We start from the raw sequence: 57,671 nt of genomic DNA on the forward strand, positions 1-57,671 counted from the left end.
GAATTAGGGCAAAATCCTAAAGTTTCATTGAAAAATGCAGCCAATTCTTTGGTTTCTAGATCATGATTTGGGTCAAGAGGTGTAACTAATGCCATACGTTTTGTTTAAGTATTTATTTAAGTTGTGTTAATTGATTATTGGCCATTGAGTTCACCACATTGGATATTAAAACAGCCTTTATTGTTGTATTTTTGTAATCTACAAGAAACAAAAAATTATGAGCACAACAAATCATATTAGCACGAAATGGTTGGGTAACATGTCCTTTGAAAGTAACAATCCATCTGGGCATTCATTAAAAATTGATATTGCCAAAGAAGATGGTGGTGACAGTAGTGGGTTAAGACCAAAAGCACTTATGCTTTCTTCATTGGCCGGTTGTTCAGGACTAGACGTTGCGGCCATGTTTAAAAAAATGAAGTTAGAGGTAGATGAGTTTCATATTGAAACCATTGCAAATCTTACGGATGAACACCCCAAGTACTACGATAAGGTAGTGATTGAGTATCATTTTCACGGTGCAGATTTAGCGGAGAAAAAACTGCAAAGAGCGGTAGACCTATCCATTGAAAAGTATTGCGGAGTAATGGAGATGTTTAGACAATTTGCTGAATTGGAGATTAAGACTGTTTTTCATAAGAAGTAGAAAAACTCAAATACAAATTCAAAAATCAAGTTCAAGTTCAAATAAAACATTATGCCGGATAAAAAGTTTGACCTTGAAGATAGGTTGGTTGATTTTGCAGGTAACATTGTACTTTTTTGCAAAGACTTACCATCTGATATGACTGGTCAGTATTATGGTAATCAACTATTACGATCTACAGGCAGTTCTGCTCTTAATTTTGGAGAGGCACAGGGGACAAACTCGGATAGAGATTATATAAATAAAGCTTCTATTTCTTTAAAAGAATTAAAGGAATCTAGGGTCAATCTTAAAATCTTATCTAAAGTTGATTATGGTAAGCAAGTAATAAGAACTGAATTATTAGGTGAATTAGAACAATTAATAAGAATTATAGCAACAATAATTAAAAACAAAAAGCAGAATTGAATTGATGTTTTTTGAACTTGAACTTGAACTTGATTTTTGAATTTGAACTTTAAAGAATGCGCTGGACAATTAAACCAAAACCGAAACAAGAAGATATTGACACTTTAGCCAATGCGCTTAATGTTGATAGTTTGGTGGCGCAATTATTATTGCAAAGGGGTATCTCGACCTTTGAGGAGGCAAAGCATTTCTTTCGCCCGCAGTTGAGTGATTTACACGATCCTTTTCTTATGAAGGATATGGATATTGCCGTGGAAAGAATTGAAGAAGCTATTGCCAACGGAGAGAACATTCTAGTGTATGGCGATTATGATGTAGATGGTACCACGGCCGTTGCATTAATGTCATCTTATCTGTTAAGTTATTATCCTAATGTAGCAACCTATGTTCCTGATCGTTATGATGAAGGGTACGGAGTGTCTTTTAAGGGAATCGATTTTGCCGAGGATAATGATTTCACTTTGATCGTTGCTCTGGATTGCGGGGTAAAGGCAATTGATAAAGTAGCCTACGCTAAAGAAAAAGGAATAGATTTTATTATTTGTGACCACCATAGACCTGGTACAATATTACCAAGTGCTGTAGCTGTTTTAGACCCTAAAAGAGAAGATTGTTCATATCCGTATGATGAGTTATGTGGCTGTGGTGTTGGTTTTAAACTGATCCAGGCATTGGGTTCACGTAAAGGTGAAACTATAGATGATGTCATCTATTACCTTGATTTAGTGGCAACTGCAATTGGAGCGGATATTGTACCGATAACTGGGGAGAATCGTATATTGGCTTATTATGGCTTACAGGTTATCAATCAACAGCCCAGAATTGGGTTTAAAGCTATAATTGATCAAATCAATAAAAAAGAATTGACCATTACAGATGTAGTGTTCATAATAGCTCCCAGAATAAATGCTGCCGGTAGAATGAAGCATGGGCAACATGCCGTAAATCTTTTAACGGAAACCAATATGGACCAAGCCATTCAATTTGCTTCTGAAATTGAAAAGTTCAATACGGATAGAAGAGGGCTGGATCAAGAAATTACGATAGAGGCCTTAGGACAGATTCAAGAAAATGAAGAGCAAGAAGGCTTTACCTCTGTGGTATATAAAGATACTTGGCATAAGGGCGTTATTGGTATAGTAGCATCAAGATTAACCGAAACCTACTATAGACCTACTTTGGTTTTTACCAAGAGCGGCGATAAATTGGCCGCTTCTGCAAGATCCGTTAGAGGCTTTGATGTGTATAATGCCTTGGAAGGATGCTCAGACTATATAGAACAGTTTGGCGGTCATAAATACGCTGCGGGCTTAACTTTATTAGAAGAGCAGTATAATAATTTTAAGCATCAGTTCGAGAAAGTGGTCAAAGAAACTATTGACCCACAAATGCTGATTCCTGAAATTACTATTGATGCGGTTATTGAGCTAAAGGATATTAGTCCTAAGCTAATGCGCATATTAAAGCAATTTGCACCCTTTGGTCCAGGGAATATGTCACCGGTTTTTATGGCAGAAAATCTGCAAGATACCGGTTATGCCAAGGGAGTGGGTAAAGAAGAAGCACATTTGAAATTGTCCGTGGTTCAGCAAGACAGTCATAAAATTGATGGCATTGGTTTTAATATGGGAGATAAGCTATCGTTGGTAACAGGGAGAAAACCTTTTAACGCCGTTTTTTCTATTGACGAAAATGAATGGCAAGGTAATGTTAGTTTGCAATTGAAGCTAAAGGACATTAAATAATAAACATTTGAAGGAACTAGAAAATATCTTAAGAAATAAGTCAAAAATTGAATTACAAGTAATTTCAAAGAAAATAGGTATCTCTGGTTGGTCTAGTCTATCAAAGGAAAAATTAATTAATAAACTTGTTTCAGATAAAGCTATTAGAAAAAGGTTGAATAGTGAATTGGGTATAAAAATAAATATACTAAGAAACCCATGGTTTATAGGGTCGATATTTCTTTTAATTTCCTCATTTATAGTTCCATTTTTTTTTAGTGATAATGTTTCAAAGGATGATTTGAATGTAATTGTTGATACAATCGATAAAAATGAGCAATATGCGAAAGAAATAGAATATTTGGAAAAGTATAAGAGAAAGTTTCTTGAGGACGGAATGACTATTTCCTATAAAGTCTTTGGAGTTGAGAATAATCAATTAGTTGTAAAAGAACAGCTTTTAGAGAACAGTCAAAATTCAACTTATGAGACTAGACTTTTTATTGATTTTGAAAAGCAGCTAATAACAATTGATTTATTTATAACTGATTTGAATTTTCTAAATTCTAAAGAATCTGGACATTTTAGTTTGGAGAATGTTGGACAATTAAGTTCTTTTCCTCTTAAAGAGGACGTCTTCTATAATTTCAAAACAATAAATTTTTCTGGATATTGTACTCGTTTCGTAATGTTAAAAGCTGATCGTCAACAACCAATATTTGCTATTGGAGTTTCCAATTGCGAATCTCAAAATAACTAAAAGACATCAAATGAGAATTGAACATATCGCCATTTGGGTATCTGATGTAGAGGCGATGCGCAAATTCTACGAAAAATATTTTAATGCTGTTTCAGGGGAGAGATACCATAATCCTAATAAAAACTTCACTTCTTATTTCTTAAGCTTTGATGATGGTGCCCGGTTAGAGATTATGCATAAACCAGAAATTGACCCAACTTGTAATATGAACTTTACCTACACTGGTTACGCCCATCTTGCCATATCGGTTGGTTCAAAAAAGAGGGTAAATACCTTGACCGAAGAACTTAGAAAAGAGGGGTTTACTATTGCAGGAGAACCAAGAACTACCGGTGATGGGTATTATGAAAGTGTCATCTTGGATCCTGAAGGAAATCAGATAGAAATCACCATTTAACATTATTATTTATAATTGTTCTAAATAAGATTGTTATTTTTATATAAATATTTACATCTTATGAACGATATAAACCCCATTTATCAGAACGATTTTGGTATTGCCTTTCAATGGAAACGTGATAAACCCCGTGAATCGAACAAAGTTCAGGTGATTTTCAGGGATATTGGGTTACTATTGACCACTAGTGAATTACGCTATTTTTCAAAATGCATTGCACATACCATTGAAAATGGAAAGGGTAATTTATGCGGCGACTGTAAATCAAAGGAATCTTGCAGATCATTACTTTTAAATTCTCCTGCACATCAAATAACTTTTGCCGTAAGCTATCAAGAAGCTATTGAGATTAGAGATCTGATCAACGGCACAATGTTTAGGTTAGAATTGGATTCTTTCTTTGGTGAATTAGGTATTGAATAAGATGCAAAAATCCACGTATCATTAATTACCATATTTGTTGCCTAAATCATATTTGACCATTTTATTAATAAATATCTTTGAGGTCAATTTACCGAAAGCTATATGAGCGTGAACGATCCCTATGCTGCCTTACGATTTAAGGAGTTCAATATTTTTCTATTAGTTCGTTTTGCTATGGTCTTTGCTTGGTCTATGCAATTTATAGTGATAGAATGGCAAGTATACACCATTACCAAAGACCCATTGTCATTAGGTATCATTGGTTTAATGGAGGTAATACCGGCAGTGGGCATGGCGCTTTTTGCGGGTCATATAGTTGATCAGAAAGAAAAACGAAACCTACTAATGAAATGTATATTTGGTTTCTCGGTCATTAGTTTTGGACTGTTTATGTTAAGTCTGCCTTCGGTCTTAGAGACCTATGAAACCAAAACCATTTTATATGGTATTTATGCCTTGGTTTTCTGTGGTGGGTTGGTACGAGCATTTTTAGGGCCCACTATATTTTCATTGATTGCATTGATCGTTCCAAAAAAAATATACCCTAATGCAGCTACTTGGAGCAGTACTACATGGCAAATGGCATCAGTACTAGGTCCGGCATTGGCAGGTTTTTCGATTAGTGTAATTGGCGTGCACTGGTCTATGTGCGTCATTTTCGGATTTTCTTTGTTGGCGTTAACGGCACTTTTCAATATTTCAAAGAAACCAATTCTTAATCCTAAGATTGGAGAACCCGTTTTTCAAAGTTTAAAGGAAGGCTTAACATTTGTATTTAAGACCAGAGCGGTATTGGGTGCCCTTACCTTAGACATGATTGCCGTATTATTTGGTGGTGCCGTAGCGTTACTTCCCATATTTGCACAAGATATACTGCATGTTGGATCAGAAGGTTTTGGGGTACTTAGGGCAGCACCGGCAGTGGGCGCCGCAATAACCATGTTAGGATCAACGAGATTTCCATTGCATAAGAATGCAGGTAAAAAATTGTTGCTTGCAGTATTTGGTTTTGGTGTATGTATGATCGTATTTGGTTTGTCTACCTATTTTTGGCTATCCGTTATTGCTTTATTTTTAAGTGGTGCGGTAGATGGAGTGTCCATGATCATTAGACAGACAATTTTACAATTAAAAACGCCCGATAATATGAGAGGCCGCGTAGCATCGGTAAATTCTATGTTCGTAGGATCATCTAACGAGCTAGGTGCTTTTGAAAGCGGTGTTACGGCAAAGCTAATGGGTACGGTAACAGCGGTGGTTTTTGGGGGTAGCATGACGCTACTTACGGTAGGTCTTACCGCAATTGTTTCTCCCAAGTTTAGAAAATTAGATCTACAGAAAGATGTAGAAAACCATGAAAATTAATGGTTTATAGTGTCATTAAAAAAAGCCCTAATGAAAGGGCTTTTTATATTGTAAGTAGTACTTAAGACTTTCGTCGTAAAGTGGTAGCATTCTCGTAGGTCAGTTATAGTATTGGGAATAAACACTTTATCTAAACTTGTGCGTAAAGATAAAACCAAATTCTATTTTTTACCAATTTTTATGGGAAGTTGATGCAAGTAGTTGCACAATTTTGATATGTGGGACTTGCAAGTATTAGGTCATAAAAAAAGCCCCTAAACTTAGGGGCTATTCTTTTAAGTAACACTTAAGGGTTTAAATCTTCAAGTGGGGAAACTTGTAGGTAATGTGAAGATTTGGGATACAACACTTAAACTAACTAACACTGTAAAGGTATGTTGAAAGCTAAGTTTTATAAAACTATTGTTGTGAACTGCTCAATTCTTGTTGTAAGAAAAGGATTACAAATTAAATGTTGCATTTCATCGATGATTTTGATGGAATTCAGCTGAATTCTTTCAACGAAAGTTTTGAACCGTCAAACTCGGCATAGGTGTAATATTTTATCCAATCTCCTAGGTTGGTGTACATTGAATCTTTCTTTAATTCAATTTCCAATGGCAGATGTCTGTGTCCAAAAATAAAATGATCAAAATGCTGGCTTTCTAATTTTCGTTTGGCATATAGTACAAGCCATTCTTTATCGTTTCCTAAAAATTTAGCATCGTCATCACCGCTGATCAATTTATTGCTAACAGATAGATGTTTTGCCAAACGAACGCCAAGATCGGGGTGTAACCACTTAAAGAACCATTTTGCTACGGGGTTGGTAAACACCTTTTTCATTCTTTTAAACCCCTTATCGTCCGGTCCAAGACCATCACCATGACCAATAAAGAATGATGTTCCGTTAATGGTATATTGTTGTGGTTTATGATAAACAGGTATATTCAGTTCTTCCTCAAAGTAACCATTCATCCAAAGATCGTGGTTGCCAACAAAATAATGTATTTGTATACCTGCATCAGACAGTTCTGCTAGCTTCCCCAAGGTTCTGGTAAATCCTTTTGGTATTACGGTCTTGTATTCAAACCAGAAGTCGAACAGATCGCCCATCAAAAAAATGACTCCTGCATCTTTCTTAACGGTATCTAACCAACGCACAAACTTAAGTTCTCTCACTCTACTTTCTTTCATAGTAGGTGCACCTAGGTGGTTGTCACTGGCAAAGTATACTTTTTTCCCTGCTGGAAGTTCAATGTTCGTCATCAGAATGTAAATATAATAACTGTTTTGCGTACCTAGGGAATACGTTGGTCAAAATAAGTACATACAGGTGTTTGTGAACTTGGTTTAAACAGTTGGGTCTTTTTCGTTCAATACAATTTTAATGGGGAGATGATCGCTAAAACCATTTACGTTGAAGGTTGAAGCGTTTGGTCTACCAAATTTTACAGGTTTTTGGTAAGCACCGGAAGTTAGTTCAGGGTATGCAATAATTTCTACGGTACCCAATTTAAACGGCAAACCTGATTTTTCTGATAAAATACTTTTAGAGATCATAAATTGGTCTAGCATATTATAGGTGTTGCCAAATACAAAAGTACCGATCTGTGCATCTAAAAACCGATGCATTACGTTATAGAAGTACTTTAACCGCACCCTATTGCTTTTAACCAATGCCTTGTTGTTGATGGCCATTAAATAATTGGTTATACTTTTATTGTAAGGGTTGTCATTGAAATCGCCCATTAATAGAATATTGGCATCGCTGCCCTGTTCCTCGTAAATGCGTTCAATCCAATATGATAGGTTTTCCGCGACCATTATTCTAAAAGGCTCGCTTGTTAGCTCACCTCCTGATCTTGATGGCCAGTGATTAAGAATACAAATAAGCTTATTGCCGTTGGCAGTATTTATATGTACCTGAAATAGATCGCGTGTAGTATTTCTTTTAATGATACGAAGGCTAAAGGTCAACTGTTCTGGTCCATATTTGGTCTTGTCATAAATAAGTGCAGTATCTATACCTCGTTTATCATCCCCTTCAGAAATAACAAAACCGTAATTTTTTTGTAATGCCGTGCCCATGGCAGATATCAGCAATTCAATTACATGTTCGTTTTCTACCTCACAAACGCCAAGAATATCCGGACCTTCACCATTATTGAATTTGGAAATGATAGCGGTGAGATTGGCAATTTTTTGGTTGAGAATGGTAGCATCCCAACCTTTAAGTTCGTTCCCTAAATGGTTGTTTAAAAATTCGCTTCTTCTAGGCGAATTTTCAATGTCGAACAAATTTTCAAGATTCCACCAATAGATATGATGTTTGGTCATGTTGCTATATATTAAGGAATTACCCTCAAAATAAAGCAATTTATAATGATGAACGGCATTTGAAGTGTAAAGTTTAGATGAACTTAATTATCACTTGCGTACCACTCGGCAAAAGAGGTATCCGTTTCCTGAAGTTTTAGGGAAAACAAAGAAATATTCTCTGGCAACCTCGATTTTATTTTGGCTGCAAAATCTATCACCATATTTTCACTGGTAGGTTGGTAATCCGCTAAAATAACATTGTGTCCCCTATCGGTCAGTTCTTTGGCCAGTTCTACGTGTGGTGTATTTTTATTGAACACGGTAGCATGATCAAAAATATCAACAATGTCTTCTTTCACTATTTTTTTAAGATCTCCAAAATCTATCACCATACCCAGCTTAACATGGTTGGTATCGGTAATAGGGCTTCCAATTACGGTTACGGATAATTTATAGCTATGGCCATGTACGTTTCTACATTTACCATCATAACCATACAGTGCATGACCGGTCTCAAAGTTAAATTGTTTTGTAATGCGAATTTTGCTCATAACCAATAATTATATGGCAAAGGTAGGGAAAGTATAAACGTATTTATACAGAAGAAATCAATCTAATACAATCTCTCTATTTCCTGTGATTAAGCTAACATGGCAACAGTCTGCTCCCACTTTAAATTCTTGGTTTACCACTAACTCATCATTAATATAACCCTTAAAAGTTAGGGTAGTAGTCTTATTTTGATATTGAATGCGGTGTGCATCACTTATCAGTGGGTATATGCCTTGATCATTGTGGTATTCTTCGGCACTTATATCTTTTGCCAAATTTTCACCGGTTGCAGTGTCTATTACTTCAAAACTATCTAAAACTACGGCATTATCAGATGTATCTTCAATGCTCACGGTAATAGTTACAAAATTTAAGGTACATACCGTTGAGGAACAATCTATTACCTCAGTATCAGGTTCATTTTTATCACTACATGTCAATAAAAAGAAGGATAGAAGTATCAATGTAATTTTTGCGAACATAAAAACGGATTTTCTTAAAAGATGAATAAATACCGATTAGTTGCGTGGTGATACAGCATTACCTTTTGTATTTTCTTTTTGCACGGACTTTATTTACAAAATAAATGACCAAAACAAAAAGTGCAAGAATTGGAAATACAAGGTTACCGTTTAAAAATTGAAAGAATTCCATAATAATGATTTAGAAACAGAACGACAGGCTGTTTCGGTTATTGTTTATTTTTTAAATTTTGACAGCGCGTTGCGGGTAAATTCCGATAGCGCTAATTTACCTGTAATAGATGCGCGATCTGTCAATAAGGTATCCCAATGGTCGGTGCCTTCCCATAAAACTTTCTTCCACTCTGTCAATGCATCAGGATTATAGCTTGCCAATTTATGAATGAAGAAATCAAGTTCTTTGTCCATTTCTTGGGCATTGTCATATACTTTGTTGAACAGTCCTTTTTCTTGAGCCCAATAAGCACTCTTCCATTCCGTAGGGGCTAAAGACATTTCGCCCATAGCTGCATTTCCTATTTTACGGGCAACCGCAGGAGCAATAACCAACGGAGCAATACCAATACTAAGCTCAGAAAGTTTAATTGATGAGTTCACGTTAGAATACACATAGTCACAAGCTGCGGCAAGACCTACACCGCCACCAACAGTTTTACCATGTACACGGCCAACAATGACCTTTTTACATTTACGCATAGCGTTTATCACGTGGGCAAAACCACTAAAGAATGCCTTACCTTCTTCTAAGTTGGAAACCTCTAACAGCTCATCGAAAGAAGCGCCGGCACAAAAAGCCTTTTCTCCCTCAGATTTTAAAAGGATAACAGAAATACCCTCGTTTTCTGAAAGTTCATTAATGGTATCGGTTAGGCGTTCTAAAAGTTCAGAAACAAAAGAGTTACTGGCAGGATGCCCAAATTCTACATGTGCAACTTTACCATCTATTCTTGTATATAAACTTCCATTTTTTCTTGTGGTGACCATAGCATCTTTTTTTGCTCGATAATCGAGACGATTTGCATTAGGGATTGCCCTAAGGTATTGAACACAAAATTACTGATTTTGCAATAAAGGTTTGAATTTGTTTCTAAACTTCCACACTAAAGCGGCACCTCTAATAAACATCCAAACGGTAAAGGCCAGCCATATGCCCGTTAGCCCCCAATTGAGGTATTTACCTAAAAAAAGCATAGGAACAAACCCTAAAAAAGTAGCTGCGAGCAGGGTGTTTCGTAAATATTTCATTTCGCCCAGACCTTTAAAGACTCCGTCAAGCACAAAGGCAATGGTGTTTATGGGCAGTCCTAAAATAATGATATAGAATATGGCATAGAATGCGGATAGCACCAAACTTTCATTGGAAAAAAGGGCACCTAAAGGTTTATAAAAAATACCGGCAAATGCCATAATCACTACACTGACTACGAGTCCGTATTTCGTTATTTTTTTAGCCAATAACCAAAGTGCGTTATAATTTTTTTCTCCTAGCAATCTACCGCCCATAATATTTCCGGCGGCACCAAAACCATCGATAAAAAAAGCTGAGAACAACCAAAGGTTAATAGCAATGGTATGTGCGCCAATATACTTATCGCCTAGTGCAGTTGCTTCCCTAACAGCAAGTATAAGAGCCGTATTCAATGCTATGGCACGAACAAAAAGATTTAGGCTCATAACCACTAATCTACCAAGTTCTGGGTGAATGGGTAGCCTTAGCTTTAGACTAATATCTGTTTTTGTCCAAAGTAGATAAAATGCCATAATGGCCATAATACTTTGCGCCAATAAACTGGCATAGGCCGCACCATCTAAATACATTGCTGGTATAAAGCCATCAATACCGTATACAAAGACGAAGTCGAAAATTACGTTTAAAACAGCTCCTGTAATGGCAATGACCATGGGCCAATAGGTATTTTGTAATCCACGAAATATACCCATTACGGCAAAAACGAATAAGGTCAAGGGAAATCCCCAAACGCGAATACTGTAATAACTAATGCAATACTGCAGTATTTTTCCCGAGGCATTTAGCAACTCAAAAATTTCTTGAATGACAAAAATGGTAGAGAGCAAAATTAAAATACTAAGAGCAATATTGAGGTAAATGGCCTGCGCTGGCAGGGTTTTGACCTCTTCTATTCTACCAGCGCCCAAATACTGTGATATTATGGCGGAAATAGCACTACGTGTTTGCCCTAAAATCCAAATGAGCATAGAAAGAAAAGAACCTACTATACCGGCTGCGGCAAGAGATTCTAGTCCGTCAACCGGAATATTCCCCACTATGGCGGTATCCGTAATAGATAATAAAGGTTCTGCTATACCTGCTATAGTTGCGGGTATGGCCAAGGCATTTATAGATTTAAAATTAACGGAAGTTTTCAAAAAATATAGATTCTATAGTACAAGTTCGTAGCAGTGAAAAGGATGTGCGCTTTGCTTGGGAAAAAAGATATCCTCTAATTTAACATAACCACGTTGCTCATAAAATTTCTGATTTCTTTTGTTTTGGCTAAAGGTATCTAACCTTACTGATAGGGCGTTATTTTTACGTGCAAAGTTTTCGCCAAAATCCATTAATTGTTGTGCAAGGCCCCTGCCTTGATATTTAGGGTGTACCGCTAGTCTATGAACATAGTAGTTGTTGCCGTTTTCTGTTAACCAGGCAACATTTTTATATTCATCGTCCATTACTTGCGATAGTACAATGCAGCCAATAATGGCATCCTCTTCTAAAAGTACATAAAGTTCATTGCGCTCAATATCTTTTTCAAATGCTTTTTTAGAAGGGTATTCCGTTGTCCATTGGTAAATACCTTTTTCTTCCATGGCAATTCTACAGGCATTGGTCATGGTTAAAATTTCGGGTATTTGCGATATCTTTGCAGGTGCTATCATAAAAGCCATTTAATTAAATTGTAAATTTAGAGTTATAATCAATACTTTTTATCATGATGAATATTCTTGTTCCTATAGGGACCTCAACAAATGCGAACGAAACTTTACAATATGCCGTTAATTTTGCAGAAGACTTTGGTGCGGATATTTATGTAATGGAAGTTTTCAACGTCAGTGGAAAAACGGGAACCCTTACGAACGTTACCCAAAAAGTTACTGAGAATTCTAAAGAACGATTAAAGGAGGTTATAGCTACGGTAGATACCAAAGATGTATCTATCAAAATTGCAAGTTTTAATGGCGAGCTTAAAGATGGGTTAAGGGAAATTGATAAGGGTATAGGTATTGATCTTATCATTTTAGCACCTAGAAGTAATGATATACAAGAAGAATATTACCTGGGGCATACCTCTGGGGCCATTATCAAAAGAACCAATATACCTACACTGATCGTCCCTAAAGGAACTGCCTATAAATCATTTGAGAATATATTGGTAGCCTTTAAATCAGGTATTTTAAAAAGAAAGAGAATACTTGATCCGTTAATTGAAATAAAGAACAAGCATAATGCAAAAGTGAATCTTTTAATGGTGAAAACGCCTGGGTATTCAGATGATGATTTAAAGATCAATACGGCGTTAATGGACATTAGTTCACAATTAACCTTTACGGATAATCCAACCACATATCATGGGGTTTTGGAACATTTTCAAGCAAAACACCCCGATTTATTATGTGTTTTTAGAAGAAAAAGAGGTTTTTTTAAGAAATTATGGGAAAAAAGTACCGTTTCAAAATCAGAGTTCTTTGCCCCTGTACCCGTATTGGTGCTCAGTGTAAAGAAAGATTAAATTGTACTTTGATACGTTGTTAAAATGTATTTCCTTTGATCCTCTTGAAAATTGGGGTTTTCACCATGTGAATATCAAGCAATTTTAAGCAATCAATATTTAAGGGGGATTAGCTCAGTTGGCTAGAGCGCTTGCCTGGCAGGCAAGAGGTCACCGGTTCGAATCCGGTATTCTCCACAACTTTAAAGCCTTCACGAAAGTGAGGGCTTTTTTCTGGTTTTATGTAAATAGTGTAATTAAAGGAATAGCGTCCCGAAAGCTTTCGGGAAGGTCACCGGTTCGAATCCGGTATTCTCCACTTAAAGCTTCCATTTTGGAAGCTTTTTTGTTTATTAAGCAATTAATTATCGGTTTAAATCGGTTAGGTTGTAAAAGAATAGAGCGTCCCGAAAGCTTTCGGGAAGGTCACCGGTTCCGGTCCGGTATTCTCCACGATAAAGCTTCCATTTTGGTAGCCTTTGTTTATTTAATTATTTTTAAATATGAACTTCACAACTTATATCATTTATAGCAAGACTTTAAATCGTTATTATGTGGGGAGTACAGAGAATATTGATACAAGGTTATTACGCCATAATAATGGCAACGGAAGTACTTATACCAAAAAAGCAAATGATTGGGTATTGAAATGGCAGCGTGATTTTAAAACTCGATTAGAAGCAGTCTCGTTTGAGCTTCTAATTAAAAGGAAGAAAAGTAGAAAGTATATTGAGTATTTAATCTCAACAGGAATACAAGAATAGAGCGTCCCGAAGGCTTTCGGGAAGGTCACCGGTTCGAATCCGGTATTCTCCACTTAAAGCTTCCATATTGGAAGCTTTTTTGTTTTATTTTTTTCTTATAATAATAAACTGTGCTGTAATTCCCTTTTTAAAATTTAAATATGTAGTATCAGGAACGTTGAGTTTTAAACTATTCAGAACAACAGGGTTTATTCCTCCGGCATTACCCAAACTTTCATTACCAAAAATACCATTATAATCATATAATTCTCCTGAACATTCAACATAATCCGTTGCCATATTTGGTCTGTATGGCCTAAAGGTGTATGATTCATTAATTGTATGTGTTTTATTGTTTTGTACATCAACAAAATTATCGGTATCCACGCTCCAAGTTTTACCATCATCTATGCCGTTCTCATTAATGTCAAGGCGTTCCCCTCCAACCCACATTTTCACCCTTAGTTTACCATTTACCTCTGTATCGGTAAATTGTGTACCTGTAATGTTAACAATGGTTGCTAGATATTCTGGATAGGCAACATCACAATTTCGTGATTGATATTCCGTTGCAAGAACTACATTTGCTGCAGGAAAACCTTCTTTTACATAATTTAATTTATAGGATAAAGGGGAACCGGGAGATTCTTCTGGTGAATAGTTGCCGCCAGCTGCAATATAATCATAAATTTTTTCAAGATTTCCGCCAATAGTTTGGGCCGCACTAGCACCATTGCCTCCAATTATCAATGCCTTAATGTTAGACTCTTCAAGAACATTCTTTGAATCAACATCAAGGTTAAAATCTCCTCCTTTTTCACCCGCTTCTATTGCCGCATTAAAGGCTGTTTCTACTTCCGTTATACTATAATCAGACTCCACGGTATACAATACCATACGACCGTATGTAACAGCTGAAACATAGACAGGGCTTGTGGATCCCAAACTTTCAATACTAGGAAGATCAGTAAAAAGATCGCTTGGAACTTGACCTGGGGAGTCCAAATCAATAGTAAAATATTTTTGAATAAATTTTAGCACGTACTTTTTCTTAACCGTTGTGGTATTGAAATCAAAACTACCCGAAATGTCTTTGGTTTTATCGCGATAATTTGCTCCAAGGGCTATAGATAATTGCTGTTCAGAATAGACTTGAGACTTATCAAATTCTAACTGTGCAGGAGTAGCACCTTTAACTTCAAGGTTGAGCAATTCATTAACACCAGCTCTAACCTCACTCAGCAAATTTGGGTTATTAACAGTTACACTAGTCTTTCCTTTGACATTGTTTAGCGAAATTGACATGGTAATTGGCGCACGATCCTTGTTGATCCTCGCATATTCCCCAGTAGGTATGGTTTCCCCTTTTAACATAGATCCTGGATATATGACATCGGTAGTTGGATCCAACGTGAACAATTCACTAAAACCGGGTGCTCCCTTGAATGTTTGGGTAAAGCATTCAAATTCCGTTGTTCCTTCACGTTCGGGATTGGTCGAGGCGGTCTCAACGATACTCGACTCCTCAGGTTGGTTGAATCCACTTAGATTGGCCACTGCAGAATTAAAGTCATCGGCATCATTATTGGAAAACTGTGGTAAGCTTGGGTCATCAGGAAGTACTTCATCTTTATTACATCCTACAAAGGTCAATAATATTGTACTTAACAATAGTACGCTTATGGTTTTAAAATTTAAATGATTTGTTTTCATAACTTCTTGTTTTTCAGGATTCAACATTCCAAACTTAGAGTAGAAATGATCCCATCCCTAATTTTGTCCATGGACAAAGTATGGACAAGTAACTTGGATTTCGATGAACTACACCATGGACAGCATAAAAAACCTAAAATCATAAAAAATTCAAAAACCCTTTATATTCAACGGTTTACATATTTTATTTATAGCTATGATCTCCAAGAAAGTATAACCTTTTTATGGACAAAGGATTTTTCTAGCAAAGATGCACATGTTTTATGAAGAGAATTATGATTTATCTTAGTGAAAACCAAACCATTGTAATTATGAAAATGAAAATCATTTTTTTAATAATTCTTGCAGCGCCAATTTCAATTCTAGCCCAACTCCAAGGTCAAGAGAGAATAGACAGTCTTAGTCAGGTTTATGAAAAGCAATTGGGGCACAAAGAAAAAGTTGCAACACTTAAAGAATTATTTAATATGCAATTATACAATAATCAGTCAGTCGCAAAAAAAAATGCTCATATGATTTTGGAGCTGTCAAACAATACAGGTTATTCAAAGGGAATTGCCATTGGAAACTATTGCATGGGCAACTATTTTTATATGACCAATGTCAATGATTCAGCTCGAATCTATTATAGAAAAGCCATAGATTTCGCTGAAAAACTAACAGATAAATTACTCCTGACCAATTCCCTTTCCAACCTAGCACAAATTGAGGATGCCATAGGTAATTATGATTATTCCATAAAGCTTAAGGATTCAGTTTCAAATATGTACTTACAAAGCAAGAGTTATCTACAGTATGGTATATCCATAGGGGATATAGCAAATACCTATATAAATAAAGGGGATTACGAAAAAGCAATAATAGGTACGATTAAGGCATTAAAGGTTCTGGATACAATCGATAGAGAACCTTTCCGAAAAGCGGACCTATATCGACAATTAGGAAAGGTTAATTATTATCAAGGAAATTACACCAAGTCTATCGAAAACTTTAATCTGGCCTTAGGGGTGTATGAGGATACTGCCGACAATCTCTATAAAGCTTATACAATGGTGGATATTGGCAATTCTTATGTAGAAATGGAAGAACATGAAAAAGCTCTAGAATATTATCAACGAAGTAAAGCGATTAGCGAGAAATTTGGGTTTGATGATAATACTGCCAATGCCCTTGCCAATATAGGTATGGTCCTTGCAAAACAAGGTAACTATGATTTGGCAATTAAAAATTTACTGAAGTGTGTCGAAATGAATAAAACCAGCAACTCATACTTCAACATTATCAGTGCAATGGGGGAAATAGGGAATGCATATGCGATGAAAGGTGATTTTAATAAATCTATTACCTACTTGAACCGAACAATACACCTTGCTGATTCGATTAGATCCATGGATCAGTTAAAGATGGCTTTACGATATCGCTCAAAAGCTTACGAAATAGGAGGGTTATTTAAAGAAGCGCTGGATGATCAAAGGCAATTTCAAATACTTAGTGACAGCCTTTTCACCTCGGAAAAGTCGAAACAAATTGAGCGGCTTCAAATATCCTACGAGACAGAAAAAAAAGAAGCAGAAATAGTACTTCAACTAGAGGAGATAAAAACACTTAATGAAAAAGCCAAAGTGGATAAACTAACCAAAGGCCTCTATGCCGGTGGAGCCATATCTGGACTGGCTCTATCAGGATTACTTTTCTTTGGGTTTCGGCAACGCATGAAGAAGAATAAGGCCGAAAGGGAAAAACAAGAAGAAATTTATAAGAAGGAAATTGAATATAAACAAAAAGAACTCACGAGCCAGACCTTGCATCTAGTTCAAAAGAACACGTTTATTCAAGAGTTAAAAGAGAATTTGGAGAATATAAAAAATTCGCCAGATAAATTTAAAACAGAATTTAGGCGTATTGTCATGCTATTAAAGAAAGAGAATGCTTCTGACAAAGATTGGGAGGTATTCAAAACTTATTTTTCTGAAGTGCACAACGACTTTGACCAGAAACTAAAGACTTTGTCTTCTGACGTTTCAGAAAAAGAAATTCGATTAGCAGCTTTTCTCAGAATGAACCTGACCACCAAAGAAATTGCAGCCACCTTGAACGTACTACCAGATAGTATATTAAAATCTAAATACCGCCTAAAAAAGAAACTTGGGCTAGATAAAGAAACCGATCTAAACCAATTTTTGAATTCACTTTGATTGTTTACAAACGCTTACTAATACACATTAAAGTATCATCAATATTAACTGGTGGGGTTGAAATTTTGTACAAAATAATACCTGATGTAGGTGCTTTGTACTCTTTAAGTTTTTCGCCAAATTCATTTGTGGTGTAGCCTACAACATTACCTTCTTTAACGGTATCTCCCGCTTTCAGATCACTGTAGAAAAGCCCTGTTTCGGTAGCGCTTAAATAGGTTTGATTGTTGAGTTGCACGAGATTGGCACTTGGCTCGGAACCGTTATCGTACATGTTCAAATGGTCAAGCATATTATAGATTCCATTTTTTATGAAACGTACGGCATCTTTCTGAACATTGCCCAATTTGCCACTTTCAAAGCTCAATGCTATTTTGCCATCTTGTGAGGCTTGCTTAAAAACATATTTTGCAGGTTCATTGTCCTTTAATGTGAATGGATATGAAACAATGTACTCGAACCCACTGATCTCTGTAAGTTTCCTTGCCTTTTTAGTCTGTTCCGGATAATTGGGGTTTTCGTAGAAAAGCGCAAACGGAATCAAATCTTCATTGACACCTCCGCCATGTATATCTATAAAAACATCACTTGCGGGTATAATGTCCGTTGTTATAAAATCAGCTATTTTTTGCGTAACGCTACCGGTAGATTTTCCAGGAAACGTACCGTTTAAATTCACTTGATCATGCGGATTTACTATAGACGTTCTCGAGAAAAAAGAGCTGGTATTGGCAATGGGTATAATAATTAAAGTACCGTTCAATTTGTCAACATCAATTTCTCTCAAGAGCTCTTGTACGCCAACAATGGGTGGATATTCAAACCCATGAACGCCGGCAACAATGGTGAAAACCGTTCCTTTATTTTTTCCCTTTAGTATAGATATGGGCAAGAAGGTTTTGTTATTTCTAGCGTCTTGAAATGCTATGCGTATGTTTTCCTTTAATGGTCTATTAGCGTTGGAGAACACATCTTTAAAAGTGTTTTGGGCTATTGCTGAGCACAGGGAAAAAGACAAGAAAAGGGTAAAGAATAGCTTTTGCATGATACGTTTATTTTTTATGTGATGCGTTTGGCTAGACCAAAGTATTAAAAGACATTATTTAATTACCTATACAACGTTATTTCTCTTTCGAAAAAAGTTCCTACGGACACTAAGTGTTAAATTTGCTATACTAATTTAGAATAATTAAAAATAATTTGTTCTTGTCTAGGTGATGATTTAGATTTGCCGTCTATTTAAAATAAATCTAAATAAAATATAATGAAAAGAGTTATTCTGGCGGTAGGTTTTATCGGTCTAATAGTATTAGGTTGTTCATCAGATGATGATTCAACAACAGAAGTTGTAGTAGACGACGCTATTGAGGCATCATCTGTAATAGAAAACTACGCAGATTTGGTATTGGCCAATTATCAAGCAGCTTTGGTAGATGCAGAAGCTATGAGCGTAGCTATACAAACTTTTGTGGCAACACCAACAGAAGAAAATTTTGAGGCGGCCAAAGAAGCATGGTTAACTTCAAGGGAAAGCTATGGACCTTCAGAGGCGTTTAGATTTGCAAACGGACCTATAGATACGGGTGATACCGAAGAAATTGAAGGGTATTTAAACTCTTGGCCTTTAGACGAGGCATATATTGATTATGTTGAAGGAGATGTTGATGCCGGTATTATAAACAACCTTGCAGATTTTCCAACATTGACAAAAGAGATTTTAACTGGTGAAAATGGTAATGGTGGCGAAGAAAACGTTGCTATTGGTTACCATGCCATTGAATTTTTGCTTTGGGGTCAAGATTTAACGGCACCTTCTGAGAATTTGGCAGGTCAAAGAGCATATACAGACTTTGTAGATGGTGGTACGGCTGCCAACCAAGATCGTAGAAGAGAGTATTTAGCGATCGTTGCAGATTTGTTGACGGATCACTTGCAGATTATTATTGATGAGTGGAGCGGTGACTACAGATCAACCTTTTTGGCTTTGGACGAAGATGAAGCATTGGATAACATCATCAGTAGTATAGCTGAGCTTTCTAGAAGTGAGTTGGCTATTGAGCGTATGGCAGTAGCCCTACAGAACCAAGATCAAGAAGATGAGCACTCATGTTTTAGTGATAACACCCACAGGGACATTAGATTGAATTTGGCAGGTATCGTAAACGTATACACTGGAGCTTACGGTAGTGTAGATGGTAACTCTTTACAAGATTTGATAGAAGAGGCAGATGCGGATCTTGCAACTGAACTAGATGCTTTATTGGCAACCGCGGTTACCGATGTTGATGCAACATTGGATCCATTTGATTTGGCGATCGTTGATGGCGAATCTAGTGTAGAAGGTGCAAAGGTACAAACAGCGGTACAGGCGTTGGTTGCTTTTGGTGACAAGCTTTTGGAAGCTAAGGTTGCTTTGGGTATCAACTAAAAGAAGTCTATAGAGTTGTTATTTAGAGGATTGTATTTTGCAATCCTATATAGGTGAATGGTAAATTAAAACTGGATTTTTTAAATCCAGTTTTGTCGTTATATAAAATGAACAGAATTTCAATAGCGTTTTTATGCTTACTGGGTGTAGTGGTAAGCTCATGTAGTACAGATGAGGTAATGGTTCCATTAATGGCAGAGGAAGGTGAAGAACTTTCGGGCGGTACCACATCATCAAGTAATTTTTCTGCAGAAGCCTTTGGTTTTGCTTCCCCGGATCTAACATTTGATGAGCGTGTAACTTTTGGGGTGGGCAATTCACTCTTTAACCAAAGTTGGGTAACTGCACCGGCATCTACCACTGCAAGAGATGGTCTAGGTCCTTTCTTTAATGCAAGAAATTGTTCTGGTTGCCATTTTAAGGATGGTAGGGGCAGACCGCCAGCGTATGACGGGGAGTTTTCTAGCGGACTTTTACTTCGTTTGGGTATTTTGCAAACCAATGAAAATGGAGAAAATATAGGTGATCCCATTTACGGTACACAATTTCAAGACAATTCTATTTTAAGCGTAGATAAAGAAGGTACTATTATTGTCACCTATACACCATTGATCGAAACGTATGCTGACGGTACAGAAGTAGCTTTACAGGTGCCGGAATATTCGTTTACCGGTCTAAGCTATGGGGGTTTAAGTGCAGCAACAAGAATATCGCCCAGAGTGGCCAATCAAATGATCGGTTTGGGGCTTTTAGATGCTATACCGGAAGCAACTTTATTGAGCTATGCCGATCCTAATGATGCCGATGGTGATGGTGTTTCGGGCAAGATCAATAGGGTCTACGATGTTGAAACGGGTACCCGTGTCGTAGGTCGTTTTGGTTGGAAAGCCAATCAACCTAATATAAAACAACAGGTAGCCGCCGCATTTTCTGGCGACTTGGGTATAACGTCATCTCTTTTTCCTAATGAGAACTGTCCGGATCCTTTAGATTGTGATGATTACCCCAACGGCGGAACACCGGAAATTCCCGATGATAACTTAGAAAATGTCACTTTTTATGCCGCATCTTTATCCGTACCGGAAAGAAGAGATGTAGATGATCAAAATGTGTTAGAGGGTAAAGAGCTGTTTGTAAGTATAGACTGTGCCAAATGCCACATTCCAAAGTTGGAGACAGGCGCCTATGATATAGATGCCTTGGCCAACCAGACTATTCGCCCTTATACAGATATGTTGTTGCATGATATGGGAGATGGGCTAGCGGACGGACTGCCAGATTTTGAGGCCAACGGAAATGAATGGAGAACACCGCCATTGTGGGGCATAGGATTAATAGAAACCGTAAACGGCCATACCAATTTATTACATGATGGTAGGGCAAGAAATGTAGAAGAAGCCATTTTGTGGCACGGAGGTGAGGCTTTGGCTTCAAAAGAAAAATTCAAGGAACTTTCAGCAGAAGAGAGAGATAAAATTATTCAGTTTTTGAATACACTTTAAGATTATGAAAAAGAAAATTTTATGCATGGCGGTGATTATGTTCGCATTTTCATGTGGTAATGACGATAGCGTAACCAATGAAGAACCCACGTTACTGACCGTTGAAGAAGGGCGTAGCCAACAGGTCACAGCATTATATGACTATCAGATCAAAGTAAACCAAGCGGCACATGTGGCCGTTTTAAATAATTTGGTAACCCAAAGTTTAGCTTTTGAGGCTAATGCTACGGAAAGCGAGCTGGTTGCTTTGCAAGAGGCGTGGAAAACGGCATTTTTAAACTGGAAAAGCAATGAAGTATTTAACTTAGGCGCTATACAGAGCTCGTTTATACATACCAGAATTAATCAGTGGCCTACAAATTTTGAGGCATTGGAGGAGAATATTGCAGGTGAAGAAACATTGAATAGTGCCTTTGTCTCTAGCGTAGGAGCAAATACAAAGGGCTATAGCGCCATTGAGTATTTGTTGTTTCATGATACCAATGCAAATATACTTACCGAATTGACCACAGCTGAACATGCTGAAAGACGTATGCAATACCTGTTGGCATTGATAGAGAATTTAGCGGAGCAAGCCGCTTTTTTACAAACCTTTTGGGAAGGGGTGGAGCCTAGTTTTAAAAGCAATTTAGAGACTGGTGTCAATGGTAGTCAAAACCAAGTGGTCAATGCAATAATAGCTTCTTTAGAAGGTATGAAAGGCACCAAGATAGAAGAAGCATTAAATGCGGAAACAGATGCCGTAACCTATTTTGAAGCGTATAGGAGCAGAACTAGTAAAGAAGCCTTGATCGTAAACCTAAATACTTTGTATAATAGCTATTTGGGCGAGTATGAAGGTGAATCTGGTTTTGGGTTAGACGATTATTTGATCGAAGTTTTGGACAGACCTGAAATCGATACGGCATTGCAAGAAGCATTCGTGGTAGCTATGAACGATTTAGAAGCTATGGATGGCGCTATTGAAGATATTTTGGTGTCCGATGTTACCGCACTTGAAACCCTTAGAACAGACCTGCAAACCATTATTGGTCTGCTTAAAACAGATTTCTCCAGTGCGGCCAGTATTGTAGTAACGTTTAATGATACGGACGGAGATTAAAAAGTATCCGTAAAGAAGATAAAACTACATACATAGTTAAGTAGAGCTATTTTAATTGAGGTTAAAGGCAAGGTATTATCACTAAGTGCTTTTAACCTCGTTTATTTTCAGTACCTCGTACTTTGCAATGGGTATTAAAACGTCAAATTTTTCTGCGGAACTCCCTATGTTGTAAATAATTGAGACATCTGCCCGTTAAGGTAGGAAACTACTCAAAACATATTGATATTCAGAAAATTATAATGAAATAGGATAATTTTATATGTGAACGAACACATAAATTAATCCTAATATCCCGAAATTGCCCATGGTCATTGCACCATAAAATTCCATAAAACATAGGGTATGAAAAAGACAGATTTTAGCGATTTAAAAGTGATATATATTAATTGCACACTAAAGAAATCGCCACAGGAAAGTCATACTCAAAAGTTGATGGAAGTTTCAAAAGCGATCATGACCAAAGAGCAGGTTAAAATAGATGAGGTTCGTTTTATAGACCATCAGATTGCAAGTGGTGTGTACCCCGATATGACAGAACATGGTTGGGATGTTGATGAATGGCCAGAAATAGCCGAGCGTATTTTAAATGCCGATATCACAATTATTGGCACACCAATTTGGCTGGGCGAAAAATCATCTGAAGCCCAAAAGATTATTGAACGTTTGTATGCCATGAGTGGCCAGACCAATGAAAAGGGTCAGTATATTTTTTATGGTAAAGTAGGCGGCTGCATTATTACTGGAAATGAAGATGGTATTAAGCATTGTGCCATGGGTATTTTGTATTCCATGCAACATGTAGGCTACTCCATACCGCCGCAAGCAGATAGTGGATGGATCGGTAAAGTAGGACCGGGACCAAGCTATGGCGATACCAAATGGAAAGGCGAAGACCTTAAAGAACCTGTAGGTTTTGATAGCGATTTCACCAACAGAAATACCACCTTTATGACCTATAATCTGTTACATTTAGCCAGAATGATGAAAGACAATAACGGCTACCCCAATTACGGAAACTCTCGAACCGAATGGGATGATGGCAAACGTTGGGAATTTGAAAACCCAGAATATAGATAAGGCTTTAGTTTACAGTAATAAGTTTATAGTATCAAGTATCAAGTACTTAGATGTTACATCTAAAAACACTTACCTAATACTTTGTACTCAGTACTTAATACTATTTTTTTCCCAACTCCCAACTCCCAACTATTTTAAACCTCGGACCTCTCTTTTACAGTACTTTTAAACATAAATGAAAGAAAAATACTACCTTTCTGCTTACTTTGTAATCAATAGCTTAAACATAACGTTTGGTTCAGTTTTTTAAAAAATTTTTATGAAAGCAAAATTTTTCGTGTATTTACTTTTTAGTCTTGTTGTTTTAAACTCATGCTCAAATGAAGAAGACAATGTTTTTATAAATGAAGGATATTGGAGTGGTCAATATACAGGTAATGTAGATAGTGGTAATTGGTCAATAAGAATTGACATGAATAAAACTGTTATTGGAACGTTTACTCCTATTCAGTCATCATATTCCTACCAAATTATAGGAACTATAACCGAAAATGGAGTTTTAAATGCAGATATAAAAACTACAGAAATCGTTGGAGAGTTTAGTGGAACTTTTATAGACGATATTGCTTCTGGACTTTGGACAATAAATGGTGATGACGATAGCGGAAGTTGGACTGGAGTAAAATTGTAAAAAAAAGTTCAGCAGACGATTTTAAAACGGATTTGGAGGATAGACCGAAGACCGCATTTTATGGTTACCGAATAATTCAGAATGTAGTTTTGAATAGCCTTTACGTATGCATTGTACTTAATACTTTGTACTCATTACTTAATACCATTTTTTCTCCCAACTCCCAACTCCTAACTCTTAACTAATTTGCACCTCGAACTTCTCTTTTACGGTTACCCGTAATTTTCCATGGAAGAAAAATACTACCTTGTCGGTCGGTTCTAAAACATTACTTCCCCCTGCCGTTTTGGAATGTTACTATATAATTTAATATTTGGATTTAAAGTAATCTTGTTGCTTTATATCGTTGTTGTGCATCTTTATTAAAAAAAGAAAAATCTCAAGAATGGATGGAGCTTATGTAGCAATAAAAGGTTTTAAATATCAATTTGACCGTTCTATACTTGAAGTATTTAATAACCCGTCAATACCCGTTCGAATAGAACAGCTTCAAGATTATGAATTTGACAATTACTTTGTTCAAGTTAAATATCATGACACAGACTATACAACTCCGCAGCAGAAGCAAAAAATAAAGAAACCTTTATTACAATTATTAGATCAGCATAAGGTAGATAAGTCCAAGAAATTTATTCTTTTTATTTATTTAAAAGGAGTCGCTCAAAACAAGAAAAAGCTTTCCATTTCGGACTTGGACTCGATTCTAGGTAATAAAAAGGATAATTATAGTGCTTCAGAAAAAACATCGTTTGTCCAAAATTTCACTCTAATTCATGCACACGATTTTGTTACACAGTATAATGAGGTAATAGAAAAAATAAAAACACTGTACTCCAAATCCATTGAAGAGGCGGAATTATATTATTCAATAATTTCTAGTTATCTACTAGATATTGTGACTAAAAACGAACCTTCAAAGAAAAACTTAAGAACTTGTTCTAAAAAACAATTGGACAAACTTATTTCAGAAGGAAAAAAAATAGTCTTTAAATCTGCCTTCAATGATGTATTGACTGCTGAGAAAAGAGTTAAACTACTTCATAGCCAATTTTTCAAGAGTCAATTAAATAAAGAGCCAAATGAGAGATTTTTTGTTGTGGAAGTAAATAACCTCACGCACATATCCGTAATAAAGGAATTAGTGCTTACACTTAAAAACAAATGGAGTAAAAACAAAACAAAAACAATTCCTGAATCAGACAGATTTGTACCATATATTTTATTGCATGGAATAGAATCACAAAAACTGATTGAATTAAAGACGGACTTACAAAAAGATGGATATAATATATGTGATGGGTACGATTTTTTTAATGCCCCTTTCAATCTAGCAAGTCTCAAAGTAAGACCAACTTTTGAAAATAAGCTCTTTTTCAAATTCATTAATAAAGCGTCAGAATTAGACCAAATCATAAATCAACTCGATAGAACGGGTGAAATATATCAGTTCTATTTAGAAACACCTTTAAGTATTTCATTTACTCAGAAACACTTGAAATTTCAAGTACAAGAAGTAAATGAAATTAAAAACATAATTTAATGGCAGAACAAAAAGTAAATGGTGAAGTAATAGCAGTTCTTCCCAATAAAGTTAAAATCAAAATAGATGACCTTAATGCTTTTAAAGGCGCCGAACAGCTTAAAGTCGGGTCATACATTCAAATAGCAGATAATGATAACTCTGACATTAAGTTGATAGCAATTATAGAGAGTTTCCTCATTGAAGTTACAGAAGGTGGAGGGAGAAAGTACTTAATTGAAGCTAATCCTTTAGGAACCATTGAAGATGGTGTTTTCAGACGAGGTGGTGATTCAATCGCTTTACCACCAAAAGAGGCTACCACAGCTTCAAAAGAAGATATCAAAGCAATTTATTCTAGCGGAAGCAATGAAAGTAATTATGAGAGATTTTGCTTTGCTCAGCTTTCACATTCATCAAAAGAAAGAATAGATGTTCCTGTTAATGGAAATAGGTTTTTTAATAAACACTTTGCAATTGTAGGTTCAACTGGATCAGGTAAATCACATACCACGGCAAAAGTTTTACAAAACGCTACTCAAGAAAGAAAATCGGATTTTCAAGGATTAAATAATTCTCACATAATAATTTTTGACATCCATTCGGAGTATAACTCTGCATTCCCAGAATCAAATAGCATAACTATCAATGACTTAATTCTGCCCTATTGGTTACTTAACGGAGATGAGTTAGAGGAGCTATTCTTAGAGTCAGGTGATAATAACAATTATAATCAATCATCACTCCTACGGACGCTCATTACAGAGAATAAAATATATAAAAACCCCTCTGAATCCAAAGTGTACTTCGACAGTCCCCTTAAATTTGATATTGATGAAATATTAAATTGTTTTCAAAATTTAAGAAAAGAAACAAAGCATACTGAAAACGATTTAGATATTCAATTTTCAGACGGGGGTAAAATATTTAGATCAGACTCAGAAAAATATCAACATTACTTTAAAAAGACTTACGAGTTTGCTTCTCCAAGACGAGCAAGTAAAGACGCTGGTCATGGAATTTCAAAAGGAGCTTATAGTGATGGGTCAATAGATAAATTTGTTTCCAGATTAAATACTAAAGTGGATTCTCAAAGATTGAGACAATTCCTTTTTGGAGATAAAAGTAAAAATATAAGTTTTGAAGAAACTTTGAGACAATTCTTAGGATATGGCTATGATCATGAAAATAGAAAAAATGCTAAGTCAAATGTTACTATAGTAGATTTAAGTGGCGTTCCTTTTGAAGTTCTCAGTATTACGGTTTCATTAATATCACGTTTATTATTTGATTATTCATACTATTACAAAAAACAAGTTGGTGACAATGATATGCCTTTACTCTTAGTATATGAGGAAGCACATAAATATGTACCAAAAAGTGATTTAGCGCGGTTTAAATCCTCAAGATCTTCAATCGAACGAATAGCAAAGGAAGGTAGAAAATATGGAATATCATTAGCTATAATAAGTCAACGACCTTCAGAACTTTCCGAAACAATATTTTCACAATGCAATAATTTTATTGCAATGAGGTTGACAAACCCTGATGATCAAAATTATGTAAAAAGACTTTTGCCTGATTCCTTAGGATCGGTAACTGACATTCTACCTTCTTTACAATCTGGCGAAGCGCTATTAATAGGTGAAGCAACGGTTATGCCGTCTATAATTCTTATAGATAGATGTGATAATGAACCATCTTCAAACGATATACCATATTTGGAAAAATGGAAGGAAGAATGGTTTGAAAAAGTGGACTTTAAAGGAATCACAAAATCATGGAAAGATTAAAAAAACGAATGCACAAGGATGTGTATAATGCATAGCATCCTGCGGGACGCAACGACACCATACACGGAACGTTAGCGTGGAAACCCTACAAATTTTGAGAAAAATAATAGAAGCATATTTAGCTAAGCTTTTTGAGTATAATAAGAAAAGCGCCCAATATATGGAGGATTTTAAAGCTAATCCTCATTTTAGAACTAGGGAAGAAATAGAGAGAGAAGGTCCAAAATCTAATAGGGTGGTCATTCCAGAACTGAAAACAGGAGAAATAAGTGTGTGTACAAGTCCAGATTTGGGAAATCAGATGCCTCTGGTTTTAGAAAAGTGGTATGTAAAAGTTGGCGATAAGGTAAATTCTGGTGATGTGTTATGTGAGTTAGGGAATGAAGCCGTTACCATAGAATTTGAAAGTTTCTATAATGGTAAAGTAATCTGGATTTGTGAACTTAAAAAGGGCTTGGTTCCAGGAGATGAGCTATGTAAATTAGAAGGTATTTAATATTCTCCACTATCCCACTATCCCACTATCCCACTATCCCACTATCCCACTATCCCACTATCCCACTATCCCCACCAAAAAGTACACAACATTCGAAAATGTGTGTAAGTCCTAACGGCTTCTTCGCATATACCTTTGTCCTATTCTTATAGACATTAAAAAATAGGCGATATGAGTACAACACAATTTGGTAAAAAAGGGTGGACCCCAGATAGAATCAAAAGCCTTAAAGGCAAAACATTCATAATTACCGGGACAACCAGTGGTACTGGTTTTGAGGCGGCAAGAATACTGTTGAAAAAAGGGGCTAAAGTGGTCATGCTAAACCGTAACCCCAAAAAGGTTGCCGATACGTTGTCAACCTTAAAACAGGAACTTGGCAATGCCATACCGGTAAGCAATATAGAAATGGACTTGGCATCATTGGCATCGGTAAGGAAAGCTGCAGGTGAAATACTGAAAACTGTACCACAAATAGATGCCCTAATGTGCAATGCCGCCATTGCGCAAGTACCCAAACAAACATTTACGGAAGATGGTTTTGAAAGTCAGTTAGGGGTAAACCATTACGGTAATTTCTTATTACAGGCTTTGCTGTACCCACGTATAGAAGAATCAAAAGGGCGAATAGTGACCGTGGGCAGTATGGGCTACAATTTGGGCATAAAGACCATACAGTTCAATGATATGAACTGGGATAAGAACTACAGCCCAAACGGCGTGTACAGTCAAAGTAAATTGGCGCAGATCATGACCGTTTATGAATTGCAAGATAGACTTAAGGCGGTGGGCAAAACAGGTGTAAAGTCATACGCATGCCACCCGGGTGCCTCTTCAACATCATTGATTAAGACCAGCGGTAGCTTGTTGACAAGATTTATTTGGCAGATTATGAAATTAACGCCCATGGTACAATCTGCAGAGAAAGGGGCATACCCAGAAATCATGTGTGCCACCGAGCCAGATTTGGACCAATCAGGTTTCTACGGACCAACAGGTAAAAATTATTGGACAGGTCCCGTAGGTGAGTGCAAGCTTGAGCAACATGCCAAGGACAAACCCGTCATGGAAAAACTGTGGGAAGTTTCAGAAGAAGCCGTTGGTTATGAATGGAACGTGTAGTAGTTAACTAATAATGAAATAGGAATAAAATGAAGAGGATAAAAAACATTGGTGTCGTAGTAATGCTTTTAGCATCATTACACGTTTTTTCACAAGAAAGAAACTGGAAAACCGAAACCGCTAAAGACGGTAAAACGGTAGTAAAATACGAATTGGTAAAGGAAGAAGAAGGAACGCATTTTTATTACGTTGCCCAGACCACTGCCAACATAAGTTTAGAAGCGCTAGATGCCTATTTTTCAAATACGGCCAACCATAAAAATTTCTTGGAGAGAACCCCGGTAACCCAAGAGATAGAAAAAGTGTCGGAAAATGCATGGTTGGCCTACTATTATTTTGATGCTCCTTGGCCCATGGCAGATAGTGATATTGTGATAAAAATCAATAGGGTAAAGCAAGAGGATAAACTTGTTTTTACGGCCATAGCTGCTGCAAATGATTACAAGAAGGAAGATGTAAAAAGAATGACGGACTATAAAGTTGTTTATGAATTTGAAAAGGTAGACAATACAAGTACTAAAATCACCTATAATGCAGATTATGTTCCGGTGGGTTCGGTTCCTAATTTCTTGGCAAAAACATGGTTTCCAGAAGGTCCGGCAAAAATTGTAAATAATATAGGGTCTAGGAAATAGACAAAAACAATAGATTAAATTTTAATTTAGTAGAATAGAGCAATTAAATCATAGAGACATGGATATATTAAAAGCGGCAACAGATTGGGCAAAGGCAGAACTATTTTCAACTCCGTTCTTCATGCTCTTCGGTCTGGCTTTTTTAGTGGCAAGCTTGGGGTTTTGGCAATTGGGTAAAACAGATATCGCCAGAGCGTATATAATTCCTACATTGGTAGCGGGCAGTTTACTTTTAATCATTGGTGTTGGGTTGTTTTTTACCAATAAATCAAGAATTCCCCAATTTGAAAAAGCCTATCAAACAGATGCACTGGCGTTTGTAGCATCAGAATTGGAACGCGCCGAAGCTACCTTAAAAGAATACGATACTATTGTCTTTAAGGCGATACCCATTATAATCATAGCTTGTGCCATAGTACTGTTGTTTGTAAGCACACCGGTTTGGAGAGCAAGTATGATTACCGCTATAGCTATGTTGGTCGCTATCCTGTTGGTAGATGGTACCGCTCATGCCAGAATAGATGGGTATAATAAAAAATTACAATTGGCAGCTAAAGAAATGAACAAGTAGTATGCAGCATTTTAAAACATTATCGTCCTATATAGCGTATTTGGAACTACCTGGTCCGGAACATCCTATGTTGAGTGTATTTTCGGCAACGGGAGATGGTTTTTTACCTTGCCCCAAGGAAAGTTCGCCACCCATTACCAATGATTGTTATACTATTAGTTTTAAGAAGTTTGTACAAGGTAATTTAAACTATGGCCGTACAACATACGATTTCAATAACGGAGCGCTATTTTTTATTGCACCAAGGCAAGTGTTGCAATGGAACGAGGCAGCGGTATTTGAACAAAAAGGGTTTTCGATCAGCTTTCACGAGGACTTTTTAAAAGGGACAGAGTTGGCGCATCAGATCAAAAAATATGGTTTCTTTTCGTATTCGGTCAATGAGGCATTGCACCTTTCACCAAAGGAAGAAAAGCAGATAGAGTCCATTGTCGAGAATATTGAAATTGAATATCAAAACAATCAAGACGAGTTCAGTAAGGACATTATTATATCTCAATTGAGCACCCTGTTGAAATACGCCAATCGATTTTATGAGCGTCAATTTTTAAACAGAAAAGAACTTTCTACGAGTTTGTTAGAACAGTTTAATACGCAGTTGTTGGAGTACGTAGAATCTGGTCAGCTACAGGAAAATGGTATACCTAGCATAGAACAGATTGCCGATAAAATGGCAATTTCGCAACGTTATCTAAGCGATACCTTAAAAAAGGAGACCGGTAAGACCACCACGGAACATTTGCAGTTGTTGTTAATAGATGAAGCAAAGAATATGTTATTGCATCCCAGTAAAAGTATTGCTGAGGTTGCGTATGAGTTAGGTTTTGAATATCCGCATTATTTCTCAAGGTTGTTCAAAAAGAAAGAAGGTATTAGTCCAACGGCTTATCGTGAAAAGTTTAGTGTGAATTAGATACTTCCATTACTATTAAAGGGAAAAGACTACAAAGCCCTAGTTACATCTGTAATGAGGGCTTTGTAATTGATTTATGTTTAACAAGATGATGTTTTATTCTTTCACCAATTCCTTGCTCAATTCCTCTAAAGAAACTCCTTTGGTTTCCGGCATTTTGGTCATTGCCCAAATAAGTTGCAATACCATCATTGCACAGAAGAAGTAGTAAATATACCAAACATGGTCTTTAAGAACACCTTGGGTAGCATCTAGGAAAAAGGGAGTGATCAATGTAATGATCGCGGCAAATACCCAATGTACACTAACACCCCAAGACTGCCCGTAAGCACGAACACTGTTAGGGAATATTTCTGATATAAAGACCCAAATTACCGCACCTTGCCCAATGGCATGAGAGGCAACAAAAGTACAGATGAAAGTAAGTGTAAGGGTAGATCCCAAATCCATTTGAAAACAGAGACCCACCATAACCAAACTAATAATGTAGCCTATAGAACCAATAATAATCAGTTGTCGTCTTCCTAGTTTATCCAACAAGCGAATTCCAATAAAGGTGAATACAAGATTTACGATACCAATGGCGATCGAGTTGAAAAGAGACTCTTTACCGCCTAACCCGGCTTGCTCTAAAATTTCAGGGGCATAATACAGTACAAAGTTGATACCTGATAATTGATTAAAGAATGCTATAAAGAAAGCGAGCCAAAGTACTTTTGAGTATTTCTTTTGAAAAAGGCTTTCACTTTTGGTGCTGTGCTGTACATCGGTCTTAATCTCTGCCAATTGTAGCGCGGCCTTTTCTTTAGAGTGTATGATCTCTAATATTTTTAAGGCACCTGCATCATCCTTTTTGTGTAAAGCCAACCAACGCGGGCTTTCAGGTACGGTAAATACCATTGCGGTGTAAATGAAAGCGGGTATGGCTTCTACACCAAGCATCCAACGCCAATCATTTGAACCATCAAAACCTTTTAATAACCAGTTAGATACAAAGGCGATCAAAATACCGAATACCAACCAAAATTGGTAAAGTCCGCCAAGCTTTCCACGATTCTCCTTAGATGTAATTTCAGAAATGTAAATAGGAGCGGCAACCGAAGAAATACCGACACCTACACCACCAATGAAACGAAATAGGGAAAATGAATATGGATCTTGCGCCAAGGCAGAGCCAAGTGCGGAGACCAGAAACAGAATACCTACCCATAACAGCGTTTTCTTACGCCCTAGGTTTTTGGTGGGAATGCCACCAAAAAGAGAGCCTACTACGGTACCCCAGAGTGCCATACTCATGATAAAGGTGCCGTGAAATAAAGGTGATGTGTTCCAAATTTGTTTAATAGGTTCATTTGCGCCGCTGATGACAACGGTATCAAAACCAAATAAAAATCCTGCGAGGGCCACGGTAATGGACCATACGATAATTCTGTTCATTGTTGAGTGTTAAGTTGTACTTAAATATAACGAATGAAAACCGTTAATTCTTAATCTTTACGAACAAGAAAAAAATATAAGATTTGGTAACTTGTGGTCATCTAAAAATGAAACAATGAAAGATTTAAAAAATAAAGTAGCTTATATAACAGGAGGCACTAAGGGAATAGGCTTTGCCGTAGCACAAACATTATTGGGTCAAGGCATGAAAGTGGCCATTAGCGGTAGGTCTCAAGAAAGCGTAGATCAGGCGTTAAAAGATTTTAATAACGATAATGTTTTAGGAATTGTATCTAATGTCGCTAAACTTTCAGACGAAGAAAATGCCGTAGCAAAAATAACGGATAAATGGGGTCAAGTAGATGTTGTTCTTGCAAATGCCGGTGTTGGTAATTTTGCACCCATAGATGAAATGACCGAAGAACAATGGCACCAAATGATAGATGTAAACCTTAGTGGTGTTTTTCATACCCTAAAAGCATCTGTAGCGTCCCTGAAGAAAACAGAAGGATATTATATTACCCTAGCAAGTTTGGCAGGTACCAATTTCTTTGCTCAAGGTGCCGGGTATAATGCATCAAAATTTGGTGTGGTAGGCTTTACACAAGCGGCAATGCTAGATCTTAGACAGTACGGTATAAAAGTATCTACCATAATGCCGGGTTCTGTGGCAACACATTTTAACCATAATGAGCCAGGTGATAAAGATGCATGGAAAATACAGCCAGAGGACATTGGCGAATTGGTGTTAGATTTATTGCAGATGAACGAAAGAACCTTACCTAGTAAAATAGAGGTAAGGCCAACAAGACCGGACAAGAAATAAGTTTAGACTTCTTTTTCAGAAAAAGGAATGTCGGCATTACAGATTTCTGTAATTAACTGACCAAGTAGCTGCTCGAAATCAGAAATGACCTCATTTGTAATAAGGTGATTTTTGGGTCCTCGGGCAGTTTCTTTTTGTGCGAACAACAACGTACCATCGGCAAAATTCTTCAAAGAGATAATACCTGCTTGAATGGTTAAGTTATCTGCAGGATGCATTTTAAAAAACATTAATCCGTAGCAAAGCAATTGAAAAGCCTTGCTAAACTGATATTCTTCAGTAAGTACGTCCCAATCCATTAATTCAACATTTCGTCGTTCTACCTTACCTGTTTTGTAATCTATGATACGGGTAACGCCATCAAATTCATCAACACGGTCTAATTTTCCTTTTAAGGTGATGGGGAAGTCCAAACCGACAATTTCCAGGGGTACTGATAGTGACTGTTCCAGTGCAATTATTTTAATGCTATGGTCTTTAATAGCGGCTATTTCTGCATCTATAAATGTTTGAATGTACTTAAGGATGACATGAAAAGAAATATAGTTTTTACCAGAACTGATGTTCCCTTCCTTGTACGTTTTTTCAAAGTTACGGGCTACCGAGGTAGTTACATTTTTACGGATATCGTTTAGAGACTCTTTGGTAAGGGTTGTGCCAATTAAAGGTGTATATAACTCTTCTAAGCTATCATGTACAATAGTACCAAAAGTATTGGGGGCAAGGGTTTCTTCAACCTGCATGACCTCATTGATATTCAATAGATTCTGCTTATAGAAATCAATTGGGTTTCTAATGTAGTTGCTCAAAGAGCTTGGTGAAAATCCTTTAGCGGCTTTTTCATGAATAAGTTGTGTAAGCGTAGTTGTCTTTGCTATCTGCTCAATTTCTTTGGCAATAGGTTGTATGGTAGGTGTGGCTATGACTTCTTTGATATCGCTTCTGTTATCATCCGTTAGTAATTGGGTGATCAACCTACTACGTTCTCCACCTTCTAAAGCATCTGGCTCAGTATTATATAAGATGTATACGTTTTTGGCACGCTGTAATAATCGATAAAAGTGATAGGTGTACACCGCATCTTTTTCTTTGTAAGTGGGTAATCCGTTTTTCGTCTTTAAGTCGAACGGAATAAAGGAATTATTGGATTTTCCAGACGGCAGCACACCTTCGTTTACTGACGTGATGATAATGGTCTCAAAATCCAACAACCTACTTTCTAGCATTCCCATAATCTGTATGCCTTCTATAGGGTTTCCTTGAAAATCTAAGGTTTCTGAGCTTAACAACTGTTTAAAAAGGTGTTTTAAACTTTTTAAATTGTTTATGTAGGTAAAATTGTTGCAAAGATCCTTGAGCTGATTGAACAAGGTATAGAATTTATATAACTGCTCTAACAATAATGAATTCTGTTTTACCGCCTCTATGCTTCTCATAGAAGTGATTAAGGCTAGAAAGTTTTCTAAAAGTTTATTGGGATCGTTGCTGATCTCTTCAAACAATAAAGAAACAGTGGCATGCTCCGGTAAAAGCGCATTTATTTGTCCATGGTTGATATAGGTCCAATTATTCAACTTTATTTTTGAAATTAACTGGTGGGTTGAAACCTCATTTGCATCGAATAATATGACAGAATATGAATGCGTCAAAAGATTCAATAGGTGTTTATAGAACCAGCCACGATCTGTTTTTTGTTCATGAAATTCTATGAGGTTTATAAAAAAACTTGCTAGGGTAGTAGATTCTAGCTTTTGACCCATGGTAATATTCGTTGCCGGAATATGATCCGGTATAGAATTTAATAGGGGGTTTAATAATTCTTCATTACCGAGAACAATGGCGGAGTTTTGCAATGTTTCTGGTGCGTTACCTTGAATGTGATTTAAAATATCACCTACGTAATTCACCTGGGATACATTTTTGGGTACACCAATAATTTCTATGTGCTTATCAGTATTGTAGTAATTGGTTAGACCGGCAAGGGGTTTGTCTTTTAGAACATTCCATGTTTTTTGATACTGGCGTATAAAGTATCCGGCATCATGAATATTGTCTTTTAGAAAATAAGGATCAATATCCCAATAGATAGCTGCATCTGTTTTTTCAAGAATGGTTTGTATAAGAATACTTTCAGCAGTGTTCAAGGCATTAAAGCCAAGAAAAATATGTTTCTTGCTGTTGGATTCAAGATAACCAGAAAGTTGGGATACCGATGTTTTGTATATAAGACCTTGATGACCTAAACCTTTTTGTATGAGGTTATTATTGAATTTGGTATAGATTTCTTCAAGGTGGCGCCAAAAATGAAGGTAATTTTCGATCATTTCAGATTTGTCGCTGTTCAATGACCAATGATTTACCTCTTGTATAGCGGCAACATTTTGATACAGACCAGTGGCATCTACTAAGTAGCGATCCACTTCATTAAAATCTTGTAATAGTATTTGTCCCCATTTCAAAAAAGAATCAAAAGATTCTTTTTCATAGTCACCAACGCTCAAGTAAGCATTATATAGTTCAAATAACTGGGTAGTAGTATTGGCGGTTACCAGGTTGGATACTTTTTCAATGAAGTCTTCAATACTGTAGATTTCAGGAGCAAGTATGGTTTTGGTCAATGATTTGGATAGTGCTTTCTTAAGAAAGACACCAGCCCGTTTACTGGGTAGGATAAAAATGGTATTGGCAATGTTGGAATTGTGTTTTAAAACATCCTGTACTACATCTTGTATAAAGCTCTGCATGATGTAAAAATAAAAAAGCTCCGCAATATTGCGGAGCTTTTATTTTATTAAAACACTTAGGTATGTTTTTTACTTATTTTACTAAGTTGATTTCTACCCTTCTGTTTTGAGTTCTACCAGCTCTAGTGTTGTTTGTTGCGATAGGCTTAGACTCACCGTAACCAACTGCAGATAATCTGAACTCTTCTATTCCTTTGTCAACTAAGAATTCTTTTACAGAAAGAGCTCTTGACTCAGAAAGACTTTGGTTTAATTTTTCGCTACCTACGCTATCAGTGTGACCTTCAACAGTAAATTTAGCGTTAGGGTATTCTTTAAGGATAGTGATAATGTCAACCATTACTGAAGTAGACTCAGCTTTGATAGAAGATTTACCAGTATCAAATAAGATAGTTCTAGCGTAATCGTTCAATTGCTTTTGAACTTCTTCAGTTACTTCAGGACAACCAGCGTTAGCTACAGTACCAGCAACTTCAGGACATTGATCGTCTTTGTCTAATACACCGTCACCGTCAGTATCAGGCCATGGGCAACCTTTGTTCTCAGCAGGACCTGCTTCAGAAGGACAAGCATCATCTTTATCAGCAACACCGTCACCGTCAGCATCTGGACAACCAGCTAAAGCAGCAACACCAGCTTCGTTAGGACAAGCGTCATCTTTGTCAGCAACACCGTCACCATCAGCATCAGGACATCCGTTCATTTCTTTAGAACCAGCTTCGTTAGGACAAGCATCTTTGCTGTCTTCTATACCGTCACCGTCAGAATCTGGACAACCGTTGAATGCTTCAAGACCAGCAACTTCTGGACAAGCATCATCTTTATCGTAGATACCGTCACCGTCAGTGTCAGTACCACCAAACTTAACTGAGATACCAGCTAAATGTTGGAAATGAGGAGCTAAGTAATCTTCGAAAGCATGCTTATAAGAAGATTGTAAAGTAAGACCTAAGTTCTCAGAGAACCAGATGTTAAGACCAACACCACCGTTTGCAGTACCAGCACCGATTTCATCGATCCAAGTATAACCACCACCTATTTCGATGAATGGGTCAAGAACAGTTTGTCTTTTTATGATATCATATTTAATTGTACCATCTATAGCGTAGTGAGATAGATCGTCAACACTAACGTCACCTAATTTGCTAATTTTGTTAAGAGAACCTCTAGCTCCAACAGAGAAACCATCTCCTATAGATTTAGATACTCCTACATAAGAAATAGAAGGTAAGATATTCCAGTGATCGTTTGCATTGAAGAATTCATTACCGAAAGAACTTACATCCGAAGTTGGATATACGTCAATGGCATTAACCCCAAATTGCACTTGCCAAGGGTTATTCTCGTCTTGCGCTTGTATGTTGTTGATACCTACAACAAGTAGTACAACAACCAATAATTTGCTAAGATGTTTCATGTTCAAATTTTTAAGTTTAAGTGTTTATTAGCTGCAAATGTAACTTGTTAAATATTATTAACAAAATCAATTTCCTATTTTTTTTAATGCATTTAATAGATTAAATGGTGCATTTAAACGATTTTTAATTCCTTGCCTACCTCTGTGAATGCGGTAATGGCAGCGTCTAAATGCTCTTTTGAATGCGCGGCCGAAAGTTGTACCCTAATACGAGCTTTGTCTTTTGGAACAACAGGGTAGAAAAACCCGATAACATAAATGCCTTTTTCCAAAAGCTTATTTGCCATTTCTTGAGATAGTTTGGCATCATATAACATTACCGGTACAATGGCAGAATCGCCATCAACAATGTCGAAACCTGCCGCTATCATGCCTTTTTTGAAGTGTGCAGTATTTTCTTGCAACTTATCTCTTAAAGAAGTGTCGTTCTCCAACATATCAAATACCTTTATAGAGGCACCTACAATGGCCGGTGCCAAGGAGTTTGAAAATAGGTAAGGTCTAGAGCGTTGTCTCAATAAAGTAATGATTTCCTTTTTTCCTGTAGTATAACCGCCCATGGCACCACCTAGGGCTTTGCCCAGCGTTCCGGTTATAATATCAATTCTACCCATTACCCCTTTTTCTTCTAAGGTACCTCTTCCTTTTTCGCCTATAAAACCGGCTGCATGGCATTCGTCTATCATCACCAGGGCATCGTACTTATCGGCTAGATCACATATTTGGTCCAGCGGGGCAACAATGCCATCCATGGAGAATACACCGTCCGTAACAATGATCTTAAAACGTGCCCCGTCCTCGTTTGCCTTAATAAGTTGTGCTTCTAGATCTGCCATATCACTATTGGCATATCTATAACGTTTTGCCTTACATAAACGAACACCATCTATGATTGAGGCATGGTTCAATGAATCTGATATGATAGCATCTTCTGCGGTAAGCAAAGGTTCAAATACGCCACCGTTGGCATCAAATGCAGCAGCATATAAAATAGTGTCTTCGGTACCATAGAAATGAGCTATTTTTTGCTCCAGTTCTTTATGGATGTCTTGTGTGCCACAAATGAACCTTACAGATGACATACCAAAGCCATGGGTATCCATAGCGTCTTTTGCCGCTTGTATAACCTCTGGATGTGATGATAACCCTAAATAATTATTGGCGCAAAAATTAATGACCTCTTGCCCGGTATTTATTTTAATGACGGCATCTTGTGGAGAAACAATAATTCTTTCCTCTTTAAAAAGTCCGTCCTTTTTAATCGTTTCAATTTCTTGCTGTAAATGTTCTTTGATTTTTCCGTACATATTCCTTCTATATATAATCTAGTTCTATTTCAGTATTAATATACACAATGATTTTGTGATCAATGGTGTAGCCCATATTTGAAAAACTTTGGGCATAGGCGTTCACCTGTTGGTGATAGTGCTTATTGCGTTCACCGGTTTTATAATCTATAATGGTTGCATGGTTATCTTTAAGCACGACCCTATCTGGTCTTTGGGTAGAACCGTCTGCCATTAAAAGATCTCTTTCGTTCAGCACCTCAAAATCTTGACTGTAAAATTGCGATAAATCTTTATGATAGATGACCTTTTTTACAACTTCCTTTATCTCATTGACTTCTTGTTCCTTGATCAGACCTTTTTGTAATGCCAGTTGCATGGCTCTTTCCAGGTCTTTTGCGGTATGGATGGCACCCAGTATAAAATGTATAACATTACCTTGATTAATGGCAATATCTAAACCTTCATCCCAAAGGGTTCCTGCCAGGGCCAGTATTTTAAAATCTGCCCTGTCTTTATTGGTATATATATAAGGTATGGTCAGAGGATCGTTATCCATTTCTTTTTTGGCTTGGTTAAGTGGGAACTCACCAAAATGGTAATCTAATTTATCTTGTTGGTACGCACCAATGCTTTTTAGGAAATGAATGAAAAGCCCAGAGTAGTAATTGGTATTGTGTTCCCCTTTCTTATCAAGTTTGTTTTCGCTAATTATGAAAAGTGCTTTTACGGCTCTGGTTAAAACAACATATAAAAGGTTGAACGCATCTAACTGTAATTTTTGGTGATCAAGGGAATACAACAAGGCTTCGGTTTCTCCGTATTCTTGAACTTCCTGTTTCTTATTGATCAGTATTTCAGAAAAGCCAAGAAACTCATCTTTATCAACCGGCAGCCATAATTTAGGGTCTATTTCTTCAAATATGTTTGAATTTGCATAGGGGAAAATGACCACTGGAAACTCCAGACCTTTAGATTTGTGAATGGTCATTATCTGCACAGATTCAATATTTTCCGGTGTGCTAATGCTTGCCGAATGTCCTTTTTTGTCCCAGTAATCTAAAAAAGACTGCATATCTGAGCCAAATTTTTGCTCTACATCAAAAACAAGATCCATAAAAGCAGTCAAGTGAGCATCTGAAGTAGGTATAAGGTCAAAGGTTTTGATGGCATATGACAATCCATCATAAACAGATGTTTGTCTTAATCTAGAAGAATCAAAGCCGTAAACGTTTAGGAAATGGTTGTTTAGATTATCTAAGTTCTCATAAATATAAGCGTGTTTGTCAGCTTTGTTTTCAGAAAGGAAATGAAGTAATTCATATTGAATTTCCAATTCCGAGGGTTGTACCAAGTGCCTAATTAGCTGTACAAGAAAAATAACCTTTTTGCTCTCGCTCAACAATAAAGAGTCTGAGGAAACTACCGGTATATTATGCTGCATCAACTGATCTGCAAGCAATAGACCGTGTTTCTTTTTTCTGATAATAATGCAGATGTCACTATAGGTATAACCTTGTGCTAGACATTTTTGAATGGTCGCTAAAGTGGTTTCGGCATAAAGCTCATCGTCATCATCTTCCAAAAGAGATATATGAACATAGCCACCTTCTTTATGGTTGATTTCCTGTTGGTTGCCTATTTTAAAAAATTCTTGATAAACCTCATTTTCCAAAAAAGGACTCACACTTTGAAAGAAGTTGTTGTTGAAGTTAATGACTTCCGCGTAACTTCTATAATTCTTTGGTAACGTAACCAAATCAGATGGTACGGTAAAAGGATGTGTTTTATGGGTCGCCAATTCTAAAAATTGTTCGGCCTTACCGCCACGCCATCTGTAGATGGCTTGCTTGGGATCACCCACAAGAAATAGAGAACCCGTATTGCCTAACTCATCTTGACCTTCCATGGCATTCCCTATAAGAGGTATAAGGTTTTCCCATTGCATTTGCGAGGTATCTTGAAATTCATCAATAAAATAATGGCGGTATTTTTCTCCTAAGCGCTCATAAATAAAAGGGGCAGGTTGATCCTTTACTTCCTTTGCAATTAATGTGTTAAATTCAGATATGGATAACTGATCTTTTTCTTCTTGAATGATTTTTAGTTCTTTTTGAATAGCGTTCAAGAGCGCAAAAGGAACAATGTTTCTGTTAATGTTGGCAAACAGCCCTCTTTTGTAAATAAGTTGCTTTATAGTTTGATAATAAACTAAAAGTTGAGGAGCTAAATCAATAGGGGCATTTTTTACCGTGGCTTTTAGAATTTTACCTTCAATTAAATTGTTTTCTAGTTTATTGTTGTAAAGTTGAGTTGGTGAATAGTTGCCGGCAATTATTTTTTTAAAATGATTGGGTAAGGTTTCCCTTGGAAAATCTTTAAAATCCAATCCGGCATTGGTAATGAGTTCAAGACAAGCTGTTGCAAGTTCCTCAACTTTTTTTTCAATATCCTTAGTTTGTTTTTTAAGGTGATTTTGAAGTTTTAAAAAATCACCTAACTCAATAGCATTTAAGCTCTTTAAATGTGCAGCATTGTTTTCGTCGAAAATTAATTTTCCGATTTTTAAAAGATCAAAACCAATGTCCCAACTTCTATCGTCCTCTATTTTTTCTAGTGCAAAATCTAAAAGAACCTTGGTAAATTCAGGATCTTCACCAGCTTTGCCTATGACGCGCTCTACGGCTTCTTGTAAAAGCAGATCCACATCTAGAACCACTTCAAAATTTTGAGGGATCTTTAAATCCTTGGCGAATGTTCTAATAAGCCTATGGGTAAACTTATCTATGGTAGAAATATCAAAGAAGGCATAGTTGTGCAAAATTTGCTTTAAACGCAGTTTGCTCAAAGCGGGCAATTCTTCAAAAGTATAATCGGTCTCGTTCAGTATATCTTTGAACAATGGAGCTGCATGGTCCATAGAAGTCGTTTTTGAAAACTCAAAAAGACTGTTAAGAATACGATGTTTCATTTCATTTACCGCCTTATTGGTAAAAGTGATCGCTAATATTTTTCTGAAATTTTGAGGAGAAGCCAGTATAATCTTCAAGTACACCTTGGCAAGCGCATACGTTTTGCCTGATCCGGCAGAAGCATTATATATGGTAAACGGATTATTAGACACTGATTTTTACTGCAAATTAAGGATTACTGTACAGTTCTTAACAAATTATTACGTGAATATAAATGTTAAAATCCGTAACTTTGAAATACAATTAATATAAATCTAAAAACACATAAATTATGGCTTTTGAATTACCAAAATTGCCTTACGCTTATGACGCTCTTGAGCCTCATATTGATGCAAGGACGATGGAAATACATCATACAAAACATCATAACGGATATACAACTAAGTTAAATGCCGCTATTGAAGGTACAGATCTTGAAGGAAAATCTATTGAAGATATCTTAACAGGTTTGGATATGAGTAATGGTGCAGTTAGAAACAACGGAGGTGGTTTTTATAACCACTCATTATTCTGGACTATATTATCACCAAACGGTGGTGGTAAGCCTAGTGGAGAATTAGCATCTGCTATTGATAGTGCTTTTGGTTCTTTTGAAGAGTTTAAAAGCAAGTTTACTGCTGCTGCAGGTACTAGATTTGGTTCTGGTTGGGCATGGTTATGTGTTCATGAAGGTGGTAAAGTAGAAGTTTGTTCTACACCAAATCAAGACAATCCGTTAATGCCAGGAGTAGAATGTGGTGGGCAACCTATCTTAGGATTAGATGTATGGGAGCATGCATATTACCTAAATTATCAAAATAAGAGACCAGATTATATTGAAGCGTTTTTTAATATTATCAACTGGGATGAGGTATCTAAACTTTATGCTAGTAACAAATAAGGAAAGGTAAAGTAAATCCTAACTAACTTGTAGGAAACCACTTATGAAAATTTCATAGGTGGTTTTTTTGTTTTTAAAATAGAAAAGGGCGGAGAAGTCTCCACCCTTTTCGTCCCAAATCTTACCATAAACTTAACCTACTTATGCTATGGCGATACTAAATTACTGGTATTGAGTAAATAAAAAAAGGAATTTTAAGAAAAAAATTCACTTTTATTTATGTCGTGTTATATTTCTCTTAGTGAATTATGATAGATAACAGCCTGAAAGTAAACTAGGTTGCATTAAAATAAAAAGACGGAGCATAGCCCCGTCTTTTCCCCAAATCTTACCATGAACTTAACCTACTTATGCTATGGTTCTGTAAATATAAATGATGTTAGTGTGGTTGGGCAAGCTAATCGATGTACGTCGTAAACCTAGGTTGTACTACTATTTTAGATGAAAATGATACTTAGGTAACGAGAGCTTTGATGAAATAGGGTCAAAAATAAAAAGACGGAGCATTGCTCCGCCTTTTTCCCCAAATCTTACCATGAACTTAACCTACTTATGCTATGGTTCTGTAAATGTAATATGCTTAACTACAATTGAAAATAGTACTAGTTAAACGTACCGTTAAAACGTTAAAGGGGGCTTTGTGAAGAATTGGATTACAAAATAACAATCTGTAATCTGTATAAAATAAAAAAGGCGGAGAAGTCTCCACCTTTTTTGCCCCAAATCTTACCATGAACTTAACCTACTTATGCTATGGTAGCTTTAAAAGTAAACAGGGTTAAGTCAAAACGACTATTGAGTCGTTAAAATGCTATATTCGTCGATGAAATACATAAAAAGTGTGCATTTCATCGAATTATTATTTAATAAGCGCGTTCGTTGTTTCCTTCGTAGAAGTTGATGAACGCTCTATTTACAACTCTATTTCCACCAGGCGTTGGGTAGTTGCCGGTAAAATACCAATCACCTAAATTCTTAGGGCAAGCCTCATGTAAGCTAGATATTGTTTGGTATATTATGGAAACTTCTGCATTTATATCATCTGGACTCAATAGTTCTCCGATCTTTTTAGAAATTTCTTTTGCAGTGAATGGTGCATAGAAATCCTTTACATAGTTGATGACATCTTGATCGCGGCTCTCTACTTGTGTTAAGCATTTTTTGTAGATTTCCTCTACAATATGCATAGAGTTGTTATCCTCGTGCAACGCCAAGGCTGCTTTAAAGGCAATAAAATCTTCAAGCTTTGCCATATCTATACCATAACAATCTGGGTAGCGGATCTGTGGTGCAGATGATACAACTATTATTTTCTTTGGAGATAACCTGTCCAAAATTCTAAGAATACTCTTTTTCAAGGTAGTACCCCTTACAATACTATCATCTATAATAACAAGGTTGTCTCCTTTTTTTACAGAACCATAAGAAATGTCATATACATGTGCCACTAGGTCATCTCTACTGCTATCTTGCGTAATAAAGGTTCTTAGCTTGGCATCTTTAATAGCTACTTTTTCAATTCTTGGACGAACCTCTAGTATTTCATGAAGTTGCTCGCCGGTAATTGCAGGTCCTAATGCAAGTATTTGTTCTTCTTTTTTCTGGTTCAAATAGTTTTGAGCCTCTTTTACCATACCGTAAAAAGAAGTTTCTGCAGTATTCGGTATATAAGAGAAGACAGTGTTTTTGATATCTTCATTTATAGATTCCAATATCTGTGGAAATACCAATTTACCTAAAGCTTTACGTTCTTGGTAAATCTCCTTATCGCTACCTCTAGAAAAGTAAATACGTTCAAAAGAACATGCTTTACGTTCTTTAGGTTCCTGAATTTGGTGAATGGCGCTAGTACCGTTCTTTTTAATGATAATGGCGGCACCAGGGTCAAGTTCTTTTACCTCGTCATAAGGTACGTTGAATACCGTTTGTATAGCAGGTCTTTCTGAGGCAACTACAACAACTTCATCATCCCTATAGTAATAAGCCGGTCTTATACCACTGGGATCTCGTAGGACAAAAGCATCACCATGGCCTAACAAACCTGCCATGGCATAACCACCATCAAAATTCTTGGCGGCTCTTTTTAATATCTTGTACACCTTTAAACGTTCTGCAATAATAGGCGAAGCTTGTTGTTTGGTGTATCCTTCTTTTTTTATCTGCTTATATAGTTTAGCAACGGCATCATCAAGAAAATGACCTATTTTTTCCATTACCGTAACGGTATCTGCCATCTCTTTAGGATGCTGGCCAAGTTGAACCAGGTTGTCAAAAAGCTCATGAACATTGGTCATGTTAAAATTACCGGCAACAATTAAGTTACGGTGCATCCAGTTGTTCTGTCTTAAGAAAGGATGAACACTCTCAATGCTATTTTTGCCAAAGGTACCGTAACGCACATGACCTAAAAGGAGTTCACCTATATAAGGTATATTCTTTTTTTGCAAGGCAACATTATGCTCATACTCCGGATGCTCTTTCATCTCGGTATTGATACGATCATTTATTTGTGCAAAAATGTCCTGTATAGGCTGTTGTTGGCAAGAACGAACACGGCTCATGTAGCGTTCACCTGCCTTAACATCTAATTTAATGCTGGCAAAACCTGCACCGTCTTGACCACGGTTATGTTGTTTTTCCATCATTAAGTACATTTTATTTACACCATAAAATGCTGTTCCATACTTTTCCTTGTAATACTCTAAAGGTTTTAATAACCGTATTACAGAAATACCACACTCATGCTTAATTGCGTCACTCATTGTTTTTGGTATTAAAAAAACCCCAAAATATTTTGGGGCTAGGGGATTATTGTAATTCTATGTCAAACTGGGTCAATTTTTTAAACTGATGCAGTCTTTCTCTAATTTCTTTTCGGTCTAACTGTAACATTCTTTCCGCTCCAAATTTCTCTACACTAAAGGATGCCAGATTAGAACCGTGTATAATTGCCTTCTTCATATTCTCAAAAGAGCTATCTCCGCTTGCTGCCAAATAGCCTGAAAAACCACCGGCAAAGGTATCTCCGGCACCAGTAGGATCAAATACCTCTTCTAAAGGTAGCGCCGGTGCAAAAAAGATCTGGTCTTCATTGAACAAAAGTGCGCCATGCTCTCCTTTTTTGATTACTACATACTTAGGCCCCATGGTAAAAATCTTTTGCGCTGCCTTAACAAGTGAATATTCACCGGTTAATTGTCTTGCCTCTTCATCATTAATAGTTATTACATCTATATGTTTAATAACGTTCATTAAATCATCTAAAGCATTGTCCATCCAAAAATTCATGGTATCCAATACTATTAACTTTGGTCGCTTTTTCATCTGGTTGATTACACCCATTTGAACAATTGGGTGAAGATTACCAAGCATAACCACATCTGCATCATTATAACTTTCCGGTACAACAGGATTAAAGTCCTCTAAAGTATTTAACTCCGTTACTAAGGTGTCTCTGGTATTTAGGTCGTTGTGGTATTTTCCTTTCCAGTAAAAGGTTTTACCGCCTTCAACAATTTCCAAGGCAGAAATGTCAATACCGCGATCGGTTAAAAGGTCTAAATATTCTTTAGGCATGTCATCACCTACAATAGAAATGATAGCTGAATCAACATCAAATTGAGATGCCGCTAAGCCAATATAGGTAGCTGCGCCGCCCAATATTTTATCCGTTTTACCAAAAGGAGTTTCTATTGCATCAAAAGCGACAGTACCTACTATTAAAAGCTTGCCCATAAATGTGAAAAAATTTAAGCTGCAAATATACGATTTTGATAAGCTAATTAAAACGGTTTATGGAATACAAATTGTAATAGTTATCAAAGGCGAATTGTTGATATAAATTGCCATTTATTTCCTACCGAAATCTGCAGGAATTTCTCCCCAAGCTTTCGTTTCCCATTTGACGATAATGGTTTTGTATTCATTCTTGTTCAGCCAATCTACCGCTCTATCAATAAATTCAAAAAGTTTTTTGTTCTTTGCGTTAGGTGTAAGTTTGGTGTTGCACTTTTTTTTACGCACCCAGCTCATGGCCGTTCTGGAATCTGTATAAATGATACGGTCGCTATTATGTTTTTTTAGAAAAGCTAAACCATGGACAATGGCTAAAAATTCACCAATATTATTGGTTCCATTAGGAAAAGGACCTTGTTTAAATAATTTTTTACCAGTTTTGGTATCAACCCCTTGGTATTCCATAATACCGGGATTGCCGCTAGAAGCAGCATCAACAGAAATGGAATGATAATTTGGTAGCCCAATTCTTTCTAATTCTGCTTTGGATAAAGTAGGTGCAGTTTTTTTCTTTCCCTTGAAATCTGCGTAAGTGCCATTATATGCCTTTTTGGCTACCTCAAAAGACTCAAATGATTTGTATTCGGCACCGGCATGGCCGTCAATAGATTTTTTACATTCTTTCCATGTTTCATAAATACCCGGCTTTTTACCTTTCCAAACAACATAGAACTTTTTCTTTTTGCCCATTACTGCTTAGATAATAATTCGTCTATGACCTTTGGGAAAAATTCATATTCCAACAGATGTACTTTTGATGCGATTTCCTCGGGCGAATCTTTTGGGTTCACTACAGTTTTTACCTGTTGTATAATAGCGCCCTCATCATAATGTGCATTAACGTAATGAATGGTAATACCGGTTTCCGTCTCTTTAGCCTCTTTTACGGCATTATGAACATGCATACCGTACATGCCTTTACCGCCGTATTTTGGTAGTAGGGCAGGATGTATGTTTATAATTTTATTGGGGAAGGCATTGGTAATGGCTTCGGGTATTTTCCATAGAAAGCCGGCCAACACTATTAGGTCCGGTTCTAGTGATCGTAGCATATCTAGAATAAAATTACTCTTTGAAAACGCTTGCCTGTTAAAAAACAAGGCGTTGATTCCAAGTCTGTTACAGCGCTCAATGACTTTGGCATCGCTTTTGTTAGTAAGTACGCAGCATATAGTAACATCTTTGCGAAGCTTAAAATAATTGGCAATGTTTTCAACATTGGATCCGGAACCTGAGGCAAAAAGTATAATTTTCTTGGTTTTCAATAGAAAGGGTCTTTATAAGATAACGAACAATGAAATTAAGTTTGGCAAATAAAGCAAATTTAAAGCTTGTCAGAATTTAGAAAAAAACGATTAAATAGAATAGTTCTAATACCTCACTACTTTTCAATACCTTTTATCAACGTTACCGAAACAAAATATTAATACGGTAAAATTACAGCACATGTCTTTAATTTTATTAAATTACCATACATTTTAACGACAATTAGTGTAATTAAACCAAAGTTTTTTATTTTTGCCTTCAATTTAAATTTTTAAAACAAATATTATTATGTCAGACATTGCATCAAGAGTTAAAGCTATCATCGTTGATAAATTAGGAGTTGATGAGAACGAAGTGGTAACCGAGGCTAGCTTTACTAACGATTTAGGCGCAGATTCATTAGACACGGTAGAGTTGATAATGGAGTTCGAAAAAGAATTTGATATTCAAATTCCAGACGATCAAGCTGAGAATATCGCAACTGTTGGTCAAGCCATCAGCTATATAGAAGAAGCTAAGTAAAACATGTTTTCTTAAATAGAATTCAAATTATCCATGTGGTAAATGCTCCGCATGGATAATTTTTTTTAATTTACGCTTGGTTTAGATTTAAACAAATACAAAGTTAAATGCAGTTAAAGCGAGTTGTAGTTACAGGTTTGGGGGCACTTACCCCAATAGGTAATAATATTGAAGAGTATTGGGATGCTTTGGTAAACGGTAAAAGTGGATCAGCGCCCATTACTTATTACGATACAGAAAAATTCAAAGTAAAATTCGCTTGTGAGCTTAAGAATTACAAGACAGAAGATCACTTTGATAGAAAAGAAGGCCGTAAGCTGGATAGATTTGCGCAGTACGCACTTGTATCTTCAGATGAAGCTATACGTGATTCTAAATTAGATTTAGAGAAAATCGACAAATTTCGCGTAGGCGTTATTTGGGGAGCGGGTATTGGAGGTTTGGAAACTTTTCAGAACGAGGTAATGAATTTTGCCAATGGAGACGGTACACCAAGATTCAATCCGTTCTTTATTCCAAAAATGATCGCTGATATTGCCCCGGGGAACATATCCATTAAGCATGGTTTTATGGGACCTAATTACACTACCGTTTCCGCTTGTGCATCATCGGCAAATGCAATGATAGATGCCTTGAACTATATACGATTGGGTCATTGTGACGTCATTGTAACAGGAGGTAGTGAAGCGGCAGTAACTATTGCAGGTATGGGCGGTTTTGGCGCAATGCACGCATTATCAACAAGAAACGATAGTCCTGAAACAGCTTCAAGACCTTTTGATGCAACCAGGGATGGTTTTGTTCTAGGTGAAGGTGCAGGAGCCTTGGTTCTTGAAGAGTATGAGCATGCCGTTGCCAGAGGAGCAAAAATCTATGCAGAAGTTGCCGGTGGAGGTATGTCAAGTGATGCTTACCATATGACCGCGCCACATCCAGATGGTATAGGGGTGGTTAGGGTAATGGAAAATTGTCTAAGGGATGCAGGCTTGTCCATAGAAGATGTAGACGCTATAAACACTCACGGTACATCTACCCCTTTGGGAGATGTGGCAGAGTTAAAAGCGATTACTCAAGTATTTGGGGAGCATGCTAAAGACATAAACATTAACTCTACCAAGTCAATGACCGGTCATTTGTTAGGTGCTGCGGGTGCTATTGAAGCAATTGCTTCAATATTGGCCATGGAGCATGGTATGGTACCACCTACCATAAACCATACTACGGTAGATGAGAATATAGATCCTAGTTTAAACTTAACGTTGAACAAGGCACAAAAACGAGATGTTAAAGTTGCAATGAGCAATACATTTGGTTTTGGTGGGCATAATGCATGTGTAGTTTTTAAGAAAATTGATTAATTTTTTATATGCCTTTTCCCACGAACTTATTTAATTCCCATCCTAAAGAGGATGGGGATTTTTTTTGGGGAATTACCAAAATTTTAGGTTTCAAACCTAAAACCTTATCTATTTATAAAAAGGCCTTTCTTCATAGGTCAATGAACAAAAAGGATGATAAGGGTAATGCAATGAATTATGAGCGCCTAGAGTTTTTGGGAGATTCAATGCTAGGTACCATAATATCTAAACATTTATACAGCGAGGTACCTGCAGGGGATGAAGGCTACCTTACTAAAATGCGATCTAAAATAGTAAGTAGAGAGCATTTAAATGAGTTGGGTAAAGACTTGAAATTAATAGATTTTGTACAGAGTAGAATACCTAAATCCCATTTTGGACAGAACATACACGGCAATGTTTTTGAAGCATTGGTAGGTGCCATTTATTTAGATCGCGGTTATAAATACTGTGAAAAGTTCATTCAAAAAAGGGTGGTAGAACCTTACGTAGATATAGAACAGTTAGAAGGCCGGGTCATTAGTTATAAGAGTTTGGTGATCGAATGGTGTCAGAAACAAAAGAAGTCTTTTGATTTTGATGTTTATGAAGATACCGGAAATGATCCTTTAAAACATTTTGCCGTTAAACTCTCCATTGGGGGAGATGTAGTTGCAAAAGCAAGAGCCACCTCAAAGAAAAAAGCGGAAGAAAGAGCAGCTAAAAGGGCATTTTTTGCACTGCAGGATAAAATGGATAGCTGATCATTTTGCCAAAAGGTAAAATGCTAACATTTTAATAACTTTTAGAGTGTTTTTATCAATTTATGAAACTAGGCATTATAGCTTAGAAGTTCTATATTTACCCTTTTGTTGAGTTATGGCTGCAACTATTAAAATAAATGATGATTTTTACGATGAATCCTTTAGCCTTATAGCTTTACACACTACCTTAGAAGATTTTGCTTTGGCCTACGGTTTAAACCAAAGTATGAAGGCAAAATTTGTAAGGGCAAAAAAGAATTTTAATCTTGCTGAAAATAAATCGTTTCCAATCTTTGAATGGGAAGACGAGTATAATGATATGTACTGGGTGTTGATCGCCAACCATAGCAGTGAAAAAGAAAGCATTGTACATGACGATTTATTTAAGAACGAAACAACATTTAAGACGCCAAGGTTACTTCCTGAGTATAAAGATGTTGATTATCTTCTAAAGATTGAAACGGATAAGGATTTAGATATAAATTCTATTATTAAGAACATACAATCGTTGCCAAGAATTATGGCAGCGTATGAAATAAGTACAGAGAAACTAAAATCAAAGAACAATCTAATTTTTTAAATATGCCAACTGTAAAAAAGACGAAAATTGTAGCGACCCTGGGTCCTGCAACTAGCAAGAAAGAGGTGCTCAGGAGCATGATTGATGCTGGAGTAGATGTATTCAGGATAAACTTTTCACATGCTGATTATGAAGATGTTAAGGAGCGTGTAAATATGATACGTGAGTTAAATGCCGAAATGGAAACCAACACTTCTATTTTAGCGGATTTACAAGGCCCTAAATTGCGTGTAGGCGTAATGGCAGGTGACGTTGTAGTGAGCCCTGGTGATGAGATAACATTTGTAACAGGTGAGCCTTTTGAAGGTAGTGCAGAACGTGTTTACATGAATTACAAGGAGTTTCCTAGAGATGTTAAAGCTGGGGAGCGTATTTTATTGGATGACGGTAAATTAATGTTCGAGGTTGTAAAGACCAATGGTGAAGACGAAGTTTTGGCCAAAGTAATTCAAGGCGGACCTTTAAAATCCAAGAAAGGGGTAAACTTGCCCAATACCAATATTTCCTTACCTGCACTTACCAAAAAAGATATTAAGGATGCGGAATTTGCAATTTCATTGGAAGTAGATTGGATCGCACTTTCTTTTGTGAGATTCAGTCAAGACCTTATTGATCTTCAGAATATCATCAACAAACATTCTGATCATAAAATTCCGATTATTGCAAAAATAGAAAAGCCGGAAGCTGTTGAGAATATAGATAAGATCGTAGCATACTGTGACGGTTTAATGGTTGCTCGTGGAGATTTAGGTGTTGAAGTTCCTGCACAGGAGGTTCCATTAATTCAAAAGCAATTGGTGTTGCGTGCTAAAAAGGCCAGAATACCTGTAATTATAGCCACTCAAATGATGGAAACTATGATTACAAGTCTTACACCAACAAGAGCAGAGGTAAATGACGTTGCCAACTCGGTAATGGATGGTGCAGATGCGGTAATGTTATCTGGAGAAACATCGGTGGGTAATTACCCGGTACAGGTAATAGAAAAGATGTCTAGTATTTTAGAGAGCGTTGAAGGTTCAGATTTAATTCAGGTACCACAAAATCCACCACACATTCGTACTAAAAGATTTATCACAAAATCTATATGCTATCATGCAGCCTTAATGGCCAATGATATCAAGGCTAAAGCAATTTCTACATTGACCAATAGTGGATATACCGCTTTTCAGATTTCTGCATGGAGACCTAGTGCTTACATTTTAGTATTTACATCCAATAAGCGAATTTTAACGCAACTGAATCTATTGTGGGGTGTTAAAGCATTCTATTATGATAAATTCGTATCTACGGATGATACCATAGAAGATGTTAACCACATTGCTTTTAATAAAGGGCATTTACAGGTTGGAGATATGGTAATTAGTCTTGCGGCCATGCCTATTAAAGAAAAAGGAATGGTAAATACCTTAAGGGTTACTGAAATTGAATCCAAGGATATTTAATGAATCCATTTTCATAAAATAAAAGGACCGCTAACTAGCGGTCCTTTTTTTATGCTTTTTGTTTAAGTGTTAAGCAACTTCTTTTTCAAAGGCTATAAAATTAACCACCTTGCCATTATAGTCAAAAACGGGTTCTCCTTGTATTTTACAATTGTAGGTAGTACCGTCTTTTCTATAATTGACAACAGTAACTTCAAAAGGATTTTTTTCCTTTACTGCTTTTGAAACTATGTTTAATGTAGAATTAGAAGTCAAGTCACCTTGAAACATTTTAGGGTTCTTACCTACTATTTCATCAGGTCTATATTGGCTCATGTTCCACATGTTCTTTGTGGCAAAAACAATGTTTAGGTGAGTATCTGTTACAACAACAATGTTTTTCTCTGTTCTTAATTTTCTATCTAAAATGCTTGTATCAATATTCCAAGAATTAGTAGAAACTAAAGATAACAATGAGTTATAATCTTCATCAAGGTTTTTGATCTCCTCATAATTAGAAGCATAAAAATCCCATGAAAGAATAGGTAACATGGTGAATTTTAAGCTATTTCTAAACTTGATATGTGCATTATCATAATCTCTTAATTCCATCATCTTGTAAAGTTTAGATTAAAAAAATCTATATTTTTTCATGGTTTTTGGAAGTTAAAGCTATGAAAAATACTTGCTACGGGAATAACTTTAATAATGGTTTACTATAAATGTTTAAGTAATCTTTGATAATTGGGCAATAGATCTTTAAAAGGTTGAACAACCCATGGCCAAAATTTGTTGAAAATTGATGGTTTTATAGAAATCCCCAATAGTGTGTTATCACTTTTGGGGATTTATATGCTAAGTTTTAAACAAGAGTATTGCTAGTTCCACCCGCCACCAAGAGCTTGGTATACATTTATTTTTGCAAGTAACTGATCTTTTTTGGTTTCGATCAATTCCATTTTAGATTCCAATGCTTCACGTTGTGTCAACAATACTTCAATATATTCTATCCTTGCAGATTGAAACAGCCGTGTAGACAAATCGATCGAAGCGGTCAAAGCTTCTACTTGGTCCTCTTTCAGCATATAACTTTGCTTAAGATTTTCAATTTTAGAAAGGATATTTACAACTTCAATATAACCGCCTAATACAGCTTTTTCATATTCATAGACTGCCTGTATTTGTTTGGAATTTGCGGTATTGTAATCTGCTTTAATGGCATTTCTATTGATCAAAGGGCCTACAATATCTCCAACGGCGCTATAAATCAAAGATTCTGGGGTGTTTGTCAGGTATTTTGGTTTAAATGCCTGTAGCCCAACGCCAGCCTTCAATCCTATTGAAGGATAAAAATTTGCCCTAGCAACCTTTATATTCAATTTTGCCGCTTCCAGTTCAAATTCCGCTTGCCTAATATCCGGTCTATTTAAAAGCAACTGTGATGGTATACCGGCATCAATAGTATTTATTGCCGTTGCTATAAAATCATCGGAATTACGGGCAATATGCTGTGGTTGTCTACCTACCAAAAAATTCAGCTTATTTTCCATTTCAACAATTTCTTGGAGAACTTCAAATTTGTGGCTTTTGTTTTTAGCTACTTCTGCCTCAAATCTTTTTACCGCTAATTCGGTAGCTCTAGCTGCTTGCTTTTGTAGCCGGACCATAGTTAGGGCATTACCTTGTAATTCTAGATTTTGCTCAATGATTGTCAATTGATTATCCAATGCGATCAATTCGTAATATGATTGGGCTATTTCCGCAATTAACCTGGTAACCATAAAGTTTTTTCCCTCAATAGTAGATAGGTATTCTAAGGTGGCGGCCTTTTTGGAATTGCGTAGTTTTTTCCAAACATCCAATTCCCAGGTAGCAAATAGACCGGCGGAGTAATCTGTTAAAGGCTCAGGAAATTCTTCGCCTTCCCTGATATCCAAGTTTTTTTCAACAGCACCGTTACGGGTATATTCGCCAACTTTTTCTACTTCAGCTCCGGCTCCATAATTTATAAAAGGCAAATATTCTCCTTTTCTTGCCTTCACTTCGTTCTGGGCAACATCAATTTGTTGCATCATAATGCGCAACTCTTGGTTATTTGCCAAGGCAGTATCTATCAATGCAATAAGATGCTCATCTTCAAAGAAATGGCTCCATTGTAATTGAGCACTATTTAAAGTATCTACGGGCAAACCATTAAAACTTGAAGGTAAGTCCGTATTTGCCGATTTTAATTGCTTTGTGGGCACACAAGAATAGAAGAGACCCATTAGTATTAAAAATAGCAATAGGATCTTACCATGCTCCATGGTATTGTTTATCTTAATCATTATCTTCTTTTTTGGTTAGTTTTTTAATCATTTGCTTTAGTTCGCGAAGCTTTTGGCGTGTTTTACTTTCACCTTCGCTTAGTCTCATAAACTCTTCCGATACGGGTTCGTCCGACTCCCCTTTTATAAGTCCACGACCATCTGCCATTTTTGCGAAAATGTAATACAGGCCAGGGATAATAAGTACACCTATTAATGTACCCATAAGCATACCGCCCATTGCCGACCCACCAATGGTTCTATTACCTATTGCCCCTGCGCCATGTGCAATAACCAAAGGAATTAGTCCAGCTATAAAAGCAAAGGAAGTCATTAGAATAGGTCTAAAACGCACCTTTGCACCTTCAATGGCGGCTTCTAGAATAGTGCTCCCCTGTCTTCTTTTTTGAACTGCGAATTCCACGATAAGCACGGCATTTTTACCCAGTAGGCCAACAAGCATAATGAGTCCGATTTGTGCATAAACATCATTTGCTAATCCCATTGCCTTTAGCATAAAGAAAGACCCAAGAACACCTACCGGTAGTGATAGAATGATGGCGAACGGAAGTAGGAAACTTTCATACTGGGCCGCCAAAACAAAGTATACGAAGATCAATACCACCATAAAAATGTAGAGCGATTCATTTCCTCTTTGCGCCTCATCATATGACAGACCTTCCCAAGCCACATCAAAGCCTCTAGGTAAAGTTTGCTCTGCAACTTCGTTAATAGCTTGTATAGCATCACCACTGGTATAACCGCTAGCCGGAAGCCCTCTTATAGAAGCCGAATTGTATAAATTATATCTGGTGATCTCATTTGGTCCCAGTCTCTTTTCCATGGACATAAAGGCGGAATATGGAACCATTTCTCCCTCTTCGTTCTTTACGAACAGTTTTTCTAGGTCAGATGGTAACGCCCTGTATTCAGGAGCAGCTTGGGTATACACCTTGAAAAATCTACCAAAGCGAATAAAACCTTGTTCATAGGTACTACCAATTAATATATTCAGGTTTTCCATGGCTTTATCAATGGAAACCCCTTTTTGCATGGCAATCTTATTGTTGATTTTTAATTCATATTGGGGGTAATTGGCAGAGTAAAAAGTAAACAGTCCGGTAAGCTCATCCCGTTTAGACAACGCTTCCATAAAATCATTGTTGATTTTTTCAAATTCGTGATAATCGGTTCCATCCGTTTTATCTAAAAGACGCATGGAGAATCCGCCAGAGGATCCAAAACCGGGTACCGCAGGTGGTTCAAAGTATTCAATTACCGCACCTAGATCTTTGGTTTCTTCTTCAAGCTCTTCCATGATTTCATGAACGGAATGATGACGCTGGCTCCAGGGCTTAAGGTTGATCAACACCGTACCGGCATTTGATCCACGCCCTTCGGTCATGATTTCATAACCAGCCAATGAAGAGGCGGACTCCACACCTTCAGTCTCTTCACAGATTTGCTGTAATTTATGGGCTACATCATTGGTACGTTCTAAGGTAGAACCTGGTGGTGTTTGTATAATGGCATAGATCATACCTTGATCCTCGTTTGGTATAAAACCAGCAGGCAAACTTTTGTTAGTGAAAAAAATGGCGACGCAAAAAGCACCCAGAATACTAAAGGTCAATACTCTTCTTGCAACAATTTTATTAAGTATGTTACCATACCTACCCGTAAGTTTTTCAAAACCTCTATTAAACCAATCAATGAATTTATCTACAATTGTTTTTTTACGTTGTTTACCATGGTTGTTTTTAAGAATCATGGCACAGAGCACAGGTGTTAAGGTTAGGGCTACAATAGCCGATAGAATTATTGAGCCTGCCATGGTTATAGAAAACTGACGGTAGAAAACCCCAACAGGTCCCGTCATAAAAGCAATAGGAATGAACACCGAAACCATTACCAAAGTAATGGCTATTATGGCACCCCCTATTTCGTTGACTACTAATTTTACGGCTTCATAAGGTCCCACATGGGTTTCTTCCATTTTGGCATGTACGGCTTCAACCACTACTATAGCATCATCAACCACAATACCAATGGCCAGTACCAATGCAAAAAGGGTAATTAGGTTAATGGAGAGTCCAAATAACTGCATAATAAAAAATGCCCCGATCAAGGAAACGGGTACGGCAATAATGGGAATTAAGGTAGAGCGCCAATCGCCCAAAAAGAGAAATACAACTATAGCAACCAGAATAAAGGCATCTCGTAGTGTGTGTATTACTTGTTCTATGGATGCATTTAAAAAGTTGGAAACGTCATAACTAATTTTGTAATCCAGACCAGTGGGAAGGTCTTTTTTAAGTTCGTTCAACTTGGATTTTACTTCATCTATAACATCACTGGCATTACTGCCAAAGGTTTGTTTCAATACTATAGATGCTGATGGTTTTCCATCTAGATTAGAGTAGATATCAAAAAATTCGCTACCAAGCTCCACGTCTGCTACATCACCAAGCGTTAAAATTTCGCCTTCGGCATTTGCCTTAAGAATAATGTCTTTGTATTGTTGAGGTTCATCATACCTATCTTGGTACATGAGAACATATTCCAGGGACTGTGAGGTTTTGCCGGAACTTTGCCCAATTCTACCGGGACGTGCCAAAATACTTTGCTCTTCCATAGCCTCAAGAATTTCTTCGGCAGAAATATTATAGGCACGCATACGATCAGGCTTTAACCATACGCGCATGGCAAACTTACGGCTACCTAAGATCTGTGCACTTGCAATACCATCTATTCTTTGAATTTCAGGAATCATTTTGGTGTATGCATAGTTGTATAGAAACAGCTCGTGATCATCTGCATTGTCACTATACAGGTTTACGTACATAAGCATACTTGGCTGTACAGGAGTAATGATAACACCTT

At 36.7% G+C, this 57,671-nt stretch carries 50 protein-coding genes and 1 tRNA gene (1 of these 51 only partly in view); 30 read left to right on the forward strand and 21 right to left on the reverse strand.

The features are described 5' to 3' along the window. Window positions 1-217: 217 nt before the first annotated feature. The 7 genes from B2Z27_RS18000 (at window position 218) to B2Z27_RS18030 (ending at window position 5,723) form a co-directional block, all read left to right on the forward strand. A complete protein-coding gene (locus B2Z27_RS18000; RefSeq protein WP_071340684.1) occupies window positions 218-646 on the forward strand; it encodes an OsmC family protein in 429 nt (142 codons plus the stop codon). A gap of 51 nt (window positions 647-697) precedes the next feature. Next, window positions 698-1,054, forward strand: a complete 357-nt coding sequence (locus B2Z27_RS18005) for a four helix bundle protein (protein ID WP_286814702.1) — start codon at window positions 698-700, stop codon at window positions 1,052-1,054. Window positions 1,055-1,110: 56 nt separating this feature from the next. Continuing rightward, complete coding sequence (gene recJ / locus B2Z27_RS18010; RefSeq protein ID WP_286814703.1) at window positions 1,111-2,799, forward strand: single-stranded-DNA-specific exonuclease RecJ; 1,689 nt, start codon at window positions 1,111-1,113, stop codon at window positions 2,797-2,799. Window positions 2,800-2,806: 7 nt separating this feature from the next. After that, window positions 2,807-3,538: a hypothetical protein gene (locus B2Z27_RS18015; RefSeq protein WP_286814704.1), complete on the forward strand. Its 732-nt coding sequence runs from the start codon at window positions 2,807-2,809 to the stop codon at window positions 3,536-3,538. Window positions 3,539-3,548: 10 nt separating this feature from the next. Then, window positions 3,549-3,935: a VOC family protein gene (locus tag B2Z27_RS18020; protein ID WP_286814706.1), complete on the forward strand. Its 387-nt coding sequence runs from the start codon at window positions 3,549-3,551 to the stop codon at window positions 3,933-3,935. Between the two features lie 60 nt (window positions 3,936-3,995). Beyond that, window positions 3,996-4,358: a hypothetical protein gene (locus tag B2Z27_RS18025; RefSeq protein ID WP_058104695.1), complete on the forward strand. Its 363-nt coding sequence runs from the start codon at window positions 3,996-3,998 to the stop codon at window positions 4,356-4,358. Window positions 4,359-4,460: 102 nt separating this feature from the next. Next, complete coding sequence (locus tag B2Z27_RS18030) at window positions 4,461-5,723, forward strand: MFS transporter (protein WP_286814707.1); 1,263 nt, start codon at window positions 4,461-4,463, stop codon at window positions 5,721-5,723. 483 nt (window positions 5,724-6,206) lie between these two features. Here the strand turns inward: B2Z27_RS18030 and B2Z27_RS18035 are convergent, their stop codons facing one another. The 7 genes from B2Z27_RS18035 to B2Z27_RS18065 form a co-directional block, all read right to left on the reverse strand. After that, on the reverse strand, window positions 6,207-6,971 hold the full coding sequence (locus B2Z27_RS18035; protein ID WP_058104697.1) for a UDP-2,3-diacylglucosamine diphosphatase: 765 nt from the start codon (window positions 6,969-6,971) through the stop codon (window positions 6,207-6,209). An 84-nt stretch (window positions 6,972-7,055) separates the two neighbouring features. After that, window positions 7,056-8,042, reverse strand: coding sequence for an endonuclease/exonuclease/phosphatase family protein (locus B2Z27_RS18040; protein WP_286814709.1), 987 nt, complete (start codon window positions 8,040-8,042; stop codon window positions 7,056-7,058). Between the two features lie 83 nt (window positions 8,043-8,125). Further along, complete coding sequence (locus tag B2Z27_RS18045) at window positions 8,126-8,575, reverse strand: 6-pyruvoyl trahydropterin synthase family protein (protein WP_058104699.1); 450 nt, start codon at window positions 8,573-8,575, stop codon at window positions 8,126-8,128. A 57-nt stretch (window positions 8,576-8,632) separates the two neighbouring features. Further along, window positions 8,633-9,058 carry a hypothetical protein gene (locus tag B2Z27_RS18050; RefSeq protein WP_286814710.1) on the reverse strand — a complete coding sequence of 142 codons (426 nt, stop codon included), beginning with the start codon at window positions 9,056-9,058 and terminating at the stop codon, window positions 8,633-8,635. 216 nt (window positions 9,059-9,274) lie between these two features. Beyond that, entirely contained in the window at window positions 9,275-10,042 is a 768-nt protein-coding gene (locus B2Z27_RS18055) for an enoyl-CoA hydratase/isomerase family protein (RefSeq protein WP_058104701.1), read from the reverse strand. A 69-nt stretch (window positions 10,043-10,111) separates the two neighbouring features. Next, complete coding sequence (locus B2Z27_RS18060) at window positions 10,112-11,446, reverse strand: MATE family efflux transporter (RefSeq protein WP_286814712.1); 1,335 nt, start codon at window positions 11,444-11,446, stop codon at window positions 10,112-10,114. Between the two features lie 12 nt (window positions 11,447-11,458). Then, window positions 11,459-11,959: a GNAT family N-acetyltransferase gene (locus B2Z27_RS18065; RefSeq protein ID WP_286814713.1), complete on the reverse strand. Its 501-nt coding sequence runs from the start codon at window positions 11,957-11,959 to the stop codon at window positions 11,459-11,461. A gap of 53 nt (window positions 11,960-12,012) precedes the next feature. Here B2Z27_RS18065 and B2Z27_RS18070 point away from each other — a divergent pair, with 53 nt between their 5' ends. The 3 genes from B2Z27_RS18070 to B2Z27_RS18080 all read left to right on the forward strand — a co-directional run bounded on the left by B2Z27_RS18070 (window position 12,013) and on the right by B2Z27_RS18080 (window position 13,553). Further along, window positions 12,013-12,810, forward strand: a complete 798-nt coding sequence (locus B2Z27_RS18070) for a universal stress protein (protein ID WP_286814714.1) — start codon at window positions 12,013-12,015, stop codon at window positions 12,808-12,810. A 103-nt stretch (window positions 12,811-12,913) separates the two neighbouring features. Further along, window positions 12,914-12,987 (forward strand) — tRNA-Ala (locus B2Z27_RS18075). 305 nt (window positions 12,988-13,292) lie between these two features. Next, window positions 13,293-13,553 carry a GIY-YIG nuclease family protein gene (locus B2Z27_RS18080; RefSeq protein ID WP_286814716.1) on the forward strand — a complete coding sequence of 87 codons (261 nt, stop codon included), beginning with the start codon at window positions 13,293-13,295 and terminating at the stop codon, window positions 13,551-13,553. Window positions 13,554-13,637: 84 nt separating this feature from the next. On the opposite strand, the gene B2Z27_RS18085 is transcribed toward B2Z27_RS18080, so the two are convergent. Further along, on the reverse strand, window positions 13,638-15,245 hold the full coding sequence (locus tag B2Z27_RS18085) for a thiol-activated cytolysin family protein (protein WP_286814717.1): 1,608 nt from the start codon (window positions 15,243-15,245) through the stop codon (window positions 13,638-13,640). Between the two features lie 311 nt (window positions 15,246-15,556). Here B2Z27_RS18085 and B2Z27_RS18090 point away from each other — a divergent pair, with 311 nt between their 5' ends. Continuing rightward, complete coding sequence (locus B2Z27_RS18090) at window positions 15,557-17,440, forward strand: tetratricopeptide repeat protein (RefSeq protein ID WP_286814718.1); 1,884 nt, start codon at window positions 15,557-15,559, stop codon at window positions 17,438-17,440. Window positions 17,441-17,444: 4 nt separating this feature from the next. Here B2Z27_RS18090 and B2Z27_RS18095 read toward each other — a convergent pair whose 3' ends face one another. Then, window positions 17,445-18,485 (reverse strand): succinylglutamate desuccinylase/aspartoacylase family protein, encoded by a 1,041-nt coding sequence (locus B2Z27_RS18095; protein WP_286814720.1) that lies wholly within the window; start codon window positions 18,483-18,485, stop codon window positions 17,445-17,447. Between the two features lie 219 nt (window positions 18,486-18,704). Between B2Z27_RS18095 and B2Z27_RS18100 the strand changes: the two genes are divergently transcribed. The 12 genes from B2Z27_RS18100 (at window position 18,705) to B2Z27_RS18155 (ending at window position 31,232) form a co-directional block, all read left to right on the forward strand. Next, window positions 18,705-19,868, forward strand: coding sequence for an imelysin family protein (locus tag B2Z27_RS18100; RefSeq protein WP_286814721.1), 1,164 nt, complete (start codon window positions 18,705-18,707; stop codon window positions 19,866-19,868). 107 nt (window positions 19,869-19,975) lie between these two features. After that, entirely contained in the window at window positions 19,976-21,370 is a 1,395-nt protein-coding gene (locus B2Z27_RS18105; RefSeq protein WP_286814723.1) for a di-heme oxidoredictase family protein, read from the forward strand. Window positions 21,371-21,374: 4 nt separating this feature from the next. Continuing rightward, window positions 21,375-22,472, forward strand: a complete 1,098-nt coding sequence (locus B2Z27_RS18110; protein ID WP_286814725.1) for an imelysin family protein — start codon at window positions 21,375-21,377, stop codon at window positions 22,470-22,472. A 345-nt stretch (window positions 22,473-22,817) separates the two neighbouring features. Further along, window positions 22,818-23,552 carry a flavodoxin family protein gene (locus B2Z27_RS18115; RefSeq protein ID WP_286814727.1) on the forward strand — a complete coding sequence of 245 codons (735 nt, stop codon included), beginning with the start codon at window positions 22,818-22,820 and terminating at the stop codon, window positions 23,550-23,552. Window positions 23,553-23,811: 259 nt separating this feature from the next. Beyond that, a complete protein-coding gene (locus tag B2Z27_RS18120) occupies window positions 23,812-24,183 on the forward strand; it encodes a hypothetical protein (protein ID WP_286814728.1) in 372 nt (123 codons plus the stop codon). 385 nt (window positions 24,184-24,568) lie between these two features. Then, complete coding sequence (locus tag B2Z27_RS18125; RefSeq protein ID WP_286814729.1) at window positions 24,569-25,723, forward strand: hypothetical protein; 1,155 nt, start codon at window positions 24,569-24,571, stop codon at window positions 25,721-25,723. After that, the gene (locus tag B2Z27_RS18130) at window positions 25,723-27,495 is read left to right on the forward strand and encodes an ATP-binding protein (RefSeq protein WP_286814730.1); all 1,773 of its coding nucleotides are present in this window, start codon (window positions 25,723-25,725) and stop codon (window positions 27,493-27,495) included. The genes B2Z27_RS18125 and B2Z27_RS18130 overlap by 1 nt, the downstream gene beginning before the upstream one ends. A 94-nt stretch (window positions 27,496-27,589) precedes the next feature. Further along, complete coding sequence (locus B2Z27_RS18135; protein WP_286814732.1) at window positions 27,590-27,991, forward strand: biotin/lipoyl-containing protein; 402 nt, start codon at window positions 27,590-27,592, stop codon at window positions 27,989-27,991. 171 nt (window positions 27,992-28,162) lie between these two features. Further along, entirely contained in the window at window positions 28,163-29,113 is a 951-nt protein-coding gene (locus B2Z27_RS18140; protein ID WP_286814733.1) for an SDR family oxidoreductase, read from the forward strand. A 29-nt stretch (window positions 29,114-29,142) separates the two neighbouring features. Then, window positions 29,143-29,748: a hypothetical protein gene (locus tag B2Z27_RS18145; RefSeq protein WP_286814735.1), complete on the forward strand. Its 606-nt coding sequence runs from the start codon at window positions 29,143-29,145 to the stop codon at window positions 29,746-29,748. A 58-nt stretch (window positions 29,749-29,806) separates the two neighbouring features. Further along, window positions 29,807-30,319 carry a hypothetical protein gene (locus B2Z27_RS18150; protein WP_286814737.1) on the forward strand — a complete coding sequence of 171 codons (513 nt, stop codon included), beginning with the start codon at window positions 29,807-29,809 and terminating at the stop codon, window positions 30,317-30,319. Between the two features lies 1 nt (window position 30,320). Beyond that, a complete protein-coding gene (locus B2Z27_RS18155; RefSeq protein WP_286814739.1) occupies window positions 30,321-31,232 on the forward strand; it encodes a helix-turn-helix domain-containing protein in 912 nt (303 codons plus the stop codon). 96 nt (window positions 31,233-31,328) lie between these two features. On the opposite strand, the gene B2Z27_RS18160 is transcribed toward B2Z27_RS18155, so the two are convergent. After that, window positions 31,329-32,669, reverse strand: a complete 1,341-nt coding sequence (locus B2Z27_RS18160; RefSeq protein ID WP_286814740.1) for a sugar porter family MFS transporter — start codon at window positions 32,667-32,669, stop codon at window positions 31,329-31,331. A 115-nt stretch (window positions 32,670-32,784) separates the two neighbouring features. On the opposite strand from B2Z27_RS18160, the gene B2Z27_RS18165 reads away from it, so the two are divergent. Next, the gene (locus tag B2Z27_RS18165; RefSeq protein ID WP_058104730.1) at window positions 32,785-33,495 is read left to right on the forward strand and encodes an SDR family oxidoreductase; all 711 of its coding nucleotides are present in this window, start codon (window positions 32,785-32,787) and stop codon (window positions 33,493-33,495) included. A gap of 2 nt (window positions 33,496-33,497) precedes the next feature. Here B2Z27_RS18165 and B2Z27_RS18170 read toward each other — a convergent pair whose 3' ends face one another. The 4 genes from B2Z27_RS18170 to B2Z27_RS18185 all read right to left on the reverse strand — a co-directional run bounded on the left by B2Z27_RS18170 (window position 33,498) and on the right by B2Z27_RS18185 (window position 42,066). Next, window positions 33,498-36,239: a PD-(D/E)XK nuclease family protein gene (locus B2Z27_RS18170; RefSeq protein WP_286814741.1), complete on the reverse strand. Its 2,742-nt coding sequence runs from the start codon at window positions 36,237-36,239 to the stop codon at window positions 33,498-33,500. Between the two features lie 73 nt (window positions 36,240-36,312). Further along, entirely contained in the window at window positions 36,313-37,656 is a 1,344-nt protein-coding gene (locus B2Z27_RS18175) for an OmpA family protein (protein ID WP_058104732.1), read from the reverse strand. 113 nt (window positions 37,657-37,769) lie between these two features. Continuing rightward, complete coding sequence (kbl, locus tag B2Z27_RS18180; RefSeq protein ID WP_286814743.1) at window positions 37,770-38,963, reverse strand: glycine C-acetyltransferase; 1,194 nt, start codon at window positions 38,961-38,963, stop codon at window positions 37,770-37,772. Window positions 38,964-38,970: 7 nt separating this feature from the next. Beyond that, window positions 38,971-42,066: a UvrD-helicase domain-containing protein gene (locus B2Z27_RS18185; RefSeq protein WP_286814744.1), complete on the reverse strand. Its 3,096-nt coding sequence runs from the start codon at window positions 42,064-42,066 to the stop codon at window positions 38,971-38,973. Window positions 42,067-42,185: 119 nt separating this feature from the next. On the opposite strand from B2Z27_RS18185, the gene B2Z27_RS18190 reads away from it, so the two are divergent. After that, window positions 42,186-42,794, forward strand: coding sequence for a superoxide dismutase (locus B2Z27_RS18190; protein WP_058104735.1), 609 nt, complete (start codon window positions 42,186-42,188; stop codon window positions 42,792-42,794). An 863-nt stretch (window positions 42,795-43,657) separates the two neighbouring features. On the opposite strand, the gene B2Z27_RS18195 is transcribed toward B2Z27_RS18190, so the two are convergent. From B2Z27_RS18195 to B2Z27_RS18210, 4 genes are all read right to left on the reverse strand, one after another. Further along, complete coding sequence (locus tag B2Z27_RS18195) at window positions 43,658-45,556, reverse strand: amidophosphoribosyltransferase (RefSeq protein WP_074670574.1); 1,899 nt, start codon at window positions 45,554-45,556, stop codon at window positions 43,658-43,660. Window positions 45,557-45,602: 46 nt separating this feature from the next. Beyond that, a complete protein-coding gene (locus tag B2Z27_RS18200) occupies window positions 45,603-46,529 on the reverse strand; it encodes a PfkB family carbohydrate kinase (protein WP_058104737.1) in 927 nt (308 codons plus the stop codon). 114 nt (window positions 46,530-46,643) lie between these two features. Beyond that, window positions 46,644-47,279: a ribonuclease H family protein gene (locus tag B2Z27_RS18205; protein WP_286814745.1), complete on the reverse strand. Its 636-nt coding sequence runs from the start codon at window positions 47,277-47,279 to the stop codon at window positions 46,644-46,646. Then, a complete protein-coding gene (locus B2Z27_RS18210; RefSeq protein WP_210708861.1) occupies window positions 47,279-47,854 on the reverse strand; it encodes a phosphoribosylglycinamide formyltransferase in 576 nt (191 codons plus the stop codon). Before B2Z27_RS18210 ends, B2Z27_RS18205 begins: the two co-directional genes overlap by 1 nt. A gap of 289 nt (window positions 47,855-48,143) precedes the next feature. Between B2Z27_RS18210 and B2Z27_RS18215 the strand changes: the two genes are divergently transcribed. The 5 genes from B2Z27_RS18215 to pyk all read left to right on the forward strand — a co-directional run bounded on the left by B2Z27_RS18215 (window position 48,144) and on the right by pyk (window position 52,503). Beyond that, the gene (locus B2Z27_RS18215) at window positions 48,144-48,377 is read left to right on the forward strand and encodes an acyl carrier protein (protein WP_008269813.1); all 234 of its coding nucleotides are present in this window, start codon (window positions 48,144-48,146) and stop codon (window positions 48,375-48,377) included. Between the two features lie 107 nt (window positions 48,378-48,484). Further along, on the forward strand, window positions 48,485-49,735 hold the full coding sequence (gene fabF, locus B2Z27_RS18220; protein WP_099190754.1) for a beta-ketoacyl-ACP synthase II: 1,251 nt from the start codon (window positions 48,485-48,487) through the stop codon (window positions 49,733-49,735). 8 nt (window positions 49,736-49,743) lie between these two features. Further along, window positions 49,744-50,478, forward strand: a complete 735-nt coding sequence (gene rnc, locus B2Z27_RS18225; protein ID WP_074670568.1) for a ribonuclease III — start codon at window positions 49,744-49,746, stop codon at window positions 50,476-50,478. Between the two features lie 115 nt (window positions 50,479-50,593). Then, window positions 50,594-51,058 (forward strand): IPExxxVDY family protein, encoded by a 465-nt coding sequence (locus tag B2Z27_RS18230; protein ID WP_074670566.1) that lies wholly within the window; start codon window positions 50,594-50,596, stop codon window positions 51,056-51,058. A gap of 2 nt (window positions 51,059-51,060) precedes the next feature. Beyond that, complete coding sequence (gene pyk / locus B2Z27_RS18235) at window positions 51,061-52,503, forward strand: pyruvate kinase (RefSeq protein ID WP_058104743.1); 1,443 nt, start codon at window positions 51,061-51,063, stop codon at window positions 52,501-52,503. 69 nt (window positions 52,504-52,572) lie between these two features. Here pyk and B2Z27_RS18240 read toward each other — a convergent pair whose 3' ends face one another. From B2Z27_RS18240 to B2Z27_RS18250, 3 genes are all read right to left on the reverse strand, one after another. Then, on the reverse strand, window positions 52,573-53,097 hold the full coding sequence (locus B2Z27_RS18240) for a PAS domain-containing protein (RefSeq protein ID WP_286814756.1): 525 nt from the start codon (window positions 53,095-53,097) through the stop codon (window positions 52,573-52,575). Between the two features lie 263 nt (window positions 53,098-53,360). Next, on the reverse strand, window positions 53,361-54,809 hold the full coding sequence (locus tag B2Z27_RS18245) for a TolC family protein (RefSeq protein ID WP_286814757.1): 1,449 nt from the start codon (window positions 54,807-54,809) through the stop codon (window positions 53,361-53,363). Beyond that, a protein-coding gene (locus tag B2Z27_RS18250) for an efflux RND transporter permease subunit (RefSeq protein ID WP_286814758.1) crosses the window boundary here: on the reverse strand, window positions 54,802-57,671 show its 3' portion. It continues 373 nt past the right edge of the window; the window shows 2,870 of its 3,243 coding nt (coding positions 374-3,243); its start codon lies beyond the right edge, outside the window; its stop codon occupies window positions 54,802-54,804. The genes B2Z27_RS18245 and B2Z27_RS18250 overlap by 8 nt, the downstream gene beginning before the upstream one ends.

The sequence above is a fragment of the Maribacter sp. UBA3344 genome (genome assembly GCF_002362375.1).
Classification (GTDB): Bacteria; Bacteroidota; Bacteroidia; order Flavobacteriales; family Flavobacteriaceae; genus Maribacter; species Maribacter dokdonensis.

Bases quoted from the DNA above. Each gene is read 5' to 3' on its own strand.
- B2Z27_RS18080 (WP_286814716.1), top strand. From the start codon at position 13,293: ATGAACTTCACAACTTATATCATTTATAGCAAGACTTTAAATCGTTAT.
- B2Z27_RS18065 (WP_286814713.1), bottom strand. From the start codon at position 11,959: ATGATAGCACCTGCAAAGATATCGCAAATACCCGAAATTTTAACCATG.
- B2Z27_RS18105 (WP_286814723.1), top strand. From the start codon at position 19,976: ATGAACAGAATTTCAATAGCGTTTTTATGCTTACTGGGTGTAGTGGTA.
- B2Z27_RS18115 (WP_286814727.1), top strand. From the start codon at position 22,818: ATGAAAAAGACAGATTTTAGCGATTTAAAAGTGATATATATTAATTGC.
- B2Z27_RS18160 (WP_286814740.1), bottom strand. From the start codon at position 32,669: ATGAACAGAATTATCGTATGGTCCATTACCGTGGCCCTCGCAGGATTT.
- B2Z27_RS18070 (WP_286814714.1), top strand. From the start codon at position 12,013: ATGATGAATATTCTTGTTCCTATAGGGACCTCAACAAATGCGAACGAA.
- B2Z27_RS18140 (WP_286814733.1), top strand. From the start codon at position 28,163: ATGAGTACAACACAATTTGGTAAAAAAGGGTGGACCCCAGATAGAATC.
- B2Z27_RS18125 (WP_286814729.1), top strand. From the start codon at position 24,569: ATGGATGGAGCTTATGTAGCAATAAAAGGTTTTAAATATCAATTTGAC.
- B2Z27_RS18170 (WP_286814741.1), bottom strand. From the start codon at position 36,239: ATGCAGAGCTTTATACAAGATGTAGTACAGGATGTTTTAAAACACAAT.
- B2Z27_RS18205 (WP_286814745.1), bottom strand. From the start codon at position 47,279: ATGGGCAAAAAGAAAAAGTTCTATGTTGTTTGGAAAGGTAAAAAGCCG.
- B2Z27_RS18245 (WP_286814757.1), bottom strand. From the start codon at position 54,809: ATGATTAAGATAAACAATACCATGGAGCATGGTAAGATCCTATTGCTA.
- B2Z27_RS18030 (WP_286814707.1), top strand. From the start codon at position 4,461: ATGAGCGTGAACGATCCCTATGCTGCCTTACGATTTAAGGAGTTCAAT.
- B2Z27_RS18195 (WP_074670574.1), bottom strand. From the start codon at position 45,556: ATGAGTGACGCAATTAAGCATGAGTGTGGTATTTCTGTAATACGGTTA.
- rnc (WP_074670568.1), top strand. From the start codon at position 49,744: ATGCCTTTTCCCACGAACTTATTTAATTCCCATCCTAAAGAGGATGGG.
- B2Z27_RS18145 (WP_286814735.1), top strand. From the start codon at position 29,143: ATGAAGAGGATAAAAAACATTGGTGTCGTAGTAATGCTTTTAGCATCA.
- B2Z27_RS18155 (WP_286814739.1), top strand. From the start codon at position 30,321: ATGCAGCATTTTAAAACATTATCGTCCTATATAGCGTATTTGGAACTA.
- kbl (WP_286814743.1), bottom strand. From the start codon at position 38,963: ATGTACGGAAAAATCAAAGAACATTTACAGCAAGAAATTGAAACGATT.
- B2Z27_RS18000 (WP_071340684.1), top strand. From the start codon at position 218: ATGAGCACAACAAATCATATTAGCACGAAATGGTTGGGTAACATGTCC.
- B2Z27_RS18085 (WP_286814717.1), bottom strand. From the start codon at position 15,245: ATGAAAACAAATCATTTAAATTTTAAAACCATAAGCGTACTATTGTTA.
- B2Z27_RS18100 (WP_286814721.1), top strand. From the start codon at position 18,705: ATGAAAAGAGTTATTCTGGCGGTAGGTTTTATCGGTCTAATAGTATTA.
- B2Z27_RS18215 (WP_008269813.1), top strand. From the start codon at position 48,144: ATGTCAGACATTGCATCAAGAGTTAAAGCTATCATCGTTGATAAATTA.
- B2Z27_RS18050 (WP_286814710.1), bottom strand. From the start codon at position 9,058: ATGTTCGCAAAAATTACATTGATACTTCTATCCTTCTTTTTATTGACA.
- B2Z27_RS18035 (WP_058104697.1), bottom strand. From the start codon at position 6,971: ATGACGAACATTGAACTTCCAGCAGGGAAAAAAGTATACTTTGCCAGT.
- pyk (WP_058104743.1), top strand. From the start codon at position 51,061: ATGCCAACTGTAAAAAAGACGAAAATTGTAGCGACCCTGGGTCCTGCA.
- B2Z27_RS18090 (WP_286814718.1), top strand. From the start codon at position 15,557: ATGAAAATGAAAATCATTTTTTTAATAATTCTTGCAGCGCCAATTTCA.
- B2Z27_RS18020 (WP_286814706.1), top strand. From the start codon at position 3,549: ATGAGAATTGAACATATCGCCATTTGGGTATCTGATGTAGAGGCGATG.
- B2Z27_RS18190 (WP_058104735.1), top strand. From the start codon at position 42,186: ATGGCTTTTGAATTACCAAAATTGCCTTACGCTTATGACGCTCTTGAG.
- B2Z27_RS18230 (WP_074670566.1), top strand. From the start codon at position 50,594: ATGGCTGCAACTATTAAAATAAATGATGATTTTTACGATGAATCCTTT.
- B2Z27_RS18175 (WP_058104732.1), bottom strand. From the start codon at position 37,656: ATGAAACATCTTAGCAAATTATTGGTTGTTGTACTACTTGTTGTAGGT.
- B2Z27_RS18150 (WP_286814737.1), top strand. From the start codon at position 29,807: ATGGATATATTAAAAGCGGCAACAGATTGGGCAAAGGCAGAACTATTT.
- B2Z27_RS18165 (WP_058104730.1), top strand. From the start codon at position 32,785: ATGAAAGATTTAAAAAATAAAGTAGCTTATATAACAGGAGGCACTAAG.
- B2Z27_RS18005 (WP_286814702.1), top strand. From the start codon at position 698: ATGCCGGATAAAAAGTTTGACCTTGAAGATAGGTTGGTTGATTTTGCA.
- B2Z27_RS18040 (WP_286814709.1), bottom strand. From the start codon at position 8,042: ATGACCAAACATCATATCTATTGGTGGAATCTTGAAAATTTGTTCGAC.
- fabF (WP_099190754.1), top strand. From the start codon at position 48,485: ATGCAGTTAAAGCGAGTTGTAGTTACAGGTTTGGGGGCACTTACCCCA.
- B2Z27_RS18120 (WP_286814728.1), top strand. From the start codon at position 23,812: ATGAAAGCAAAATTTTTCGTGTATTTACTTTTTAGTCTTGTTGTTTTA.
- B2Z27_RS18055 (WP_058104701.1), bottom strand. From the start codon at position 10,042: ATGGTCACCACAAGAAAAAATGGAAGTTTATATACAAGAATAGATGGT.
- B2Z27_RS18025 (WP_058104695.1), top strand. From the start codon at position 3,996: ATGAACGATATAAACCCCATTTATCAGAACGATTTTGGTATTGCCTTT.
- B2Z27_RS18110 (WP_286814725.1), top strand. From the start codon at position 21,375: ATGAAAAAGAAAATTTTATGCATGGCGGTGATTATGTTCGCATTTTCA.
- B2Z27_RS18130 (WP_286814730.1), top strand. From the start codon at position 25,723: ATGGCAGAACAAAAAGTAAATGGTGAAGTAATAGCAGTTCTTCCCAAT.
- B2Z27_RS18200 (WP_058104737.1), bottom strand. From the start codon at position 46,529: ATGGGCAAGCTTTTAATAGTAGGTACTGTCGCTTTTGATGCAATAGAA.
- recJ (WP_286814703.1), top strand. From the start codon at position 1,111: ATGCGCTGGACAATTAAACCAAAACCGAAACAAGAAGATATTGACACT.
- B2Z27_RS18095 (WP_286814720.1), bottom strand. From the start codon at position 18,485: ATGCAAAAGCTATTCTTTACCCTTTTCTTGTCTTTTTCCCTGTGCTCA.
- B2Z27_RS18240 (WP_286814756.1), bottom strand. From the start codon at position 53,097: ATGATGGAATTAAGAGATTATGATAATGCACATATCAAGTTTAGAAAT.
- B2Z27_RS18045 (WP_058104699.1), bottom strand. From the start codon at position 8,575: ATGAGCAAAATTCGCATTACAAAACAATTTAACTTTGAGACCGGTCAT.